28 protein-coding genes and 8 pseudogenes are annotated in these 48,380 nt (G+C 66.8%); 12 read left to right on the top strand and 24 right to left on the bottom strand.

Translation table 11 applies throughout. From position 1 onward, the window contains the following. Nucleotides 1-103: 103 nt before the first annotated feature. Nucleotides 104-1,548, bottom strand: a pseudogene (locus ACFYY7_RS41090) (NF041680 family putative transposase). A gap of 231 nt (nt 1,549-1,779) precedes the next feature. On the opposite strand from ACFYY7_RS41090, the pseudogene ACFYY7_RS41085 reads away from it, so the two are divergent. Further along, nucleotides 1,780-2,511 (top strand): annotated as a pseudogene (locus ACFYY7_RS41085) (IS5 family transposase). Nucleotides 2,512-2,585: 74 nt separating this feature from the next. Beyond that, on the top strand, nt 2,586-4,112 hold the full coding sequence (locus ACFYY7_RS41080) for a hypothetical protein (RefSeq protein WP_388670185.1): 1,527 nt from the start codon (nt 2,586-2,588) through the stop codon (nt 4,110-4,112). Nucleotides 4,113-4,194: 82 nt separating this feature from the next. On the opposite strand, the pseudogene ACFYY7_RS41075 reads toward ACFYY7_RS41080, so the two are convergent. Beyond that, nucleotides 4,195-4,356: pseudogene (locus ACFYY7_RS41075) on the bottom strand (RNA-directed DNA polymerase); the annotation flags it as partial. 5 nt (nt 4,357-4,361) lie between these two features. Here ACFYY7_RS41075 and ACFYY7_RS41070 point away from each other — a divergent pair. Beyond that, nucleotides 4,362-4,499 (top strand): annotated as a pseudogene (locus tag ACFYY7_RS41070) (IS5/IS1182 family transposase); the annotation flags it as partial. Nucleotides 4,500-4,546: 47 nt separating this feature from the next. On the opposite strand, the gene ACFYY7_RS41065 reads toward ACFYY7_RS41070, so the two are convergent. Both ACFYY7_RS41065 and ACFYY7_RS41060 read right to left on the bottom strand, forming a co-directional pair. Then, complete coding sequence (locus tag ACFYY7_RS41065) at nt 4,547-5,413, bottom strand: serine peptidase (protein WP_388670182.1); 867 nt, start codon at nt 5,411-5,413, stop codon at nt 4,547-4,549. Next, nucleotides 5,410-9,990 (bottom strand): hypothetical protein, encoded by a 4,581-nt coding sequence (locus ACFYY7_RS41060; protein WP_388670179.1) that lies wholly within the window; start codon nt 9,988-9,990, stop codon nt 5,410-5,412. Before ACFYY7_RS41060 ends, ACFYY7_RS41065 begins: the two co-directional genes overlap by 4 nt. A gap of 158 nt (nt 9,991-10,148) precedes the next feature. On the opposite strand from ACFYY7_RS41060, the gene ACFYY7_RS41055 reads away from it, so the two are divergent. Continuing rightward, the gene (locus ACFYY7_RS41055) at nt 10,149-11,210 is read left to right on the top strand and encodes an IS630 family transposase (protein ID WP_388670176.1); all 1,062 of its coding nucleotides are present in this window, start codon (nt 10,149-10,151) and stop codon (nt 11,208-11,210) included. Between the two features lie 70 nt (nt 11,211-11,280). Here the strand turns inward: ACFYY7_RS41055 and ACFYY7_RS41050 are convergent, their stop codons facing one another. Next, nucleotides 11,281-12,966: a protein kinase gene (locus tag ACFYY7_RS41050; RefSeq protein WP_388670173.1), complete on the bottom strand. Its 1,686-nt coding sequence runs from the start codon at nt 12,964-12,966 to the stop codon at nt 11,281-11,283. Nucleotides 12,967-12,973: 7 nt separating this feature from the next. Then, nucleotides 12,974-13,318: a hypothetical protein gene (locus ACFYY7_RS41045; RefSeq protein ID WP_388670170.1), complete on the bottom strand. Its 345-nt coding sequence runs from the start codon at nt 13,316-13,318 to the stop codon at nt 12,974-12,976. Between the two features lie 565 nt (nt 13,319-13,883). On the opposite strand from ACFYY7_RS41045, the gene ACFYY7_RS41040 reads away from it, so the two are divergent. Beyond that, nucleotides 13,884-15,100, top strand: a protein-coding gene (locus ACFYY7_RS41040) for an IS3 family transposase (protein WP_388670167.1) whose coding sequence is annotated in 2 segments (ribosomal slippage) — nt 13,884-14,136 and nt 14,136-15,100 — 1,218 coding nt in all. Because the reading frame shifts where the segments join, the coding sequence is not laid out codon by codon here. A gap of 469 nt (nt 15,101-15,569) precedes the next feature. Here the strand turns inward: ACFYY7_RS41040 and ACFYY7_RS41035 are convergent. The 4 genes from ACFYY7_RS41035 to ACFYY7_RS41020 form a co-directional block, all read right to left on the bottom strand. Further along, nucleotides 15,570-15,935, bottom strand: a complete 366-nt coding sequence (locus tag ACFYY7_RS41035; protein ID WP_388670164.1) for a DUF6009 family protein — start codon at nt 15,933-15,935, stop codon at nt 15,570-15,572. Between the two features lie 284 nt (nt 15,936-16,219). Beyond that, the gene (locus ACFYY7_RS41030) at nt 16,220-16,591 is read right to left on the bottom strand and encodes a GIY-YIG nuclease family protein (protein ID WP_388670161.1); all 372 of its coding nucleotides are present in this window, start codon (nt 16,589-16,591) and stop codon (nt 16,220-16,222) included. Between the two features lie 705 nt (nt 16,592-17,296). Beyond that, the gene (locus ACFYY7_RS41025; protein WP_388670158.1) at nt 17,297-17,446 is read right to left on the bottom strand and encodes a hypothetical protein; all 150 of its coding nucleotides are present in this window, start codon (nt 17,444-17,446) and stop codon (nt 17,297-17,299) included. Continuing rightward, nucleotides 17,443-17,751, bottom strand: a complete 309-nt coding sequence (locus ACFYY7_RS41020) for a hypothetical protein (protein WP_388670155.1) — start codon at nt 17,749-17,751, stop codon at nt 17,443-17,445. Before ACFYY7_RS41020 ends, ACFYY7_RS41025 begins: the two co-directional genes overlap by 4 nt. A gap of 265 nt (nt 17,752-18,016) precedes the next feature. Here ACFYY7_RS41020 and ACFYY7_RS41015 point away from each other — a divergent pair, with 265 nt between their 5' ends. Further along, nucleotides 18,017-19,249: a multiprotein-bridging factor 1 family protein gene (locus tag ACFYY7_RS41015; protein ID WP_388670152.1), complete on the top strand. Its 1,233-nt coding sequence runs from the start codon at nt 18,017-18,019 to the stop codon at nt 19,247-19,249. On the opposite strand, the gene ACFYY7_RS41010 is transcribed toward ACFYY7_RS41015, so the two are convergent. Continuing rightward, complete coding sequence (locus ACFYY7_RS41010; protein ID WP_388670149.1) at nt 19,230-19,892, bottom strand: HAD family hydrolase; 663 nt, start codon at nt 19,890-19,892, stop codon at nt 19,230-19,232. The two genes, ACFYY7_RS41015 and ACFYY7_RS41010, sit on opposite strands and share 20 nt — an antisense overlap. 125 nt (nt 19,893-20,017) lie before the next feature. Further along, nucleotides 20,018-21,040, bottom strand: a pseudogene (locus ACFYY7_RS41005) (IS256 family transposase); the annotation flags it as partial. Between the two features lie 65 nt (nt 21,041-21,105). Between ACFYY7_RS41005 and ACFYY7_RS41000 the strand changes: the two are divergent. Continuing rightward, entirely contained in the window at nt 21,106-21,768 is a 663-nt protein-coding gene (locus ACFYY7_RS41000) for an HAD-IA family hydrolase (protein ID WP_388670146.1), read from the top strand. A 389-nt stretch (nt 21,769-22,157) separates the two neighbouring features. Here the strand turns inward: ACFYY7_RS41000 and ACFYY7_RS40995 are convergent, their stop codons facing one another. The 5 genes and pseudogenes from ACFYY7_RS40995 to ACFYY7_RS40975 form a co-directional block, all read right to left on the bottom strand. Then, a complete protein-coding gene (locus ACFYY7_RS40995) occupies nt 22,158-23,420 on the bottom strand; it encodes a TIGR02679 family protein (RefSeq protein ID WP_388670143.1) in 1,263 nt (420 codons plus the stop codon). Further along, nucleotides 23,417-27,658 (bottom strand): TIGR02680 family protein, encoded by a 4,242-nt coding sequence (locus tag ACFYY7_RS40990; RefSeq protein ID WP_388670140.1) that lies wholly within the window; start codon nt 27,656-27,658, stop codon nt 23,417-23,419. The genes ACFYY7_RS40995 and ACFYY7_RS40990 overlap by 4 nt, the downstream gene beginning before the upstream one ends. Continuing rightward, nucleotides 27,655-28,980, bottom strand: a complete 1,326-nt coding sequence (locus tag ACFYY7_RS40985; protein ID WP_388670137.1) for a TIGR02678 family protein — start codon at nt 28,978-28,980, stop codon at nt 27,655-27,657. The genes ACFYY7_RS40990 and ACFYY7_RS40985 overlap by 4 nt, the downstream gene beginning before the upstream one ends. Further along, on the bottom strand, nt 28,977-30,602 hold the full coding sequence (locus ACFYY7_RS40980; RefSeq protein WP_388670134.1) for a TIGR02677 family protein: 1,626 nt from the start codon (nt 30,600-30,602) through the stop codon (nt 28,977-28,979). Before ACFYY7_RS40980 ends, ACFYY7_RS40985 begins: the two co-directional genes overlap by 4 nt. Before the next feature lie 261 nt (nt 30,603-30,863). Beyond that, a pseudogene (locus ACFYY7_RS40975) lies at nt 30,864-31,210 on the bottom strand (transposase); the annotation flags it as partial. Here ACFYY7_RS40975 and ACFYY7_RS40970 point away from each other — a divergent pair. Both ACFYY7_RS40970 and ACFYY7_RS40965 read left to right on the top strand, forming a co-directional pair. Beyond that, nucleotides 31,207-31,413: pseudogene (locus ACFYY7_RS40970) on the top strand (IS5/IS1182 family transposase); the annotation flags it as partial. The pseudogenes ACFYY7_RS40975 and ACFYY7_RS40970 overlap by 4 nt on opposite strands. Before the next feature lie 79 nt (nt 31,414-31,492). Next, nucleotides 31,493-32,797 (top strand): restriction endonuclease, encoded by a 1,305-nt coding sequence (locus tag ACFYY7_RS40965; protein ID WP_388670131.1) that lies wholly within the window; start codon nt 31,493-31,495, stop codon nt 32,795-32,797. A gap of 15 nt (nt 32,798-32,812) precedes the next feature. Here ACFYY7_RS40965 and ACFYY7_RS40960 read toward each other — a convergent pair. The 3 genes and pseudogenes from ACFYY7_RS40960 to ACFYY7_RS40950 form a co-directional block, all read right to left on the bottom strand. Beyond that, a pseudogene (locus tag ACFYY7_RS40960) lies at nt 32,813-33,615 on the bottom strand (IS5 family transposase); the annotation flags it as partial. Nucleotides 33,616-33,773: 158 nt separating this feature from the next. After that, nucleotides 33,774-34,088, bottom strand: coding sequence for a CPCC family cysteine-rich protein (locus ACFYY7_RS40955; RefSeq protein ID WP_388670128.1), 315 nt, complete (start codon nt 34,086-34,088; stop codon nt 33,774-33,776). A gap of 624 nt (nt 34,089-34,712) precedes the next feature. Continuing rightward, complete coding sequence (locus tag ACFYY7_RS40950) at nt 34,713-34,928, bottom strand: hypothetical protein (RefSeq protein WP_388670191.1); 216 nt, start codon at nt 34,926-34,928, stop codon at nt 34,713-34,715. Between ACFYY7_RS40950 and ACFYY7_RS40945 the strand changes: the two genes are divergently transcribed. From ACFYY7_RS40945 to ACFYY7_RS40935, 3 genes are all read left to right on the top strand, one after another. Further along, nucleotides 34,824-35,084 carry a WhiB family transcriptional regulator gene (locus ACFYY7_RS40945; RefSeq protein ID WP_388670188.1) on the top strand — a complete coding sequence of 87 codons (261 nt, stop codon included), beginning with the start codon at nt 34,824-34,826 and terminating at the stop codon, nt 35,082-35,084. The two genes, ACFYY7_RS40950 and ACFYY7_RS40945, sit on opposite strands and share 105 nt — an antisense overlap. A 357-nt stretch (nt 35,085-35,441) precedes the next feature. Next, complete coding sequence (locus tag ACFYY7_RS40940) at nt 35,442-35,744, top strand: hypothetical protein (RefSeq protein ID WP_388670125.1); 303 nt, start codon at nt 35,442-35,444, stop codon at nt 35,742-35,744. 470 nt (nt 35,745-36,214) lie between these two features. After that, nucleotides 36,215-36,547, top strand: coding sequence for a hypothetical protein (locus tag ACFYY7_RS40935; protein ID WP_388670122.1), 333 nt, complete (start codon nt 36,215-36,217; stop codon nt 36,545-36,547). A gap of 111 nt (nt 36,548-36,658) precedes the next feature. Here the strand turns inward: ACFYY7_RS40935 and drmB are convergent, their stop codons facing one another. From drmB to ACFYY7_RS40915, 4 genes are read right to left on the bottom strand one after another with little or no spacing between them, the layout of a single operon-like run. Further along, on the bottom strand, nt 36,659-38,467 hold the full coding sequence (drmB, locus tag ACFYY7_RS40930) for a DrmB family protein (protein ID WP_388670119.1): 1,809 nt from the start codon (nt 38,465-38,467) through the stop codon (nt 36,659-36,661). Continuing rightward, nucleotides 38,448-41,633, bottom strand: a complete 3,186-nt coding sequence (locus ACFYY7_RS40925; protein ID WP_388670116.1) for a helicase-related protein — start codon at nt 41,631-41,633, stop codon at nt 38,448-38,450. Before ACFYY7_RS40925 ends, drmB begins: the two co-directional genes overlap by 20 nt. Beyond that, nucleotides 41,630-43,150, bottom strand: coding sequence for an NERD domain-containing protein (locus ACFYY7_RS40920; RefSeq protein ID WP_388670113.1), 1,521 nt, complete (start codon nt 43,148-43,150; stop codon nt 41,630-41,632). The genes ACFYY7_RS40925 and ACFYY7_RS40920 overlap by 4 nt, the downstream gene beginning before the upstream one ends. Continuing rightward, nucleotides 43,147-47,856 (bottom strand): sacsin N-terminal ATP-binding-like domain-containing protein, encoded by a 4,710-nt coding sequence (locus ACFYY7_RS40915; protein ID WP_388670110.1) that lies wholly within the window; start codon nt 47,854-47,856, stop codon nt 43,147-43,149. Before ACFYY7_RS40915 ends, ACFYY7_RS40920 begins: the two co-directional genes overlap by 4 nt. Nucleotides 47,857-48,380 lie beyond the last annotated feature (524 nt).

Genomic DNA, 48,380 nt, shown 5'->3' with positions numbered 1-48,380 from the left:
GGCTCGACCGACACACCGCCGATCACCAGGAAGAATCCTCCGCGCAGCCAACCACATGATCAACCCCCGAAGGACTTCCGACGTTGACCACTTAGCTTGGCGTTTATCCTCGGCGGGCTTCGTGTTCCTTGATGGTCTCGGCGCGTTTGACGGTCTTGCCGACGTCGTGGCGCTTGGCGCGGTGTTTGTTCTTCGAGCCGGGCGGCCGCCCGGGGCCGGGGCGGGACGGTTTCGGTGCGGCTGCCGGACGGGCCGCGGTCGGTCGGAGGTTGCGAAACCCGCGGCGGACGCGGGCGGGGGTGAGGCGTCGTGGTTCGGTGCGGCGTTCCCAGGGGCGGCGGAGGTCTTCGGCGAGAGGTCGGGCGAGGCGGAGCTGGGTGTGGGCGGCGATGACGAGCCAGGTCCACAGGTCGGCGGTGTCCGCGTGGCGGACCTTCGGGGCGGTCCAGCCGAGCGTCTGCTTCATCAGCCGGAAGGTGTGCTCCAGGTCGAAGCGGCGGAGGAACGACTGCCACCAGCGGTCGACATCCGTGCCGGTGGCGCCGGTCGCCGAACACCACAGCCAGACCGGTTTCGGGTCGCGGTCGCCAGGCAGGCGCTCGACCTTCAGCCGGATCAACGTGCCGTGGAGGATGGGAAGTTCCTCCTTGGTGTGCTTCAGCCAGGGGCCGCGGTGGGTGAGTCGGGGGTGCATCCGGTCCCAGCCATCGCCTCGGCCTTGCCGTAGCGGGTGGTGTCCGTAGTTGTGGTGACCTCGGGCTGGTGCCAGCTCTCGGGCTTGCTGAAGGTGAGTACGCCGCCGTGTCGGCGCGGGCGGCCGCCCTTGGGCCCGGAACACGCGGGGCCCGGGTCACGGAGCATGACGCGGTCCGAGTGCAGACGCCCGACCAGCACCACCGGCAGATCCCCCAGGGCGTGGGAGAGGTAGGTGACGTCGTAGCCGGAGTCCATCACGATCAGGATCTCGGGATCGCCCGGATTCCAGTGCCCGGCCTGCATCAACCGCCCGACAACATCGCGTAGTTTGGTGGCGGTGACAGCGGTCGCGTCGTCCGCGGGGCCCAGGCGCACGGCGTCCAGCATCGCCACCCAGGAGGTGCGGCCCGCTTCCAGAGCGGCAACGAAGGAGTACGGCCAGCCTGGCACGAACTGGTCCGTCTTGCGGTCACCGCGTCCGTAGACGTGGCAGAACAGCTTCTCGTCGCTGGTCGGGGCATCGGGGCGGAGCCAGTTGGACACGTCCACGGCCAGCACGATCCGCCCGTCGGCCGCCCTTGGCAGCGGCAGGCCGGCCAGGGTCCGGCGCAACCGCGTCGGCTCCAGCCAGCCCCGATCCAAAGCGGCGTACAGGGCTCCGTGCCCACGCCGGTGCTCGGCCGCCAGCGACAACTCGACCAGCGTCTTCACCGGCCCGTCCGCACACAGCACCGCGTCGGTGAGCTCGAAGAGCGCATCGGCACGGGCGTAGAGGCATTCGTAGAACTCGACCCGAAAGCGGGACAACACGTCCAACGCCTGGCCTGTCGGCGCATCGGCAGACAGACTCATACACAGCGGCCGTTCTCTTGTACTTCGTGACTCGACATCTCGAAGCGTGGAGAACGGCCGCCTCCGCTGTCCCGGAAAGAACCGCAGGTCAGCAGGTCGGGTGACCTGCGACGTTAAACGTCAAGCTTAGAGACCGCGCGGATAGGCGCGGTTGGGGATACCGGCAACAGAACGGGCACAGGTCCCGGTGATCATGGAGTTGTCTACGCTCTGTGATCACATGGAGGGCCTGTGCCCGCGCTGCCATCATGGCTGACCGAACCGCTCTGGGACCAATTCGCTGCGCTGCTGCCCGAGAGGCCGGAGTACCACCCATGCTCGGCCACCACGATCCGATGCCGCCGCGACGAGTGGATACGACTCGGCGTCTTCGCCCAGCTCAAGCAGATCGCGCTCGACTCCTACGACCGGATCGTTGGTCTCGTTCTCAACCAGATCGCGGTCGACGGCTCCATCACCAAGGCCCCCGGAGGCGGCGAAGCCGCCGGACGTTCACCGGTCGACCGCGGCAAACAGGGCCTCAAACGCTCGGGCATGACGGACGGGTACGGCATTCCACTGGGGCGTGTCCTGGCCGGTGCCAACCGCCACGACTCCCCGTTGCTCGCACCGACCCTGGACCGCCTGGACGACCTCGGACCGTTACCCGACGACATCACCGTGCACCTGGACGCCGGCTACGACTCGGACAAGACCCGCGCACTGCTCAGCGAACGCGGCCTGCACGGACGCATCGCGCGCAAGGGCGCGAAGGCGCCCATCCAGGCCAGTCAGCGTTGACATGTCGAACGCACCCACGCCTGGCAGAACGCCTTCCACCGGCTCGCCCGCTGCTACGAGCGGCGCACCACCGTCATCGACGCATTCTTCGACCTCGCCGACACGATCATCACCGTGCGTAGTCTGATCCGGCAGGCATGGACGACCCACCGCTGGGACGAACGCCCGAACCACCGACCATGACCGCATCCCTATCCGCACGGCCTCCTACAGGGGCCGCGAGTTCGTTGTCAGTGCACGGTGTTACTTTCTGTGACATGACCGATCACGCGCTATGGCTGCTGCGGCAGGACCGCCGCCTGGCCGAACTGGCCGCCTTCCCCTTCGGCTTCGACCTGGACCGCGCCGCCCACGGCCATGTCGAGGAGGTCCGCCTCGCCTCGGGTGGGCCGCTGGAGACAGTAGCCGGGGACGATACCGGCGGTACGTACTTCGTGTGCGCGGACGGCTCGGTGCTCTACGCCGACTCGGAGGGCGCCGCGGGGATCATCGGCTCCAGTGTCGACGAGGCCCTTGAGCTCGTGATCGGCCTGCCCGGCTGGCGCGGCTACACACGTCTGTCCTCGGACGACAGCGAGGAGAAGATCCTGGCGTGCGTCGCGGAGACCGAGGACGAGATCCGTGAGCACTACGGAATCGACGACGAGCGTGCCGAGCTCCGGGCGGCGCTGGGCTTCCCGAATCGCTCCCCGGTCGAGCTGGTGGGCAGGCTGCGTGCCGCGCTGCTGCGCACCGAGCCGGAGTTCGTACTGCTCAATGCGGATGAGGGGTGTGCGTACGACCGGATAGGCCCGGCCGGTCCCCCGCTGTGGGAGCCGGTGCTCGCGGCGGGCCGCGCCGATCTCGCCCGGTTGCGGGAGGGCGACTGCACGGCATGGCGTGAAGCCGCCGAGGACCCGGTGCGGCGCCGGATCACCCTGCGGGCCGCGCAGTTCGACCGCGCCGAGGGCGATCTGGAGCTGCTGCGGCATCTGCTGCGGCACGAGACGCGGTCGTCGATGACGGACGAACTGCGGCTCGCGGCCGTGCTGGTGGGGCTGGCCGGGGACACCGGAGATCTGCCGCTGCTGCTTGAGGTCCGGAAGACGGACTTCGACACGGCGTGCGGCTTGAGCGAAATACCGGAACCGGGTGCAAGCGCGGACGAGTTGCAACAGTGGGCGCGGGAGCTCGACGAGTCGATGTTCGGGACGGACCCGTCGGACGAGCCGGTCTCCACATGGACCGACCTGGCGCGGGACCAGGGGATGACGGACCTCGCGCGGGTGACGCTGATCCGCGAACTCGACAGCATCTTCATGGACCAGAGCAGACTCCGCCGCCCCGAGGTGCCCCGCAGCCTGGCCACGGATCCGCTGGACTGGCTCGCCCGGGACTTCGAGGAACTCGGCGACCTTCCCCAGGCGCTGCGCGCCCAGCGCCTGTACGCCGCCCTTCAGGAGACGGCATGGGACCGGGCCTCGGCCGGGTACACCCTGGCCCGCCTCGAGCGGGAGGCGGGCCGGTTGCCGCAGGCGGCGGACAGCCTGGCCGCCGTGCGCGACGCCCTGGCCACCCCGGGCGACGACTCACTGCTCCACTGGCAGCGGGTCAACCTCGGCCGCTTCATCGCCGAGGAGCACTACCGGCTCACCCTCGCCCTGGCCGACGCGGGCCGCCCCGAGGAGACCCGTGCCCTCCTCGCGGCCGCCGACGCCGTATTCGGCGAGCTCTCGGGGAACGCCGCGAACGGCGTCCGCGAGCTCGCCGAGCGGACCGCTGCGAGAGTGCGGGAGGTCAACTGAGGACGGGCATGGCGGGCGGGCGGTCCGCCAGGAAGCCGTGTGCGCGGCAGACCAGGTAGTCGGCCTGTTCCGGCAGCAGGATCACGCCTCCCTGCTGTGCACCGCTGAGCGTGGCGTTCCACCGCCCGTCCTCCAAATACCCGGCCTTGAGCATCTACCGGATCAGCCGCAGAAATCATCCATCGTGGATTCTCTCCTCCAGACTTGCGAGCAGCACCTCGTGATCCAGGCTGCCGAAGCAGTCTCCCCGCCCGCTGCTACGAGCGGCGCACCACCGTCATCAAGGCATCCTTCGACCTCGCCGACGTGATCATCACCGTGCGTAGTCTGATCCGGCAGGCATCGACGACTCACCGCTGGGACGAACGCCCGAACCACCGACCATGACCGGATCCCTATCCGCGCGGCCTCTAAGCCGCAGACTGCCGAAAGTCTCAGGTGATCTGGTCCGGGATTGTCTGGTTGTGGACGAAGGGTGTGATTGCCGCAGCGGTGAGCGGAGAGGACAAGTACGCTCCGAAGGTGTGGAAGTCGATGCGGCCAATTGGAGTGTCGGCGTGTTGGTCAACGGGGAATCGGTCGCCGAGTCGACGGGGGATGGCCACCAGGTCACCTGTATCAGCGAGGTTCACCCAGTAGCGGACCCCGGCAGGCCGGGCACCCCGTTCGGCGATGGGTGCAGGCACGAGGTGATCGAAAATCCCGCCGGGCAGGCCAAGGGGAGAGCCCAGGGTTACGAAGCAGTCCACGTTCAGTTCCGGGTAAGCATGGAGGGCTTCGTACGCGACGACAGAGCCGAGGGAGTGCGCCAGCACCACACGAGGGCGTACCCGTCGGATCGACTCCGCCACGGCGGATCGGGCGGCAGCCCGTACCTGTGGAACATGGAGGTAGCGGTGGACCTCCCCTGCCAGTTGGACGGCGAGCCGGATGACCGTCCCGATGGGGACGTTGCGGCGTCGGGAAACCCAGGACAGAACCTGCCGCAGTGGTGCAGTAATCAGTCCCTGCCGTTCCTGGAGCGTGGGTGCGCCTAGGGCCAGCGCCCAGGCGATGACAATGGACTGTTCTCGTTCATCAAGGGCGAGCGCATCCGGCACGACAGTCTGCCGCTCTGCGGCGCGGGTGTGGTGAGCGTAGTACGCGACGTGCAGGGCAGGGAGTGGGCGGGCGTCCAGTCCGGCGGCCGAGAACCCCTGCTGAAGTTTGAGTTGCCACTGCCCTGCCAGTTCGATGGCCGACCGTTCCGGTGAGCGGCCGCTCAGGTGGTTGCCTATGCCGTGCACTGCGACGATCGTCACTGCTCTGGTCCTTCCTTCGAGTGGCAATGAACGGAGTACGCCGGGAACCGCCACGGGCCGCCGGTGGTCACGCCATCGACCCGGCTGATCTCGTACCAGTGCGCCTCCAGCCGTACGACCTCAAATCCGTCGTGCGCCAGTACGTCGACGAGAGCCTCGTGAAGTACGGCCATTGTCGCAGTGACGGGGCGGTCGTAGACCAGGCCGAAGGAGGGCGGCAGTCCTCCCTCCCATTCATCAACGCTGTACAACTCCCATCCATCTGCCCGGGCATCGCCACATAGCAGTTCGCCCGGTAGCCAAGCCAGGACGTGCGAGACATGGACGGCCGGCCGTGTCGGGCGGAGCGCCGGCGTGACTGTGGAGCAGGTCCAGCCGAGGGCTGTGACATGGCCGGCCTTGCTGCCTACCAGCACGCCGCCCTCGTAGGGAGCGATCGTGTGGACTTGATCTGGTACTGGGGTCGGAGATCCGAGTGGATCGCCGGATTCGGCATCCCACGCCTGGACCTCCGTCTCGCTGACAGCGGCCAAGAGCACCGGCCTGCCGTTCACTTGGCTGACAGCCATCACCCGCGGGCCAGCCACGGGGACGGAGCCCACGAGCGAGGCCGTCGCAAGGTCCCAGATCCCCACCTGGTCGTCGTCCGACGATTGCTCGGCGGCGAACAGGCGCCCGCCTTGCATCGTGATCGCTCCGATCCGGTCCAGTGTGATCGTTTGCCGCAGGGTGCTGTCAGCCAGGGACCAGAGACAGACCTTGCGTTCGTTGTGGACGCTGATCAGGAGAGACTCGCCGTCGATATCGCCCGCGACCAACTCCGTGACCGATCCCTCGACGCCGGCGAGGACGTGAGAGAACGACTCCTTCCTCGTGTCCCACACATGGATATCGCCGTCGGTGTTGCCTACAAAAGCCCACACCGAATCGCCGTGCGGCATAGCGGCCAACGCGGTGGGCTGGGTGGGCAGGTGGACTGTCGATTCTAGGACATCCTCACGGATGTTCCAGGTGTCGAGCTCGTTCTCCGTGGTCACCGCGACGACGTAGGACGCATCGCCGGCTGTCACGGTAGTGGCATGGCTGAGCTCGCCCAGGTCGGTCAGTTCGTGACACTCCGCGCCGCTGCTCAGGGCCCAGGCTTTGATCTCGCCAGACGCGAGTTCGGCGCTGAGGGTAAGCTCCGAACCGCCGAGCCGGATGGTGCCGAGGATTGTGGCGGGGCACCAGCGGTTCTGGCCGTGACCGGATCGTGGGCAGACGTCGAGGTCCCACACCCGCATGTTGCCGTCGCGATGGGCAGTCAGCGCCAGCCAATAGCGGTCGACGCGGCGGACGTCCCCTAGCGTCAGCCCCCTGTCCTCCGGTCCTGTGACGACCTGGACGGTCTCACCGTTCACCCGGACCGCGTACATGCCAGGGGTGTAGGCGACAAGGGAGAACAGCGGGGCCGACGCGCCGGTGCGCTGGATCCGCACGGCTTGGAGGCCGCCGACCGATGTGAGGCATACGGGCTGCCCGTCCAGTTTGCGCAGCACCCTCGGTTTGTCATCTTGAGGTTTGGCGCAAATGTAGTGGATTGCGAGGGAACCGTCTTCGGACTCCACTCCGAGCAACGAGCAGATGGCAGTGTCCCCGGCATCGACGGTGTCGAGGGTCTTGCCGAATGACTCACCCAGCAGGCCGATCCGGTTGATGTCGCCATTGACCCGACCAACTACAAGGACGGTTTCCTCTCCGGTGCCGACGACCGCCAGGGCGGAGACCATCGCGCCGTCGAGGTGCACGTCGGCAACGATCGCACCCGTTGCGAGATCATGTAACCGGAGAGCGTTCTGGTCAGTCACCAAGGCAACGACCATCCGCTCCTCCAGACCCACGATCACCATCTGCGTGATGGCATCCTTGTCCGTCCGGAGGGCCGAGGAATACCGGAGCACCGGGCCGGTGCGGCCCGGCGTGATGTCCCACGCTTGGAGGGAGCCGTCGGTGCCGCCTAACACAGCGAGGGGCCGTCGATTGACAACTCCCAGGGCAAGGGCTGACACCGTGGTGCCCAACTTGTCCTTGCTGATGACATGCAGCAGGGATTCCTCAGACATGCCCGTACTCCAGCGCGTGCAGAGCACAGCCTGTTCGTCCTGGAGATGGCGCGCCAGTCCGGTCGCCCGGTAGGTCACAAGGCTCTGCTGAAGCCTTGCACGCCGTGTCTCTAGCAATCCGTCCTGGCCGAAGAGGCCGCCACGACCGAACGCCTTCTGGTACGCGGCTCCGGCCCGCCGCGCTGTGGGGGCTTTCGCCCTGTGAACCGCTCCCCAAACGCTGTTGTGGTCGGCGCGGACCAGGTACTCCGGGTCCAGGAACAACTGGTCGACTGCAGCTCCGCCCGGCACAGCGACGGCATGCTCCATGAGATGTCGCATCAGATACGGTGCGGCGAGGTCCCACCGAGGTCCCTGAGCGGTCCACCATCCAGGGACGGTCGAGAGTAGCTCGTGGAAGAGGGCGTCGGCGAACCCGTCGAGTTCGGTTCCAACTTCACGGAAGTGTTCGGTGATTGCCTCGTGGAAGAACCGGTAGAGCTGACGTCCGTCCGTGTCGATATTCGTCCGCAGATAAAAGCGGATGATAGCCAGCTTCTCGCGTGCCTCACCTGGGGCCAGAGGGGGAAATTCCTGCCCCGTAGCCCTGGCCACAGCGGTGGCCGCTGCGGCCACAAGCTCCAGCGGCATGCCCTGGCCCCGTGCTTGTGCCAGCCCCACCATCAAATGCCGCATCCACGGGTCGCTGTCCAAGGTGGCCTGCAGGTGCAGTTCGAGCAGGTCCGGCAGGCTCTGCGGTAGCCGGGCGACCGCCTCGGCAGGACTCAGGGGTATCCCGGTCCGCAGGAAGTCGGCGAAGAGTGCTGCGACGAGGAAGGTGCTGCGATCGCGGCTGTGGGCGATCGCGCCGGCAACTGAATGGGCTACGGACTCACGAAGGACCTGGTCGCTGTAACCGGGTGTGCTGTACAGGATGTCTGCGATGTAGGTCGTGAGGTCGTTCGCGAGTTCCTCGATGCTGGAAGAGATGTCCAGGTTGAGCACCATCCTGCGGGCGCCGATCCTCTCGCGGAACCCGTGCTCGTCCGTTTGTGGCGGCCGCATTCCCACGAGTGCCCGGAACGCGGGGCGGCCGTCAGAGCGGAGCGTACGCAGGAGGTCAGGTAGCAGATCGCCGACGATACGGTCACTCTCCAATGCCTCGTCAACGGCATCGAGGATGAGCATCACCGGTTCCGGCAGGTTCAGGGCGATGCGTTTGAGCTCGTCTAGAGCTTGTCCACTGCTAGCGGCGGCCGGCTCCGCATCCTCAGGAGTCAGTTGAACCACCATCGAAGCGATTACCTCGTCCACGCCTCGGTGCCGGGCATGGACCGCGACAAGCGTCGGGTACCGACGCTCTGGGCGGTACTGAGCAGGAATGCGGCCAACCAGCACGGTACTCAGCTCGGCAAGTTGGTAGTGCGACAGGAAGACCGTCACCCCCAGAAGCGCCGACTTTCCGGCCCCAGGGCTTCCGGTGACCAACAGCAGGGGGTCGTCGCTCGCCAACCAGGATCGAATCAGGGCTAGCTCACGTGTCCGACCGGTGAACAGGCAACCCGTCATCGCAGCGGCTTCGTCCAGACGGCCGGACGCCCGGGTGAGGAAGTGCACTGGGTCAAGGCCGGGGTCGAACTCCGCCGCTAGTTCCCGAACTGCAAACCGGAGCCGGCTTCGAAGCCGCTGCCAGCCATCGGTGCTGAAGGCTGGGTTGGCGAAGAATTCCGGCACCGGCAGCGAGGCGGCGCGGCGCGGAGAGTGCATCACGGTCTGCGGATACCCCCCACCGAGGCGGATCAGCTCCCGCGCGATCTCGTCGGCGACAGCCTCCACCGGTACGTGGGACAGAGCCGGAGAGATGTCCCAGTGCCCCAAGCGGAGACGCTCCAGCGCTTGGGCCGTAGCCTTGGTGAACTGTGCGTCGAAAGCGCTCTCGTCCGCCGTGCAGGCAGCAATCACCCAGGTCCTTCGCTCCCCCTCGGGAACGTCCTGGAACAGCTGGTAGTCCGTCGCTGCCCCTGCACCGCAAACATCGAGCAGCAGTAGGACGGGAGACTGGTCGAAGCCGTGCTCGACCTCATTCAGCCATCGGCCGACGTCGATCGCTGACTCCGGGAGGTCGATCGGACGGCTGTCCCCCGTGGCCAGGTACAAGACCCGGCCACGGGGGACCCCGTGACCGGCAAAATGAACGATACGTGGCCGCTCTGCCGAATCGTGCCGCAGTTTCCGCCAGCTCTCCTCAACGCTGCCCCGGTCCGCGTCGATCACCGGGCCACTGACACTCAGTCCATCGAAACGCGAGAGCACCGCAGCGAGTTCACGCACCTGCGGTTCAACCGACGGCAGCGGAGCCAGCCCCTCCGACGTGGGGCTCCATTCGCCGTCGACCGCGTTCTCAAAGGCCCCAACCCCGAGCAGAAGTGCTCGAATCATCATCCCCCCGTGCCCGTACGCTTCAGTCTCCAGACTATCGGGACCGAGGCTGGTCACCCCCTCGCGACTAGATTCACTGTCAGAGAAGGAGAAATGGCTGGGTTTACTGTCTAATGCCTCGATTGGATGACAAAGGGTACTTGTTGTTGCTTTAGGCGGCTAAAAGTACCTCCTATTGATCCGAAACGCTTTGGGTTCAGGCTCGTTGACGGTGTGTGAGTGATCTGGTGGGGGATGCGCGGGCCTGGTCGCCGGACGCGCAGGAGGCCGTGCGGTTGCTGGCAGTGTCCGCGCTGGTGGAGGGCCGGGACCGGGTAGAGGTTGCCGCCCTGTTCAAGGTGTCGGTCAGGGCCGTGGACAACTGGTGGGCGAAGTGGCAGGCCGGCGGGCGGGGCGCACTGCTCTCCCGCGCGCGGGGTCGTCGCGTGGGTGAGCATCAGGTCCTGTCGGAGGCCGAGCAGGCCGCCGTGCGGCAGGCTGTGCTCGATCACATCCCCTCCGACCTGGGGCATTCGGGTCAACTGTGGACCCGGGGGCAGATAGGCGAGCTGATCTTCAAGCTGTACCGGGTCCGCTTTACCGAGCCCGGGGTGGGCAAGTACCTCAAGCGTTGGGGACTGACCTTCCAGCGTCCGGACAAGCGGGCGGTCGAGCAGGATCCGGAAGCCGTCCGCCTCTGGCACGAGGAGACCTGGCCGGCGATCCGGGCCAGGGCGAAGGCGGAGAACGCCGAGGTTCTCTTCGGCGACCAGGTCGGGATCCGCTCGGACCAGGTCACCGGCCGCACCTGGGGTGCCAAGGGCACGACTCCCATCGTCCGCCGGACTGGGAACCGGTTCTCCGTGAACGCAATGTCCGCGATCAGCACCCGCGGCCGGATGCACTTCATGGTCTTCACCGAGTCGTTCGACGCGAAGGTCATGTGCCGCTTCCTCGCCCGGCTCGTCGGGCACTTCGACCGGAAGATCCACCTGATCGTCGACCGGCATTCGGCCCACCGCTCGAAGACCGTCCGGGCCTGGCTCGCCGGCCACAAGGACCAGATCGAGCTGCACTTCCTGCCTTCGTACTCACCCGAGCTGAACCCCGACGAGCTGGTCAACGCCGACCTCAAACGCAGCCTGCCCCACACCCACCGGGCCAGGAACCAGACCGAACTCGCCGCCGAAACCCGCAGGTTCTTCCATAGACGCCAGCGTCAACCACACATCGTCCGCGGCTACTTCGGCGGCCCGCACGTCCGCTACGTCCTGGACGAGAACCCTTTGAGTTTCTGATCAATAACTGGCATGACCTGCCACTGGCCATGAAGGTAACGCCCAGTTGCGAAGGATCAGCGCGTAGCGGTCAGTTTGTGCCGTAGAGGGCAGCAGCTATCGCGGCTCGCATCTCGGTGGCACTTCCATATCGCTCCTGTGGATCACGCTCAAGGGCCCGCATGATGATCACCTGATACGCGGGCGGCAGCCCTGGGCGGATCTGCCCTGGGGGCGTTGCCACCTCGTACATCTGGCGCGACATCACTTCGAAGGCGCTGCTGGCAGGGAACGGCACCTGGCCAGTACACAGTTCGTAGAACACGACCCCTGCTCCGTAGATGTCGACGGAAGTGGTGGGGAGTTGGCCGCGGATGCTTTCGGGCGCCATGTAGTTGGCTGTACCCACAATGGTCCCGTTGCCCTGATGCAGGGGTCCTCGCCCTTCCTCCGCGATGACGTGAGAGAGCCCGAAGTCGAGGATCTTGACCTTGCCATTCGGCGTCAGCATGATGTTGGCTGGCTTGACGTCGCAGTGAACTACCCCAACCTGGTGGGCGGCCTCCAACCCGGATAGTGCGTCGTGAACGGCTTCTGCCGCTTCGTCGGGCGACAGTGGCCTGTCCTCATTGAGCGCGGTTGACAGGTCGATGCCCGGGACGAGCTCCATCACGAAGAACCGCCCGGTCTTGCCCTCGACCACGTCGTGGATCGCCGCCACGTTCGGGTGACTCAGCCCGGCCGCGACCCGCACTTCGTTCCAGAAGACCTGCCCTTCGATGGGTTCTTCTTGCCCATGTAGCTGGATCGATTTCAATGCGACCTGTCGGTCCAGGAGACGGTCATAAGCCACATGCACGGTTCCCATGCCTCCCCTCCCGATGGGGTGGAGCACCTCGTAGCGCTCGCCGACCGGGGTCGGCTCCACATAGCGTCGGGCAGCGGTTCTAGCGCTTCGGGCATCCGCCGACCGCAGGAGCAGTCGGCTGGCCAGCGCCTGTAGATGTGTCCCAGGAGCGGGCCGCGAGGCAGCTGCGGGGGTAGGTGGCCGGAACTTATGGTTGCGGGCGATGACCAGGGTGCCGGAGGTGTCGGTGCCTGTGCGGTCAGGTGTGGGGCGGCCCTGGGCAGCCAAGGCTGTTTTGACGTGAGCGTAGGCGGCGTCGATGCTGATTTCTGCTGGCCCGCCCGCGATGCCATGGGTGAGGACCTGGAGTAGTTCACCGGTGAAGGCGGTGTAGGTCTCGCCGATCGGTGCGAGTGCGGGTAGGTCGTGGCGGGCGGAGCTGATGACCACTGCTCCCCTGGTCGCCACTTGCCCCCGTAGAGCGTCTGCCGCGTCGGCCATCAGCCCGTGAGCTTGCCCGCTGAAGCAGCTGTCGAGGATCACCACCCGGCGTTCCGCCCGGGTTTGGATCAGCACGGACTTCAGCCATGCGTATGGCAGGCAGGTCCACGGCTCGTCTTGCCGCGAGCCGGTGACCGAGACCGAGTACCGCAACTCGTCGTCGAGATGGCCGTGTCCGCTGTAGTAGACGAGCAGGGTGTCGGTGGCTTCGGCGGCTGCCCGTCGCACGGGGTCGATGAATTCGAATGACTGGCTGGGGTCGGTGACGACGGTGCAGTGCTCCGACGGCAGGCCCCAGCCTGGTGCTGAGGTGAAGAAGTCGGCGAGTGCTGCAAGGTTGTTCCGGATGGCCGGGAGAGGCGGCAGGTGGTCGTAGTCCGCGACACCGATGAGGACCACCCGCGAGGATTCCGGGCGGGGGAGCGGCATCTGGCGGCTACTCGCTCTCCAGTGCCCGGACGATCCGAGCAACGTCGGCTGGGTCACCGGAATCCACCGTCACCCGTACGTCGTCGCGCTCGATGGTAACGACCGGCGTCGACGGCCGGGTCCGGCGCCAGGAAGAAATCGCCAGCGCCAGGCCGGCCGTCGAAAAGCCGGACTGAGTGACCAACGCGATGACTTCGAGGGCCCCTCCCATCTGGTCCTCGGCAGGCTGCGCAGACTGGAGGACGATGGTTGCCCCAGTCCTGGTCGTCGTGTCCTGGCGGAGCCACTGCGTGAGTTGACGCAAGTCTCGTCCAGGTGAGTCCCCATTCACGGAAATGCGGTACTCCGGCATGCCCAGGCCCCTCCCCCTCAGTCCCCGTCTGTTACGGGTGCGGACTGGCGATCCATGATAGAGCTGCCGGACTTGGGGCCGAGGCGGGGCATGGTGCAGCTGCGTCTGGAGCGTCGTGACCAGCATCGGTTACCACGGCAAGTGGACTGTTCAGGTCCGCTCAGGGTAGGGCAACGTCGAGGACGAGTTCGGCGCGCAGGGCTTCCTGGGGAGTGCTGTGTCCTGCGATGGGCAGGCGGCGGGCCTGCTCTCGGAGACCTTCGAGGAGGTACGAGAAAACTGCGCGAGCCTCGTGGGCGCCGACTCGTCGTCCCTCTAGCAGCAGTGTCCACAGCCTGTGCGCGCTGGGCCGGCTTCGACATCGGCGTCGTGGACGATCGCGCATGCCGTTGCCGCTCGCGGTCGTCCTCCACGTCAATGTCATCGGTAGTCATGATCTGAGGATGGCGTCCCAACTGCTCGGTGTAGGCGGCCCTTGCTGGATCTTTGCTGTCCGCGTCGGCGGGCGAAGGCTGCTTTGAGGCTGATCCCTTGGAGTGGACACCCTGACAATGGGGATGTCCAGGTGGGACGCCAGTCTCCGTACCCGGAGGAGTTCCGGAGGGACGCCGTCGCGTTGTATCGCGCGGGCGGCGGCAAGCGCACGTACGCGGCCGTGGCCGCCGAGCTCGGGATCACCGGGGAGACACTGCGCACATGGGTCCGCAAGGACACTGGGGCGAACGGGTCGGCCGTCCGGGGCGGGAGTGGCCCGGAGAGTCAGGCTGATGAGCTGGCCCGGCTGCGGGCCGAGAACGCCAGGCTGCTGAAGGCTGAGAAGGAGTGGCAGTCGGAGCGCGAGATCCTGCGCAGGGCGGCCGCGTATTTTGCCAGGGAGGTGAAGTGAGGACCCGCCGCTGGGACTTCATCTCCGACCACCGCGCCGACTTCGGCGTCAAGCGGCTGTGCCGGGTCCTGGGGGTCTCCCGCTCCGGCTACTACCGGCACCAGGCCACCGAAGAGGGCCGCGTCGAACGCCAGGCCCGCGAGGCGGCTGCAGTCGCCGAGATCCGTGCCATTCACGCCGAGCACCGAGGTGCTTACGGCGCCCCGCGCGTCCACGCCGAGCTGAGGGCCCGGGGACGGAAGATCAACCGCAAACGCGTGGCACGGCTGATGCGCATCCACCACATCGTCGGGCGCCACCTGCGCCGCACCAGGCGGACGACGATCGCGGACAAGACGGCCCCGCTGGCCCCGGACCTGATGATGCGCGACTTCGCCGCCGACACGCTGAACACGAAGTGGTGCGGCGACATCACCTACATACCCGTCGGTTCGACGTGGCTGTATCTGGCCACGGTGATCGACATCTGCTCGCGCCGGGTCGTGGGCTGGTCGATCGCCGACCACATGCGTGCGTCCCTGGTCATCGACGCCATCGAGATGGCCGTGGCCGCCCGCGGTGGCCAGGTGAACGGCGTAATTTTCCACACGGACAGGGGAGCCCAATATGTGAGCCGGGCCTTCGCCGATGTCTGCCGGCGGCACGGCATCCGCCGCAGCATGGGACGCGTCGGGTCCAGCTATGACAATGCCCTCGCCGAGTCGTTCTTCCAGGGCCTCAAGCGGGAGCTGCTGCACGGACGGCGCTGGATGTCGAAGGCGCAGGCCCGCCTGGAACTGTTCCGCTGGATGTCGTACTACAACCGACGCCGTCGGCACTCCGCACTCGGCTACCTCACACCGGTCGAGTTCGAACAACGTCTGATCGCATCACATACTCTGTCACTTGCCGCATGAAACCCGGTGTCCACTCCCGGGGATCAACCTCAGTCCCCTTGGCGGTTAGCGAGTTGTGGGAAGGCTTGGAGGAGGGATCGACGGCTGCCGAACAACTCGGGGCGGTTCCCGCGAGCGGGCTTGCTCGGAGTGGACACCGCCAAGGCGGCAGGGCGGGCCCACATCCGCTACTTCTGGAAGCAGGGCAGGTGCTTAGAAGGGACTGGGCCACAGCAGCGCGCCCAGGCCGCTGACCAGGGGCTTCGATTCTCTCCTGAGCGCTGCCTCGGAGCTTTCCTCGCGTATTCACCGGAGGGCTTGATTCCGGCTGCTGGTGAAGCATGTCCCATCTGGTTTCTGAATCATCGCGTCTCAGATCGCGACTCAGCTTCCAAACGCAGAAGAGACCACCACGCAGGGCGGTGGTCTCTTCCCGACTGCATCAGCAGCCGTCAACGTCATGGCTCGCGACGATGACCCCGGATGCCGCTCAGTCGGGCAGCGGACCGCCCCAGGCGCGTTCGGTCAGCTCGCCCCACACCCCCGGCGCGACCGTCCGCGGATCGACGGCTTCACCGGGCGCGGACGTCGTGTACGTACCGTTGGGCTGCTCGGAACGGTCGTAGTCCTTCACCCAGAACACCCGGCGGACGAATCTGCCGGGCGTGTCCCCGCTCGGGGCATCCGACTTGAGTACGGAGTAGCCCACCCGTCGGCCCGTTCCGTGCCATGCCACCGGCTTCTGCCGGGTCGTGGACAAGCGGGCTACTGTCTGACGGACGTAGTCGAAGCCGCCCACGTCCTCGGTCCAGACGATCTGTTCCTCGTGCTCCAAAGCTGCACGATCCTTCGACAAGGCCCCTCCTGAGCTAGACACGGTTGCCCCGCCTGGCACCCTCCCCATGCGCTGTGCCCCGCATGCCTGCCTCACCAGTCCGACACCGCCATGAGGTCCGAGAAGGCCGCTGCTTCTTGTTGCGCAGGGTCTTGCCGGGGATCTCGGGGAGCTGCGTTTTGGCCGGTCTGGCCGGTGTTCATGAGCGGCTGAGCGGTCGTCATTGGTCGACGTTGGCCACTATCGAGCGACCTCGGACGGCCCAGGGACGGCCCAGGAAACGGCCCGGCGGCCCGTTCGGCGGTCTACGAACTGATGGGCAACTCTCTTGCTCGCTGGCGTGCTTGGGCTCGTAGCTCCTTCAGGCGGCTGTGGAACGCGTTGTGGCGGTTCTGGTCGAGGTTCAGCGGGAGGTCGAGTTGGGAGATGAGCTGTGACTCCAGGTCCCATGGTTCGCTCTGCTCCATCCAGCACACCCGCGCGTTGTCCGCCATCCACTGGCTCAGGGTGACTTCGCCAGCCTTGCCGAAGGTCATCCGCTTGCCGCTGCCCACGCGGCGCAGCTCGAGTCCGAGCAGGCAACCGAGGGTGAGCCGCAGCGTCGAGCCGGCCGCGTTGCCCCGGTAGTGGTAGCGCACCCGCTTACGCAGGTTCTGGGTACTGGTCCGGTTCGCCATGTACCGCGGGGCTATCCCGACGTATAGCAGGCGCCCGGCGTCTAGGTCCGGGTGGGGCGGCTGCTTGAAGTGCCACCCGTAGACACCTGCGGCCGCCGGGACAGGGCTCGGACGAACTAAGACCTCCTGCGCCGCCCACAACTGATCGGGGCTGACGAGAGCGGAAGCTTCCACGACACCTCCAGGTGCGCGCGACGGCTGATCGCCGCAGGCTACTGGTCGCAGCTGGCAGAACGTCCCTCGCCTACGTAGCTGCGCGACATCCGTTTGGGAGGGTGGAGCGTTGCCTTGCTGCCTGCACTTCATATGGCCATCGCCGGTCGGGTACATGGGGCCGCCGCAGTAGCAGAACAGGATGCGGCTGGTCGCCAGGCATTGGATGACGGTCCTGATAGCCACGTAGCTCTCTATCCCTCGCGTGATGGTGGAGTCCCGCCCGGACCCCGGCCGCCGCCGGCCTCGGGTATGGGCGGGAGTAAGACCCGCTCGCGGCTTACCGACGCGATCTGTAGCCGCGAGCGGGAGATCAGGGACGACCGCTCGCCGCCGATTCAGGGGGCCACGACGTGCCGGGGCGGTCCCACGACGGCCGGTGGTACGGGTCGTAGTGGGCGCCCGTATGCCCAGGCTCCCGCGTGCACCGGGCGTACGTCTCCGGGTGCACGTCCCAGCAGTAGCAGGGGATGATGTCTGACGCCTCGTCCCTCACTGGCGTGCGTCCCGCCATGCGCGGGTAAGGCGTACCGCGGTCGGGCAGGGGGCGAGGCGGCAGGACGCGCACCCGTAGGTGTGGCCGAGGAGCATGAGGTACTCGGCGTCGGGAGTCGATGTCTGGCTCGTGGCAGAGGTGATCACCGCGCCGCTCCTCGGCAAGGGCTGGCCGCGTCTTCGAGCGCGGCCTGTAGAGCTGCGGCCTCCGTCGTCCACGCCTCGGCGGTCGGGCAGACGCGCCAGTGAGGGCCTGGGCCCTGGGTGCGCCTGTCTGGAGGGACGACCAGATGGGCATCCTCGGCAAGCACGCGGGTACCGGCCACGTCCCACTCGGCGGTGGTACCCGGCGGGACGAACCAGTACAGGGCGGCCGCGAGGGGGTCTTCGAGGACGGCTCCGGACCGGCTGCCGAGAATGGCGAGTGCGTCGAGGCCAACGCTGCGGGGCACGCGGATCGCGGCCCATGTTTGGCCGGCCCTTTCGAGGCGGCAAGCTCTGATGGTCCGGATGCTTGGTGGGGGCATGGTGGCAGCTCCTCAGGGGCACCGTGCTGGGTAGTGCGCCAAGACTGGCCCTCACCAGGGCGTGTATCGAGGACTTCCAGAGGTCTTTTCGCGGCACCAAAGAGGACTTTCATGCCGTCGTACGGGTGACGACTGGCTTCTGAAAGGGCCTGCGGTGAAACTGACTTGAGAGCCCGTCACGGAGGTCCGCATGTCGCAGCCCGCAAGCAATGTTCGTCTCCGATCGGCCCGTCATGCCGCGGGCTACCGCTCCCAGCAGGAGCTGGCCACTGCCCTCGGGGTCGGCGTCCGGCAGGTCCGACGCTGGGAGTCGGAGAATCCGCCGTGGCCGCATCCGGACCTTCAGCAGGCTCTCACCGAACTGCTCGGGCAGGACATGGAATCGCTCGGGTTCACCCCTCCGGTTGGTCGCGACCGGCCCGACCTTGTACGGCGCTCGCTGGTCGGTGCGTCCGTGGCCGCTGTCGGGCTGGCCGCTGTGCCGACGCAGGCCGCAGCCGTCATGCAGCCTGCGTCCGTTGCGACGGACTTCGAGGCGGTCACCCGGTCGCACCGACGCCTGTACTGGTCGGTTGCCCCCGCGACCATCCATCCTGCGGCCGTCGCCCACGCCACTCTCGGGTGTGCGCTGCTGACCGAGACGGCGGGGCAGACCCGTCGTACCGTCGCCGCAGCGCTGGCCGAGACCTACCTGCTGGCTGGGCGCATTGAGTTCTTCGATCTTCGCGACGCCGACCAGGCTGGGCGGACGTTGCTACTTGCGCTCCAGGCCGCCGGGCAGGCAGACGATCCGCTGCTCGGTAGCGCGATCCTCGCGCACTCCGCGTTCATCCCCGGGTGGGCGGGCGATCGGGACGCAGCAGTGGAGCGGATGGTGGCCGCCCGAACTTACGCACGTCGCGCCCCCGCTTCCGCTGACCTGTTGGCCTGGCTCGACGCCGTCGAGGCCGAGTGTGAAACCCGATGCGGGAACGTGCGGACGGCCCTGCACCTGATCGGGCACGCCGAGGACGTCCTGGCGGCAGGCACCGGGCACACAAGTCCGGCCTGGCTCGACTGGTTCACTGATGTCCGACTCGCCGCGTTCAAGGGGAACACCCAGCTGAAAGCGGGGCACCTGCCGCAGGCGCGCACCACGCTCCTCGGGGTACTCGACGACCTGCCCCGTACCGAGGACAAGCAACGCACCGTGATCTACGGCGACCTTGCCGCGGTAGAAGCCGCTGCTGGGAACTCGGAGGCAGCGTGCGAGTACGCGTGTCGGGCGCTCGATCAGCTGAAAGTCACCTGGTACGCGATGGGCATGGACCGGGTCCGGGAAGTACGCCGCGCCCTGGCCCCACACCAACACGACCAGTGCGTGCGGGACCTGGACGAGCGGCTATACGGGTGGTCGACGACGGTCAGTGCTCTCGCTCGTTGAACTTCGTGACGGCCTCAGGGAGATCGGCAAGCGACTCGATACGGAACGTCGGTAGGTCGCGCGCTTCTGCGGTGTTCCACTGGATGGTTCCCCACGGCCCGCGGCGAATGAGTGCGGTCCGCATTCCGGCGGCGACAGCCGGTCGCAGGTCGTTGTCGACACGGTCGCCGACGTACAGGATCTCGCCAGGCTCATGCGGGACGACCTCGGCGACGCGGACGAAGAACGCGGGGTCGGGTTTGCTGGCGCCCCAGTCGTCTGACGTGCCGATGAGGTCGACGGTGGATGTGAAAAGGCCCCGCAGGATGCGGCCGGCCCGAACCGTCTGGTTCCCGGCGATTCCGAGCCATAGCCCGTCGGCCCGGAGCTGTGCAAGGGCCGGGCGGACGTCCGGGTAAAGGTCGGTCTCGTCGAAGGTCTCGGGCTGGCCGGCGGCTGCGCGGGCTTCACGCTGCTCGTAGAGGTCAAAGCCCGGCTGAAACTCTTGAAAGACCTCGCGGTAGTCCCGCCCCTGGGCGATCACGGCGCCGAACATGGAGGCGAACGTATGCCGCGGCACGCCGAGCCAGTCGGCCCAGGTGCCATACTCGCGGGTCTCGTCCACCAGGCACTCACCGACATCGAACACCACTGCGCGAATCATGGCCTGATCCTAAAGGCGTCGCGGACCACGCTTCTTCACTGCTGGCCCTTCCTTGCGGGAACGGCCCATCCGCCAGGTCATCAGGGCACCGACGACGGGTCTGTCAATCGAACGGTGTATCAAAACTCCTCCCAGGCGTTCTCCCAGAGTCTGACGATCGCCGGATACTTCCTGCCCCACGTGTCGGCGAGCTCGGCGAATCGTTCGAGTGCGGCCTCCTCGGTCGGCGCCGTATAGACCGGCTTGAGAGTCCTGGCGATCTTGTCCCAGTCCTGGCGGGCGGCATATTGGAAGGAGTTCCGCAGCAGGTGGACCACGCAGGTCTGCACGATCGTCCTCGGCCAGACGGTCTCGACCGCGTCGGGCAGGCCCTTCAGCCCGTCGCAGACGAGCATGAGGACGTCGTTGACGCCGCGGTTCTTGATCTCGGTGAGGATGTGCATCCAGTGCTTGGCGCCCTCGCCGCCGTCCCCGGCCCACAAGCCGAGGATCTCGCGCCGGCCCTCGACGGTGACGGCCAGGGCCACGTAGATCGGCCTGTTGGCAACGGCACCGTCGCGGATCTTCACGTGGATGGCGTCGATGAACACCACCGGATAGACCAGGTCGAGCGGGCGGTTCTGCCTTTCGGCCATGCCCTCGAGGACCTTGTCGGTGATCGTGGAGATCGTCTGGCGCGAGACGTCGGCACCATAGACCTCCGCGAGGTGGGCCTGGACCTCGCCCGTGGTCAGGCCCTTCGCCGACAGGGAGATGACCATCTCGTCCACCCCGGACAGGCGCTTCTGCCGCTTCTTGACGATCTTCGGCTCGAACGACCCGTCCCGGTCGCGAGGGACGGATATCTCCACCGGACCGACGTCCGTCAGCACGGTCTTCGCCCGGGTTCCGTTGCGGGAGTTCCCGCCGTTCTTCCCTGCCGGATCGTGCTTGTCATAGCCGAGATGGTCGGTGATCTCGCCCTCCAGGGCGGACTCCAACAGCCGCTTCGTCAGCTGCTGGAGCAGTCCGCCCTCGCCGGTCAGCTGCAGGCCCTCGGCCTGCGCCCGGGACACCAGCTCGTCGATCAGCCGGTCATCCACCACCCTTGCCGGCTGCGGCTCTACCGCCTCGCTTATCTGGGCCTCGGCCACGTTCTCAATGGTCATCGATGCATCCTCCGTGATCGGGAGTTACATCGAACGATTTACAGTCCCGGGAAGGACGCCACCGGATGATGCACAGCAATGGCGCTGCCGACAAGAATGACCGGAAAGGTCTGATCCTCGACTTCGCGGGAGTGCTCACGGCCAGCCCCATCGCTACTCATCGCGAGTGGTGCATATCGGAGTGCCTGGAGCCCGGGGCGTGGCGGGCGACGCTCAACGATCATCCGGAGGGGCGGCGACTGTACGCGGCGCTGGAGATCGGGGAGATCGGGCAGGCCGAATGGAACGAGGGGACAGCGGCGCTGCTGGGGGAGCACGTGGACCCCGTGAACCTGATGGGGCGGGCCTGGGCCGACGTTCCGCCGGCGCGTCGGATGGTCGCGCTTGCCCGTGCCGCGGGTGCCGCCGGGCACCGGCTCGCGCTGCTCTCCAACAGCTTCGGCCTCGATCCGTTCAACCCGTACGAGCACGTGGGCATCTGGGACCTCTTCGATGTTCACGTCGTGTCCGAGCTGGAGGGGCTGGCGAAGCCGGATCCGGCGATCTACCGGCTCGTACTGGAGCGCATCGGGTTGCCCGCCGAGCGGTGCGTCTTCGTGGACGATCACGCGGTGAACCTTCCGCCGGCCGCCGCGCTGGGGATCTCCACTGTCCATGTCACGGACGAGGACGCGGCCGTGGCCGAGCTTGAAACACTGCTCGGGGTCACAGCGGTTCTCGCCGCCTGAGGTCAACCTCCTTCCCAGGATCTCGCGGCCTCGGCCCCGGTGAGTGTCCGCCGCAGCTGGGGCTCGATGGTGCGGCCTCGGCCGGCGAGAGAGCGATTCCACCGTGTTGCGGAACCACTGCACATGGTGGTTCAGCAGGTGCTCGATGAGAACAGGTCCTTGGAAGAACATCTCGGTACGTTACTGCGTGAGATTTCATCAGGAGCGGTTGGCCAGCTATCCGTCGGCCACGGGGGAGACGAGTAGGAGCGATAAGTGCATGACTTCTTCTCGGTCGCGTCGCGCGGTTTTCGGAGCAGGCGCTTCAGCTGGACAGGAGGTGGTTGCACAGAGAACGGTTGGAGGAGCTGGCGCACTTGAGTATCCGCAGAGGCCGCCCGGGGGATTCTTCACGACAGGTCCCTCACCAGTAGATCGAGCGTGGCCTCCTCATGAAGTGCGACGCCGAGGGCGGTCATGGCAGGGGCGAGGCCCGGGTCCCAGTCCGCGTCGACCGGGCGGCCGTCGAGGGGTAGTTGAGGTATGCCCTCCGCCTGGCTGTCAGCGGCGAGGCGTTCGTAGTCCTCGGCGTCCATGCGCCACGGCAGGGCTTCGTAGCGGCGGATGATCCGGTTGGCCAGAGCGATGCCCGGCCAGTCGAAGTCGCCGTGGTAGACGAAGCGGCAACCGGTGGCGTCGAGGGCGTCGAGCAATGTGAGGACCACCGTGGCGGCGCTGCCGGAGGTGCAGACCAGAGGCTTGGCGCAGGCCGCGTCGGCTGCGGCTTCCACGACGCGCGGGTTTTCGCAGATGTGGACCACAGCTCCGGCAGGCAGTTGGAGATGCATGTCGAGCAGATCGCGCGGTGACAGGTGGGTCTCGGCGTGATGGGCGGCCCGCTCTCGCAGTGACCTCTCTCGCCAGCCCTCGCCGACGGGCCGCAGACCGTAGGTCAGCACCGTGCTGGAGACCTCGTCCGGCGTTACGGAGACCAGCCGCCACAACGCGCGCCGGCCGGCCGCGTTGCTGGGGAGGTCAGTGTCATGGGCCAGGGCGACGCCGCGCTGGACGAGGCGGGCGAGCCAGGTGCCGTCGTCCAGACCGTGCGCCGAACCGGTCGTCGTCGCGGCGAGTTCTCCTCGGCCTCGCGTGCCGGTGCGTTCCGGGTCGAGCAGCACGGCGAGGACGTGGACCGCCTGCTGGAGCGTCCGTACCGCCGCTTTGGGTGTCACCCCTCTCGGAACGCCGGTGCGGCGCAGCACGGCGTACCACTGCCGGGTCCACTCCTGCCCGGCGAGCGGAGAGGCGTCGAGAGACGTGGTGAGCGAGGACCACAGGTACCGGCGCTGTGCCTCGTCGTCCTCGCGGGCTGCGCGGCGGTCGGTGAGGGGAGGACCGAGTTCCTCCAGAACCTTCCTGAGTCCGAGTCCTGCGGCCGAGGTGTGCAGGCGTTCATCGAGCGCGTCGAGCCGCACGGTCACGGTCGTACCTGTGAGGGGTTTGCCCAGCAGGAGTGACAGGTCGTTCCGTTCCTGCGAGCTCACCGCGGTCAGCCGGAGAGAACCGGTGCACTGCACCCCGTTGCCTTCCAGGCGTTTGCGTACCGCCCCCCAGAGCCGGGCGAGACCTGGTCCTGCCAGCCAGTCGCGTGTGGCGGCCGGGAGTGCGCTCATACCGATGCCAGACGCCGATGCCGACCGTTCCAGGTGTAATGCAACGTGGCCACGCCGCGCACATGGGGGTCGCGTAGGCACTCGTAGATGTGCAGGGACGGAACCTCTGCCCAGTTGCCCATCAGCCGCTCGCTCGTGAGGACGAAGTCGAGATCGAGGTCGACGAGGATGCGGCCCAGCCGCCCGTGGGTGGGTTCGTCGACCTTGGCAAAGGCGTCGTCCAGGAGGATCAGCCGAGGCGCGTGTGGTGCCGACTCGGCGAGGCTGGTGAAGTGCGCGGCAGCGGCTGCGAAGAGCACGAGGTACGAGAGCACACGCTGCTCTCCCTGGCTCAGTCCGGTGCGTCCGGTCAGTTTCCTCCTGCGCCCGGGGGCCGCGTCCTCGACCACGAAGGTGTGGAAACGGAACCATGCCCGGTAGTCCAGCGCGGTCCGCAGATGGGCCGTGTAACCGGCCGAAGGGTCGGCACGGCGGGCATCCTCGATACGGCGTTGCAGTACCTCGCGCAGCTGTTCTGTCTGCTCACGTGTCCGGAGACTCGATGGACTGCGCAGCAGCTCGACGGCTGCCCGCACATCCGCATCCACGTCCTCGTCGAGCTTCCACAGCAGTTCTACGCCGAGACCGTGCGAGGTCCGTACGGTCTTCAGGGTCTCGTTGAGAGCCGCGACCAGATTGGCCGCGGTGATGACCTGGGCGGAGAGGTGATCGCCGAGCTCGCCGGTCAGGAACCGCTGGAACACCTCGCTCTCGCGCTCGGTGAGCCGCCCCCTCGCCTCCGCGGACTGTACGGCGATCCGCTCGCCCACGACCGCGACATCATGGGAACCGTGGTCGTCGAGCAAGCGGCACACCTTGATGCCGTCGCGTTCCTCAAGCTGCGCGTCGTATCCGCCCGCCAGTTGGTCGCGCAGCGCCGTGTGCCGCTTGAGCAGGGTGTCGTCCGAGACCTCGCCCCTCGAACGGTCGAGGGCCTGCTCCACAGTGTCGGCCAGTGAACGCAGCGCGCGCAGGCGGTCGCGGACGTCCGAACCGGGGTTGTCCGAGACGTGGTCGGGCAGAGAGGACCGGTCCAGTCCCGCCCCGTTGACGACCTCCGGGCGGTCGAGAGCCGCGCGGAGGATGCGACCGGTGTCGATGACTGTCGTCTCCTGGTCCGCCAGATCCTCGCGCAGGCGCTTCTCTTCTTCCTCCGCACGCACGCGCCGATCGCGGAGTTCGCTGCGGGTGCGCTCTGCTGCTGGGATGGCGCCGGCGGCGTTCGCGATGCGTTGCTTGGCGTTCTGCTCGCGGGTGAGGATCTCCTCTTCGGACGATCCGACGGCCGCCTCGCGGGTCCGCAGATCCTGTTGCGCGGTGCGCAACTGGTGGAGCCGAAGCCGGTAGTTTCCTTCCGCCTCCAGGCTTCCCTCTCGGGCACGCTCGTACCGCCCGTCGTCCGCCTGGCTTCCGCCGAGCCGCCCGACCGTGCCGCTGACCGCTCTGCGCAAGTGACCGATACCGCTGAGCAGGGCCGCCAGTGCGGTGCGTACGCGGTCCAGGGAGGTGGCGTCGGTGGGCAGGTCATGGGCGGTCGCGGTGGCATCCGCCTCGGTACGCGCCGACACGGCGAGAGCGCGGGCCTCCTCGGCCAGCCGTGCCGCACGGGTGGCCTTGGCGGTCAGGTCCCGCAACGCCTTCTCGTCCGAAGTGGTCCTGCTCCAGGCGTTGGAGAGCTGCCGTGCCCGGGGAAAGTCCCGTTCCGCGAGCGTGAGGGCACGTCGCCTGGAATCGGCCGCAGCGAGTTCGGTACGGGCGTCGGCCAGCCGCTGCTCCGTCTGCGCGAGTCGGTCCTCCAGCTCGGCGAGGGCACGCCGCCGGGTCTCGGCGCGTACGGCTGCTCCCACGTACTCGGCGACGCTTTTGTGGTGTCGGCCGCGCAGGGCCCCCAGCTGCCAGCTTCCGTCGAAGTGGACCGCGCTGGCAGCGGCGGTCTCCGAGGCCGGTACGAGCGCGATGGCGGCCAGCAGGCGCTCCACCTGCTCGGACGTGACGCCGCACCCCGGCTGCGCGGCCGGGCGCAGGGCTGAGGCGAGGGTCTGTGGTCCCGACGACATGGGGCCTGTCTGGAGAAGGGTGTCCCGGGTGAGGGGGTCGAGAAGGACCCCGTCCGCGCCGACCCAGGCGTCCAGGATTCCGCTCGCCTCCAGCGCCGCCTCCAGACCGGCCCGGCTGGCAGAGGTCACGTGCTCAGCGAAGTCCACCAGCCGGTAGAAGGGTGCTCCACCGGCCGGATTCCTATCGGCGGTGCGGTGGTAGGGGGTTGGAGGCTCGGGGTCGGTACGTCGCTCCCAGTCCTGCTTCTCCTTCGACAGGCGGTCGATCTCCTCGCCGAGTCGGCTGACGTTGAGCGCCAGCGCATCGCGGTGCCGGGTGAGGTGATCGGTGTAAGGCTCCAGGACCGCATGGGCCGACTGCCGCGCGCGGGTGTCGATGTCGGGCGGCAGCGTGCGCTCCGAGAACGGCGCGTCAGAGGCGGTCTCACTGGCGACTTCGGCGAGGACGGCGTCCAGGGGCGGACAGCCGGGCCCCGTTGCGGTCCGCGTGCGTTCCACCCATGCGGCGACCTCGTCGGCGTACTCTCGGCTCTCCTCGGCGACTTTCTCGCGGCTCTCTTCGAGACGGCCGGCGGCCTCCTCCGCCTCGCCCTCCAGCCGTTCCCGCTCCGTGTCGGCCTGTACCGCCCTGGCGCGGGCCTCGTCAGCCTGCGAGGAAAGACGGGTCACCTCCTGGACCACCCGTGTCCGGTTCCGTACGACAGCTTCCGCATCCTCCAGTTGCCCCTGCCAGGACCGTAGCCCGGCCTCTGTCGTGGTCGTGTCCACGCGGACCACCGGCCGGTGCCGCACGGTCTGCGGTACCCCGTCCGGGCTGGTCAGCTCCGCCTGCGCCGCCTGGGAGCGGACCGTGCGTGGCAGGGCCACCGCGTCGCCGAGATGGCCGGCGGGAAGCCTCGCCTTCTCCGCCTGGGACAGCAACTCCCGGTGCTCGGTCCCCAGCTCGGTGAGCCGGCTCCCCAGGTCTTCGACACCCTCGGCCAGTCGTTCGGCCGCGCCCCCTTGCGCCTCGTGCGCGTTCAGCAGGGCGGTGAAGGCGGTCATGGCCGTGGCGTGCAGGGCCTCCATCGTGCTGCGGCGTTCCGACAGTTCGCGCAGGCTGCGGTAGGCGTGACTGGCGTGCAGAGCGGCAAGCTCCGTCCGGGCGGTCCGTTCCTCCTCATGCAGGGTCACCAGCCCGGCTTCCGACTCCTCCTCCCGCCTCTTCAGGTCGCCCGTTCGCTGCGCGGCGTCCCCGGCCGTTCGGCGTCGTTGGGAGAGGGCGTCCAGTTCCCTGCTCACGTTCCGGGCCGAAGCGCGCAGCACTCCGGCGAGGTAGCGACGGTAGTCGGCGAGGAACGTGCGCAGCGCCGCGTCAGTGCGTTCCAGGCGGCCGAGTTCGTCCCGTACCGCATCCAGGTCATGCAGGTTGCGCGCCACCTTCTCGACCACCTCCTCGTCGAGCCCCGGCAGGGTCTCGCTCAGCAGCGAGGCCAAGCCCCCGTGCTCGATGCGGTCCCCGACCGTGGGGCGCCGCAGCCGGTGGAGGAGCTGGGTGAGGTTGCGGTAGCGCGTCGCGTCGGTGATGCCGAAGAGGTCCCGGGCCACGCGAGCACGGTGGCCGACCGCGCGGTCGGTCGCGTTGTCGGGGCCGACGATCGCCTTGAGCCGGTCGACGGGGAGCGGCTTGCCCGCTTCGACTAGGTGCAGGTCCTCACCGACCCGCAGCGGGGTGACGAAGAACGTCGGCAGCGCCCTCTGTGTCGACTTCGAGGCACGGATGGCGGCACCGAGCGTCAGGTAGCGGTGGTCACCGCCCTCGTTCGTACCCCGGAACTCCACCCACAGGTAGCCGAGGCGGTTGGTCTGCTCGAAGCCGTCCAGCATCAGCCAGGCAAGCGTCGTCCGCCCGGTGCCGGTCGCGTCCAGTGCCCGGGAGTCGCCGTCCAGCAGATACGGGAGCAGCATTTCGAGGGCCTTGGACTTCCCCGCACCGTTCTTGCCGCGCAGCAGTAGTCGCCCGTCACCGAAGGCGAACTCCTGCTTGTCGTACTGCCAGACGTTCTGGATGCCCGCGCGGTGCAGCCGGAAGCGGGTACCTGCTGTTGTCGTCGACGGGCCGGATCGCGGCAGCGGGACGAGGCCACGTGCGACGGCGGTCATAGCGGCAACTCCTGCTGTGCGTCGGTATCTTCGCGGATCGAGTCGGCCGTACGCACGGTGACGCGGGTGGCGTAGCGGGCCGCAGCGGCGAGCAGCACCCAGCCCTCGCCGCCCGGCCGGGCTCCCCGGACATCGGTCACCTGGCGCCCTTCCGGCAGCTCTTCGGCGTACCTCTCCGGCAGCCCTTCCCCCTCGGCCCGCATCGGGCCGGCCGGGGCCAGCAGCCGCATGCGGGCCAGCAGGTCCAACACGGCTTCCCGCAGGGCGTGGAGATCGTCCAGATAGCCGCGCTGCCAGTTGCTGCGGCCCCCGTACTCGGCGACCAGGTCAGCCAGCAGCTCATCCACCAGGCCGTCCGGAACGGCCACCCCGACGACGAGGACACCGCCGGTCGCCGGATGTCCGGGATCGGGCGGACGAAGCCGTTCAACGAGCCGTTCCACCAACAGCAGTGCGGCCTGGGCGACCGTTCCTGTGCCGGGAAGGTGGAGATCGGTCAGCTCCTCCTCGGGGTCGACCAGCGCCACTCCCTCGGCGCGGATCTCCGTCTCCAGACCGAGGAGTTCGAGGAATGCCTGGGCTTCCCGGCGCTGCCGGGTACGCAGCCAGTCGCGTTCGGCATCGGTCAGTTCGTCGAGGTGGACGACGGGTGTTTCGACAAGCATCCGGCGCACATAGGTGCGAGGTCCTCCGAAGCCCGGGTCCGCTGCCCGCCGGACCAGATCGGCGCCGTCCCGGGACTGGGCGAGCGGTCCGGCGACAACGACGCGGGCGAGCTCTCGGTCCACCGTGATCAAAGCCTCCCCGCTGGCTTCCTGGGTGATAGCGGCCACCTGGCCCTCCGTCTCGATGAGTACGCCCCACTCGACCAGCTGGCGCAGAGCTGCGACCAGGGTCCGCTTCCCGGCCGCCCGGCCCGTCTCCTCCAGTTCGATGGCCGCGTCGGCCGCCGCGGCCCGGATATCGGCGACCAGCTGCGACAACAGCATCTGCTCGGGCGCGGTCACCAGCACGGACAGAGCCAGCGCGAGACAGGCGTACGTGTGCGGAGTGAAGGGAGTGCCGGTGGACCGCACAAGCCTGTGTCCCGCCTGAGCTCCCAGCCCGGCCTTGAACAGCCGGGCATAGGAACTGTCGACCAGGAGGCGATAGCCGAGCACCTGCTGGAACCGCTTGCCCAGCCAGTCAGCGTGCCTGCGGACCAGAGGGAAAAGGTCGGCGTGCGGGCCGTCCGACGTGACCAGCGGATGAGCGAGCAACAGCCGGGCGGCGGTACGGCGTTCTGCTGCCAGGGCCACGTCATGGGCGGAGGGGAGGGTCATGACACGCCCACCTCCGCCTCACCGTCGACCAGGGTGGAGGCCCGGCCGATAACAAGCTCCAGGTCGTCTAGGAGCAGGTCCCCGTCGGCCGAGTGGAGGAGCGTCCGGGCGCCCGCCGTACGTTGCACAGTGAGCCCAATGCCCAGATCGGCGTCCTCGCTCCACGCCGCGTCCAGGCCGAACCCCGGCGCCCCCTCCCTGTCCGTACCGGCGCGCCGCTTGAGCTGCGCGTTCCCGAGCGCCGTGGCCAGCAGTTCCAGGAGCAGGCTCAGCGCCGCTGAGGTGAGCCGTACGTCGTCGAAACGGCCCGAGGCGCTACGCAGCTCGTCCGCCGCCGCTTTCCTGGCCGCCGCCCGCTCACGCGCGTCCTCCCGGAGCCGGTGCTTCTGCGCGGAGTGGTCCTCCACCGACGCCGTCCGACCCCGCTGCGCGCGGCTGCCCCTCTCGCGAAGCGCGACCGGGACCTCGACTACAGGGCCGGTCCACCAGCTGGTGTAGGCGGGCACCACCTCGTCGGTGGCGGGTGGTATGCCCAGGTGGCGGGCGCCGTACAGCCCGAAGGCGGCGACGGCGATGTCGTGCGCATCCTGCGGCGCGGCCTCATCGAACCATCGGGCCAGCCGCAGCAGGTCCCGGCGCCGTGACATCTCCCCGGTAGCCGAGCGCAGCATCCGCTTGGCGTTGGCCAGCAGCGACTGGAGCGCCCGCAGGGTGGCGTCCCGCAGTTGATCGACCTGGCTGCCCTGACCATCGGTGTTGCTGAACCAGCCGCGCAACCCGTGCCAGTCCGCAAGCTCGCGCCCGCGGCTGCGCTGCACCCGGGTCTCCGAGCGGCCTTCGCCCTGCGGAGAGATTCCGGAAAGGCCCTGGGCGTGGGCGTCCAGCCGGTCCAGCAGAGCCGGAAGGTGCGGCCAGAGCGTGTCCAGTGCCGCTGAGATCCGGGGCGCGCGGAAGGCCACGTCCTCTGTGATCGCCTCGACGTAGTCCAACAGCATTTCCTTGAAACCCTGATACTCGGCACTGTCCAGGTCGTACCGGGCGAGCACCTGGCCGAGGTAGGCATAGAAGTCCCGGATGGAGTCCGCGAACTCGGCGAACTGCACGAACAGCGTACTGACCCGCTCCAGACCGTCCTGCGGAGCGATACCGCCCGGCTCGGACACTAGCTCGGCCAGCTCCCGGAGCCCGCGCTCGACCAGGGCAAGCAGCTCGTTGCTCACCTCGCGGGCGGCCTCGGCCTCGGCCAGCACCCCGTCGGCGTCCCGCTGCACCCGCTCACCCAGCCTCGACAGCTGGTAGCGCGCGCGGGAACGCTGGTACTCGGTGATGCTGGACGCCTTCACCGTGTGGCTACCGCGCAGCAGGTTGCCCCACCGCTCCAGCTGTTCCAGCCGGGCCGTGAGGCTGTCGGCGTCGAGCCCCGCACCTGGCCCGCCGGACTCACGCAGCTTCGCCATGACGTCCGGGACGGCCAGGTCCGCCAGGAGCGTTCCGCAGAAGACCCGCATGATCGCGATGTGCTCCAGCCGCTCCGGGGCGCTCAGGTAGGCGTACGCGTCCAGCCGTCTGCGCGTCTCGTCGTCGCCGGGTTCCGGCGGCGTGCCGGGTGCGGGTTCCTCCATGCTTGCGAGGCTACGTGGAGCATTCGGCTGTTGTCGGGGTGTGGCTGGAAATGCTCCGCGACCACGCTGAGGTGGCGACCGGTTCTCCCCGGTCGCCAACGCTCCAGCACCAGACGGGAAAGCAGGCGGGATCTGCGCCTTTCATTCGGCCTTCGGCGACATCAACCATGCCTCGGCGCCACGGCTTTGGCCAGATCGCCCATCTCGTCCCCCCGTTGCGGCTGTCATGGTCTGTCTTCGCAAGCACACTATGACGGTGTCCTATGTGGTGAGTCGGAGGAGTCGCTTGTAGCAGCAGAGCGCGGCGGCGAGGCCGAGGAAGGCCAGGTAGTTGCGGGGGTGGCGTTCGTAGCGGTGGTTGAGTCGGCGGTAGCCGGTCAGCCACGACATGGTGCGTCGATGACCCATCTGCGGCGTCCGAGCCGTTCGCTGGATTCGATTCCTTTGCGGGCTATGCGGACGCCTACACGTTTTCCGCGCAGTCATCTCCGCAGGTCGGGGATGTCGTATGCCTTGTCCGCGTGGAGCTTGCGGGGTTGGTAGTGCCAGCCGCGGTGGGGGTCGTGTCTCGTTTGGAGACCGGCGACCATGGGCTTCAGACCTTGGCTGGCGGACGAACCTCACCTTGCGGCAGTTCGCCCCGCTGTTCGGGGCTTCCAAGTCCGCCGCGGACCGGATCATCACCCGCCTCGGGCCCTCGCTCGCCTTGCAGCCTCGCAAGAGGTTCCGGAGAGGCCCTGTGCTGATCGTCGACGGCACCCTGGTCCCCACTCGTGACCACACGATCGCCGAGCAGTCGAAGAACTACAAGGGGTGCTATGTGGACGGTTACCCCAGCACTGTCAGAGGGGTCTGGCAAGATCCTGAGGAGTCGATGAGGGGGATTCATTGTGGGCGAGCACCTACGTGTTGGCGAAGTCTTCCGCTACGCGAGTGGCAAGGACCCGAAGCCAACCTTCATTGAGGGCTTCCGCAACTTCCACCACGCGACCTACACGCCGGGAGCGAAGCGCGCGCTGCTGGAATCGGGCATCAACGGTATGGCCCGGTTGGTAAAGGGTGCAGGTTCGGGACGCCGCCCGTTGGTCCTCATCCGGTCGAGCCCATGGAAGGCCGGCAGCGAGCAGACCCCTTGGCACGATGTCTTCGACATGGACAACGGCCACGTTCGCTACTTCGGCGACCACAAGGCGGCCCTAGCCGTAGCGCCCGGGGCCACGACCGGCAACGCGGTTCTACTGGAGGCCTTCACGGCCCACCAGGCGCACACCCCTGATGAGCGGGCCTGCGCCGTCCCTCTGATGCTGTTCCGTTCGGTATCTCGCAATGGAAAGCCGAAGGGGCATGTCGAGTTCTGCGGTCTCGGTGTGATGGAACGCGCTGAACGGCTCGTGCAGTGGAGCGGTCACGAGCGGAGCACATTCGTCAACTACGTCTACGACGTCGCCCTTTTGGACCTCACTCCCGAGAACGACGAGGTGCCCTGGGACTGGATCAGCCGACGTCGGGACGCAGACGCTACGGATGACGAGACACTGCAACTGGCACCACGATCGTGGCGCGAGTGGGTCAAGCACGGGAACTCGGCCTTGCCGCGGCTACGCCGGCGAGTGGCGCGCGCCCGCGTCACGAAGGTCAAGGACCAACGCCCCTCACCGGGCAGCGCAGACGCCGTCGATCTGGAGAAAGTCTACAAGCGGTTTGATGGGCGCAAGCATGACTTCGAGGCATTGGCATCTGCTGTTGCTGCCCGAGTGCTCAGAGGATCGGGACACAGCTATCTCGAAGGGTGGTTGACCCGCAGGTCCGGCGACGGCGGCGCGGACTTCGTAGGGCGCCTCGATCTCGGCAACGGGCTCGCGGGGACTGGACTTGTCGTTCTGGGCCAGGCCAAGTGCATCAAGCCGGACAGCTTGGTGTCTGCCGAACAGATCGCACGGGTGGTCGCTCGTCTTCGCCGAGGATGGATAGGCGTATACGTCACCACCGGATCGTTCTCAGAGCCAGCGCAACTGGAAATGGTCGAAGATCAGTATCCAGTGATCCTGGTCAACGGTCTAGACCTGGTGCGCGAGCTTCGCCAAATGGCCCGTGATGATCACGGTGGTGACTTGCAAGCCTGCGTTGAGCATATCCTCAGCGGCCATGAGACAGTCGTGACCAATCGTCGGCCGGAAGAAATTCTCCTGGAGTAACTGGTCATTTCGAAATGAGGTTCGGAGTCGTCTCAAGCAGATGATGCTGCAGGCGAGTTGGAGGAGCCCGAGGTGGAGGTCGGCTCGTATCTCGTAGCGGATCCGGAGGCGTTTGAACTGGTGGAGCCAGGCGAAGGTCCGCTCCACGACCCATCTGGTCTTGCCCAGGCCGGATCCATGGGCGGTGCCCTTGCGGGCGATCTTCGGTGTGATGCCACAGGCTCTGAGCAGACGTCGGTACTTGTCGTAGTCGTAGCCGCGGTCGGCGAACAGGCGCCGTGGCCGGTGACGGGGCCGGCCGACCAGACCGCGAATGTGGGGGATGGTGTCCAGCAGGGGCATCAACTGGGTGACATCGTGCCGGTTTCCGCTGGTCAGTGACACCGCGAGGGGCGTCCCACGCCGATCGGTGATCAAGTGGTGCTTGCTGCCAGGGCGGCCGCGGTCGACCGGTGAAGGTCCGGTGTGAGCCCCCCTTTCAGGGCTCTGACGTGGGAGCCGTCAATCGCGGCATCGTCCATCTCGAGCAGTCCGGTCTTACGGAGTTGTGCCAAGAGGACCTCGTGCAGGCGTGGCCACACGCCAGCCTCGGTCCAGTCCCGCAGACGCCGCCAGCAGGTCACTCCGCTGCAGCCGATCCTCTCGGCCGGTACGTCGGCCCAGGTCACACCCGTGCGCAGGACGTAGACGATCCCACGCAAGGCAGCGCGGTCATCCGCCGGCAGCCGGCCTGGGCACCGCTGACGCCTCGGCGGGCGGGGTGGGAGCAGCGGGGCGACACGATCCCACAGATCATCAGGCACAAGATCATCCGACACCCGCAGAAGTCTGCCGTCCACCAACCCAACTGCCAAGCCCTGAGCCAATCTCATGGCTCTGCACGAGGCTACAGCTACCACGACGGCTGTTCCGTTCTGCATGGTCGCGGTGGCGGAAAAGGCTGAGGAGGATCTCCGGTGTGGACCAATTCCTGTACTCAGATGCGACGCCGGTTCGGGCGTGAACGCCACCTACCTGGGCCGCCGTTGGCTGCCGATCTCGGATCTGTTGCCCTTGTTGTGGTGACGTACTGCGCGTAGCGACGACGTGCGTCGGTCAGGCTCTCCGCTCCGTTGGGGCCGCCCCAGACCTCGTCGGCGTTCGGGTCGTCCTGGCCATCGTCTTCCCAGCTGCACTCGTCACAGATCTGGAATTGTCCGCGGGCTTCCAGCGTCAAGAGCTGGCAACAGGGACAGGCATACGGACCGCAGCCGGGTGGGCTGGCTCTGGGCGGTTCTTCGGGCGTTGTCACGCGTCGAGTGTTGCATGATCCGCGAGGAAGCTCTGGGCTGGTCGCTCATTCTGAAATGATCAGTAAAGGGGCGACCCTACATACCGGAAGCCTGATCGTTCCTCAGTCGCGAGGGTGGGGAGAGTCGTCGTGCCAGTCAGGCCGGTCTCGTCGGTCCAGTCGAGCCGCTACTTCTCAAGGCTTGAGCTCGCCCGTCCGGATCTTCTCCACGCAGGCCGGGCAGTACGCCTTCGATGAAGGCTTGATGCGCCTGCATCCTTTGCACGTCGCCCTCTTCGGAGCGCCCGGGCTGCCTCCGGAGACACCGACGAGGTTCTGAATCTGCTGGCGCCAAGCCGGGAAGTGCGTGCTGTCTGTCTCCTTGATGGCCTCCGCGTCCGGGTCCGGGCTCGCCAGAGCCCTCATCAGGCCCGCGCATGGCGCAGACAGCTCACAGGGGAGGCCCCACTTCCTCTCGTCCCGGGAGGCCGGCCCGACGCCTGACACCTGATGCCGCGACAGTCAGACACGCGGTACTGCGCCAGCCCGAAGCCCCCAAGCCCCATTCCCTCAAAGGGGTTGCTGCCGGATCCCGATGTTCCATGCCTCGCTCGATTGGCGTACCGTCACCGAACTGCCAACGTTCTAGGGTGGGATGACGCAGGCCGATCGGGGAGAGGACAGCGTCGGGTGGTCGCGGGTGATGACGACGAATGGGTCGAACGGGCGGTATGCCGTACTGCCGATCCTGAAGAGCTGTTCGTAGAAGGTGCAGCCCAGAACAGGGCGAAGGCTGTCTGCAGCGGCTGCCAAGTGCGCACGGAGTGCCTTGCCCATGCCCTCGATCAGCGGATCGAGCACGGTGTGTGGGGAGGCATGACGGACCGGGAACGACGCGCACTCCTGCGGCGGCGCCCCACGGTGACGTCGTGGCGAAAACTGCTGGAGGCAGCCCGCAGGGAGCACGACCGGTCAGCACGTTCCGGAGACGGTCCGGGCTGGCAGGCAACTGGCTGACGCGGAGCCCCGCAGACGGTCCCCATGAGTGCCGCGTCCAGCACCGTGCCCAGGGAGGTTTCCATGCAGGCGGCGCGGCCGGGCCACAGGCGGTCGGTGTGCCGGACCGCTCCGGCGAGTGCTTCGGCCAGTTCCGGAGCCAGCGCTCGACGGCCCGCTCTCCGGGCCCAGCGACCGTACGCACGGTGTGGCGGAAGGGCAGTCGCAGCAGCACCAGGGCCAGCGCGAGACCGGCGGCAGCCGCGCATCGTCGTCTGTGCCGATGGAGTACGCGAGCACATCCAGACGGCACGAGGCAAGCAAACCGCCCGATTTCAGTTTGGCGGTCCTGTTGGCACGTCGGTTAGCGCAGATGCTGTGAAGACCGACCTGGAGCTGGCCCGTCAGGAATTTGCATCGCTGCGGACCGAGCGCGACAAGCTCAAAGGCGACCAACGTCAGCTCGGCCATCAGCTCGCTCAGGTGGCCGTCGGCGACCTGAGCGCCCGAATCAATGGGCTGACCCACCAGAGCGAACGCTTGATCGCAGAACGGGGCACGCTGGAGCGGACGAACGCCGAACTGGAGGCCAAGTTGACCGAGGCGGAGGAAGAACTGGGAGCCGCGCGTACCAGCCTCCGCCGAATGATCCGATTCGAGAACGGATCACAGACACCATGACGTCTGCAACCCTGGTGGCTTCGGCTACCAGGCTGCACGCGGTGAAGGAGTGTTGGCGGCTTCACCCGGACAGTGAACACTCATACGATCCGCTAACGCGAGGACATGCCTTGAGTATCAGCGACCGTAGCCGACCCGACGGCACCCCCTACCCCTACATCATCCGCTGCCGCTTTCCTGGTAATCCCACCAGCAGGGAATGGGGGTATGAGACGAGGGAGCAAGCGGACCGCCAACGACAGGGCATCACTCGCATGTTCCAGAACGCAGGCCAAACCGCCACAATTACCCTCCTTACGCCCAATGACGTTCAGCGCTTCCGTGTTGGCACAAAGGACGCACCATCCATGCCACCGACCATCACCCTCCGCCGAAACAGATCCGCAGCCCAACCGGCGGCGCCCGCCCCAGCCCCAGCCACGGGCACACGATGGTCGGCCGGCAAAGTCATTGCCGCGACCACGGGAGTCTTGGCTGGCGTCATCATCGTCGCTTCAGCCATTTCCGCCGTCGATGATGACGCCCCCTCGACCGCTAGAGATGTTCCCTCCGCGTCCACTGGTATTGATGATGCTGACGACCCGCCCCTCACTGACGAGGATGGCAGTGTGGGCGAGAGCAAGCGGCTCTTGGCACTGGATCTGGCATGGCTGTCCATGACCAATGCAGACCGTCGTGAAATGTGCAGGCGATACCAAGCTGACCCTGACGAAGCGGTATCTGCATTGTTGAATGCCATCGAGGAAAGCGACAGCCTGTCCCCAGCGCAAGCACATGAGCTGTTCTCAACCAACTGCACCTGAAAGAGACTGTTCGCGATAGCAGTCGAGATCGAAACAAACCGGTTGTGGGCGGGGGGAGACAAGTCGTAGAGCATGGGCACTGGCCGCATTGGAAATCGTCTTTGAACCTCGTTACGAGCCCGTCCTATGCCGAACCTGATCGAGCACATGCTCGAGTAGACCGGGCACGTTCGCTCCGCCGAGGACGATCTGACGGTCCAGCAGACGGTTTCCTGTCTCGCATGATGTCTCGCTGACGAGTGCACATCCGTGGCACGCCGACATATTGAGCTGCGATGAGCCTTGATGGTCACTCTCGATGCACACGGGGTCATTCGAGCAGACATCTGCGTCACTCAAGGCGGCCAACAGCAGCGGGATGATCTTGTTGGGTTCGCCCAGTCGAACGAGTCCGCCGAGCGTCCCCTGCGCGTCGCCGGCGGCCGTGTAGATCAAGATGCCCGCAGTGCGATCTCGGCGATCGGAGTTGGCGTAGATGCGCTCCTGAAGTGCCGCCGACGAGTAGCCACTGGCGAACGCCAATCTGCGGATGAGTAGATGAGCGATCGTGTGCAAGGCGATGAAGCGTGGCTCGGGTACGTCCAGGCGGTGAGCCCACTGACTCGACTGCCGCCGCTCCACCAGGATGCCGGCCCGTTTGCGGACTTCCGGCAGGATTTCCCATTCGGAGATCCGGTCCTCGTCGAACCGGAGGAAGATTCCTTCGCCGAACATCTCGACGGCCGGGTATACCGGCTTTCGCCTTCGGTCGGGACCGAGGTCGGCGGGGATGAAGTCAGCCTCGGCGTTGTGACGCCGAAAGCCGCGAAGCGCTCTGACCTCCCGGACGCGACGCACCTGGCCCACGCCGACGAGTCGGCCGGTTAGTGCCGACGGCCACTTCGACTCTGCGGGTACCTTCCAGCCGTCGACGACGAAGTCGCCGGCGCCGTGATCCCTGCCCCTCTCGAGTTTCTTGAGGAAAGCGGCCCACTCGCCGTCCTTCAGATCGAGGAGCGGAGTATCTGAAGAGTCATCGCCACCGGCCGCGAGGCTGAGGACATCCTCCGTCGTCACCCCGATCTCGTCTGCGATCCACCCGGCCACCATTTCCGCTTGCGGACCTCCGTTGTCGGCGACCACCTTCTCGAAGTAGACGTGGCTGCGGACGCGATCCGCCTTCGCCGCGGACTGCGGGCGTTCCTCGGGGATGTCGAGCGCCGAGAGGCGTTCGGCGATGTAGTTGCCGGTGGCACCGCGCTGGACGGCGGTGAGGCGATGCTCGCAGGCATTGTCGGGCTTCTGTTCCTCCCACGGTTGGATGCCGTCGCAGCGGATGTTGTCGCGGTGCAGCGACGCTTTGCCGACCAGTTCGGAGAGCGGACGGGACCGCTTGCACCCGTTGCAGTGGACACGGAGAGAGGACAGACCCTCCCCGTATCGTGACGAACGCTCGAACTTCAGTTCCTTGTACGCGCGACAGAACCGCACAGCGTCGGTGACACCTTCGTCATTGCCGCGGTGCGCCCACTTGAACCAGGGAACGTCCTGGATGTGGCTGCCCTTCTCGCAGACGGCGACGTAGCGCATCGGCACGAGCAAGCCGCCGCACTCGCATTTGTTGCTCCAGCGGCCCTTGTTCTTGCCGGTGAGCTGAGAGAGCTTCGTGCACCGCTCGCAGAACCGCCAGGCCGGGAAGCGCCAGTAGAGCAGATGCGCCGTCTCCCTGGCGGCGCGACCCGCATGAGCGGGCGCCTGCCGAAGGACGCCGGCACCCAGCCGCGCGAGAAGTCGTTCGCAGCTGATCTCGGGAGAGTACCGACGCTCCCACCACGACGTATCGGGTGCGATCAACGATTGCCCGAGTACATCCACGATGGCCCCTACACCGAACGGTGTGATCGTCTCCGAGAGACGCAGGTCATGCAGGATTCGCTCCACGGCCGACCCCTCCTTCCAACGGCTCACGTACCTGGACGGCGACGTTCGGCTCGACGGATCGCATCGAGTCGGCGACGAGCCATCCTTCCCTGCGTTGCCCGAACCGTTTCAGCAGCGCCTCATCGTCCGGTTTCCCGTAGTCGTACAGCAACGAGGTTCCGACCTCGCGTGCGAGCCTTGCGCGGCGATCCCACTCGTGCAGGAGGTGCCACACCTGTTGCTCGGTCTCCTCGGCTTCGATGTGCTCCGAGCGGCTCACCAGGTCGACGAACGTCGCGACGAGCCTCTGGATCGCGCCACGCATTCGGCCGTTGTCGAGGTCGAGACGGGACGCGGAGTCGTTCGCGGCGAGAGCGGGCACGGAGTGCCTCAGCAGTGCCACGAGGGCGCCTGCCAACGACCGATCGCGGGACGCCGTCGACCACGGGGTGACGCTGGTCGGCTCGACGTTGCGGTAGAGCGCCTCGTGGTAGGCGCGGAAGGTCTCGAAGTGCGACCGGTCACGCGCCCGGTTCGACCGGAACAACGTCGTGACGATACCGTTGTTCTCCCCACGGCCGACCCGGCTGGTGGCCTGGATGTACTCAGCGGTTGTCTTCGGCTGGCCGACCATCAGCATCAGGGCGAGGCGGGGGATGTCGATGCCGACCGACAACATGTTCGAGGAAAGGACGACGTCGATGGCCTGATCGGTGATATCGGCACTCCGGCCAAGCTCACGCAGATCGTTTGGGAGCTCCTCCGGGCCCCGCCGGCTGGTGAGTTCCAGGACGCGGCCAGCTCGGACACGACGCAACGGCAGGCTCAGACGGTTTGCACGCGGTTCCAGCCGTCCGTTCACGTCATCGACCACCAGCGTGCCCGAGCGGCCGAGCTCGCGAAGACTGTTGTGGTACATCACGGCCGTCCAGTAGGAGTCCCGCGTCGTACCCGGATCGGGTTGCTGGGCCAGCACCTCCGGGATCTCGATCAGGGGTGCGGCTGCGGAGACGACTGCAGACATCTGTGAGAGGGACTGCGGCATCAGGCCGATGTACAGGCGGCCCTCGCCGTTCTCCACAGGGCGGGAGAAGAAAGTTCGATCGCCGTGCAACCCCGCCGGCGGGTAGAGCGCGACGCCTCGCCCGTACAGCCCTTGGACCTGTTCCTCGGACGCGCGGATCGTGGCCGTCGAGGCGATGATCTTGGGTGCCGTACCCCCTCTGTTCAGGAGCATCTGGATTACGGCGTCGAAGACGGCGACCGTCGTGCCGAGCGGCCCCGACAGCAGGTGTAGCTCGTCTTGGATGATCATCGACGGCTGCCGGAACGGCGTATCGAGGCCGAGGAGGCTGCCTGCCTTCGTGTTGAACTGGAGGCGGGCGAACTTGTCCACGGTCGCAAGCAGGATGGTCGGCGGCTCCTCGTACAGGACGTCGTCGACCACGACCACGGGGAGTTCGCCCTTGAATCGGCAGCTACCACTGGTGCAATGGATGACGACGTCGTTGCCGTCGCGACGAAAGCCGTATCGATCCAGATCGTGCGACCTCGACTCGGGCAGAAGCGCGGCCCCGCACCACGGACAGCTCTCGATCTGGAACCCGTTCGCCTCCTCGGGCCTCGCGGCCTTGTGCAGGCGATCGAGGGCGGATTTGGCATCCGCCCTCGTACGGGGGGTGACCTCATTGCCGACCCAGAGCCCGATGGAGAACCGAGGCATGCCCTTCGCCCGCCGGTCATCGTGTCGGAGAAGCTCCATCGCGCAGACGAGCGAGGCCGCCCGCTGAAACTGTTGGGACGTCAGGAGACGGAGAGTGTATCGAGTGATCACCGCGGTTCCGGCGCCCTGTGTGCCATGAATGATCCGGCGACGGAAGATTTCGATGGCCGCCAGGCCTAGGTACGCCTCCGTCTTTCCACCACCGGTGGGGAACCAGATCAGATCGACGAGTTCCCGGTCGTCGTGTGTCTCGTCGACCGTGGACGCCAGAGCAACCAGCAGGAAGCCGAGCTGGAAAGGGCGCCATCGAGGCTCTTCCACCCTGTCCGGCTCCGCGCCACGCTTGACCGAGGTCTGGCGCATCTGCAGTCGCATTGCAGCCATGCCCAGCGCGAAGGCGCTTCTCAGCCCTTCCTGCTTCGGGTCGCGCAACAGGTCGACGCCGACTTCCATGCGGCCCAAGGCCTTACGAGCGCGGTCGGTAATCGATCGCGCGGCCGAAGCGTCGGCTCCGAAGCCGTCGACACAGCCCTCCTGCTCCGAGACCCAATCGGAGAAGGCCCTGACGAACTCGTCCAGCATCGGCACGATCTCGCCCGGCCGCGCGTCGATCAGTGACAGATTGTCGAGACGAAGCGCCTTTGCGGCCTCGGACTCGGTATCGAACCCGATGGTCTCGACTGCGGGGACGACGAACGCCGGCACAGGGTCAAGGAAGACACGTGTGCACTCACCGTCTTCGAGCTCCCAGTCGGCCGCCATGCCGTGGCCTACTGCGTAGACCTTTTTGTCCCGGTAGCGAAGTCGCAGTTCTGTCGACTCGTCGTCCAGATCGAACGACCTCGACGTGTCGTACTCCAGGAACCGCCCACCAGGTGCAGGCGTCACGTTGAGCGAGACCTGAAAGAGCATGCGACCAATGTCGAGCCGGTCGTTCCCCGTCGACTCCGACCGCACACGTGCGTGGACCGTCACGAGATGGGCGTCGCCGTAGGGGCGCCATCGCGATCCGATCTCGATCGAGACGTCACCCGCTTCAAGCGGTTTCGGAGGGATCTTCTGGGCGAGCTCCAGTTTGTCTTTCCCGAACTGGAACAGGCGGCGTCGCCAACGTGGAGGTCCGTCCCCGGTGATCGGTTGGTAGGTCCCTCCCGAGAAGTCACAGAAGACCGTGGGCCGGTCGGTGACGAAGGAAATCGCGACGGACGAGGGGCGCCAGTCCTCGGCGAGCGGCACGCCTGCGCCGCCTTCCTCAACGTCTCCCGGGACCACATCGGCTTCTACATCACGCTCTTGCTCGGCCTTCTCGGGGCCGGGCGCCGACGATCCGGACGGGAACAACATCCCGACGGCGTACTGACGATCCGGCCTGTTGAAAACGACCTCGTCGTCGCCGCCGTCCGGTCCGACGTAGGCCGCACGAAGGTGCTTCAGCGCGCGCTTCTGCGCCCTGGTCAGGATCATCGCGTCACCAACCGCTGTCGGACGAGTTGCTGGAGGCGTCGCCTGTCGTCTTTGGACGCGAGGATGTGCAGCGAGACACGAGCGCGTGTCACCGCGACGTAGAAGGCCGCCGTCCCGGTGTCGTCGAAGACCGGGGGCAGGTTGCAGACGATGACGTGCTCCGCTTCCAGGCCCTTCGCGTACCTCGGGCTCGTCATGACGAAGCCGTCGGTCGTCACGGTGGGGGCGGCGCTCGACGTCGCGTTGATGATCCAGATGTCGTCTCTGCGGGCTCCGTCGGCTACCAACCGCCCGGCCACGGACTCGGCCTGGTCGATGTCGGAATCCCCGTCGGGCGTGTGCCACTGGACCTTCTCCCCGTGGACGATGCCCGGGTCTCCGACATCCGCTCCGAGGTACTCCTGAACCATGTGCACGATCGCTCGGGTGTTCCGGACGTTGAGGTCCAGGTCGACAGAGAGTGCCTCGGGGGCGATGAGCTCGAAGACGTCCTCGTCGAAACCTCCGTCGACGTGAGCCTGGTTGTTCATGTCGAGGAACATGCGCCACCGGCCCGCGGCTCGTCCACCGACGACGACCGCGTCGAGTGTGTCCATCTCCTCGGCGGTCATCAGGTCCTGTGCCTCGTCGACGAACACCGCGTCGTAGGCCTTGTCCGGTCCCAGCTGTTCGAATGGGATGAGGGCGATGCCGCGATCGACCACGTGTGGAGCGAAGAATCCCAGGAGCTCCGGAGAGCGGAACGTGATCAGTACGGATCGTCCTTGATCCGCCTCCTGCTTGGCCGCCTCGACCAGGACGAGCGACTTTCCCGTGCCCGCGCCGCCGAACACCATGACCCGGGGGTTGCGCGCCAACGAGGCGAGGACTCTGGACTGGCCCGCCGTGGCGCGGTTCTGCTCCTCTATGACCGCTCCCCGCTGGGCATCGATCACGGGCATCCTCGTGAACTCTCCGAACAGGCGCGCCCGCAAGTCCTCGGTCCTTGCGAGTTTCCGGCCAGCGGGTGGCGTCCGTGCGGCCTTCGCCACTGCGTTGAGAGCACCGGCCAATGCCGTGACGCTCATGTCGTCCTTGGCCAGCCAATGGGTCGGCTGCCATTCGATCGCGTGTGGAGGAGCGTCGACGTCGGGCGTGATGACGATGGCCTCGTGTGCGAACCAGCCGATGCCCTCCTCTTGGAGGATGTCCCTCAGCGCGTACATGGCGGACTGCGACTGTTCCATCGGCGAGCCGGACAGCTTGTGCCAGTCGTTGCGTCGGTCGACGCTGTACCAGACTCCGTCGTGCTTGCTGACCCCTCCGCCCTTGGCCTCGACGACGATCACGACCTTCTTCCACAGAATGACGAAATCCGCCTCGGCCTGCTGCTTGTAGGCATGGGAGCGCAACTTCACCGAATGGAAGGCGACTGCATCGGAGTCGCCGTCGACCTCCCGCAGCAGACGGGCGATTCTGCGCTCGGCATCGCTGACGGCGTTCCGCTCGATGTCCTTCAGATCGGGAACGAGGATCATGCGCGCTGCTCCTGCCAGAGGTCTTCGTACTCGCGGTACCCGAGCAGCTCGGTGACGTCCCCGAAGTTGTCCGCCATGTCCACGATCAGGCACTCCTCCTTTCCACCGTTGGCAGGGCCGCGGAGGCCACGACCAGCCATCTGAATGTAGGCGTTCGGGCTGAAGGTCGGGCGGGCGATGTAGAGCGCGCGGACGCCCGGCGCGTCGAAGCCCTGGATCAGCAGATCACAGTTCGCAAGAACGCGGATTTCGTTGTCCTTGAATCTCGCGATGATGTCGCGGCGCTGCTGCCTACCGGTCTGTCCGCTCACCGATGCCGCTTCGATGCCGCGATACTGCAGCGTCGCGGCGAGTACCTGGGCCGAAAGGACGTTGGGGGTGAAAACCAGCACCGGCCAGTTCTCGTCCAGGCTCATGATGTGCTCGACGAGGATCGACATGCGGGCCTGGTTCTGGCCGATGCGCTCCAGAACGGTCGGACTGATCCTTCGCTGTCGTGTGGCTTCGGCGATTTCCTCCGGTCGGAGGTCGACCTTGATGCCGTCCAACACCTCGTGCTGGACCCGTGCGAGCACTCTGCGCTCAGCGAGTTCCTTGTAGGCGTTTCCCTCGAAGGCTCTGAGCTTGCGGTTGCCGAACCGGCTTGCAAGCGCGGCGGTCGCCGTCTCGGACGTGCCCTTGAACGGCGTCGCGGAAAGGCCGACCAGGGGGCGTTCCCAGCCGCGGCCGGCCACCCCGAGCCAATTCAGGATCCGCGTGTACAGCTCGGAAGCGCCCGCGCGGTGCCCCTCGTCGACGATGACCGCCGATGCATTGCTGAGCCATTCGTATTCGGCGTCGCCGAGTATGACATCGAGTTTGGCATCCGTCGCCACGATCACGCTGAACTCGGTGTCAGGCTCGTGTACGCTGCCGTTCTCCCACAGACGCCCGACCGTCAGCGGGCGCTCGTCCCCGAGCCCCCGCCACACCGTGCTCCAGGTCTGCACGGCCTGTTCACAGAGCTCCTGCGACTGTGCGATCCACAGCACCGGGCCACGAAGGCCCTTCTCCATGAAGAGCCTGAGCACGGTCTCCGCTGCAACGCGAGTCTTGCCCGCACCGGTCGGGAGCTCCACCATTGCCTTGCGATGACGACCATCCGCCTCACGAAGCGTGAGCACGGCACTGAGCTGCTGGCTGATCTCCTGCTGGAAGTCGTGGAGGGGGTCGAGTTTCACGGCACCGGGGACGATGAACTCATGCGGCCGGTGTTCTGTGCGACGACCGGCGTACTTGGCTGAGAATCCCATCTTCCTCAGCCACGAGATGGTCGTCGCGCCACCTGCCCATTTCGTGGGAACGTCGGGAAAGCCGACCTCCCGGAACGGATCGGCGAGCAGCCTGATCGAGTCCGAGCCATACACCTTGAGGAAGAGATCGGGGACGGATGTGCGGTCATCGACCAGACCCTGGGCCGCGAGCGCTGGCCAAAGCCCCTTAGGAAGGGCGTCGCGCAGGTCGTCCGGGCCGAAATAGACATCAAGCCGCTCTGCGTCGGTCGACGCGGCCTTGGCCTCCTGCCGAAGTGTTTGGAGTCGATTGTCCAGGCCCGTTTTGAGGACTCCCTCGAGGTCCGCATTCGTGAGGCGCAGGTCGAAGGCCTCGTTGACGATGCCGAGGAGCCGGCGCTCGTCGGCATCACCGCGAGCCACCAGATTCAGCCCGTCAAGGTGCCACTGGAGTGGTTGGTCCTCGACACCGTTCTCCGTGGTCACACGCTTGACCACCTGGATCGCCCGTGTGATTGTCGCGTTGACCAGTCCGTCGGCGGCGTGCGTGCTCCGGAGCCCGGTGAAGACGTCGACCACCCGCTCGCTCTCCTGGTCCCCTTCGATCACCATCGAGAACGCGAAGCTGTCGTCGAACCGGCGGCAACCCACGGACTTCAGGAGTTCGTCTACCTGATTGTCAGTCACCCTCAGGTAGGGGCGCTGGCGTGTCGAGAGGTACTCCTCCTGATCGTCCGTCGTGGCGAGGTACACCGCCGACGGAGACCGCGGCTCGATCGCGCGCTTGACTCTGGCGGGGATGCTGGGGGGGTGGGCGCCCGGATAGGCGATGCGACACGCCGCTCGGATGAATTCGACGAGCACGGTGTTCTCGGTGCCCGGCGCGAACATATCTGCTTCGAGTGCTTCCTTGAGAACGCGAGGTGGCACCGCGTCGAGTTGGTCCGGGAGTTCCAGGACTTCGGCTACCTGCCGTGGCCCTTTGTACAGTGGAAAGAGGTTCGCGTACCTGACGAGAGACGGTGCAACGACCTCGGCCGGCGAGTGAAACCCTCGGTTCGACCGCAGCAGACCGGCACGGTCCGCTGCCCAGCGAATCGGCGGCCGAACAGCGTGAGTCCTGCCCGTGTCGAGATCTTCACAGGTCCAATCGGAGCCGCCGGCTTGAAGCAGCTCGACGGTCCAGGTTTCGCGCAACGGCTTCGACGCCCCGGCGTCACGCAGGATCAGCAATATGGAGAACGGGCCCGGACCCTCATCGGGGTAGAACTCGACGTTCTCGATCGGCCGTTCACCGGGGCCCTGCTTTGCGTTGAGGGTCGCCAGGACCCACTCCCGGTACTGCTCAAGACACGGCTCGTCCTCGACGGAGTAATTCTTCACGGGCTTACTGACGACCCCAAGCTGATGGGCGACCGCGGGCGTGCAGCGTTGACGGTCCAGCGTCCTCTTGGCGTGATCGTCGCCCAAGGGCTCCCCGAGGTCGAAGACCTGGTGCGGCCATGTCCATCCGCCATCGAGGGTCGGGACCTTGACCGTGGTCGAGTGGTGGGCCAATGCCTTCACCGCGGCGAGATCGGATACTCCAATGACGGCGTCCCAGAGTTTGGTGAGTTCGTCGTCGCCCGATGTGCCCGAGAGAACGGCAAGGCGTGCGTTGAGGATCGCGAGCGGGTCCAGGTCCCGGAAACCGGACCTCCTGAGGCCGTCGTCCACCCCGGGCTGTGCCAGGAAACCGGGGGAGACGAAGACCGCTCCTTCGATCTCGATGCCCTCCTCCTGACGCAGGAAGACGGTGCTCCTGTCCTCAAGCGCGCGCATGCCGTCGGTGGTGGGGATCACCTTGGCCCGATCGGTATCAGGCAGGCTTCTGCTTCCGAGCGCGAACTTGAACGCGTTCGCGGCGGACACATCGTCCGCTCCCTCGGCCCACTCACGCAACCAGGAGAGAATCCCTCGTTTCGGCAACGCCCCCAGGGCACGCTTCATATCCCTGTCGTCGCGGCCCAGCAAGCTGTCGGACACCGACGCAGTGAAGACCTGCCGCAGACGCGTGAACCGTTGCCGGGACGTGTAGCACCGCCAATGCGGAACGTCGTATCCGGTGTTCGGAGACTCGATCCACGCTTGATGGACGGCCGGATCGACCTCGACGGCGAAGTCCAGCGGGCGGAGTTCGGCGGCACGCTTCAGGACGCCCGTGGCGTCGGGAACGAGATTGAGGGACGCTGACTTCCGCGGCACGTGTGCGCAGAGCAGCTCGTCGCCGAACGAGAGCTGCTCCCTTCCTCGCGCTGGCATGTAGTCGAGGTGGGCCGCCGGGTCGTCCGGCGTCGCCACCTGCGGCAACATGCCGACGAACATCTCCGACAGCGTTCCGAGGATCTCTCGATTGTAGTCGTTCTTGAGCAGCGTGGTCCTGTCATCGTTCACACTCCATGGAGCGTTGAAGAGTGCCGATGCCGAGGTCTGATCTTGGAGCGGGAAGTAGGACCAGAACCGCCCGATGCGCTGTCGTGCGTGGCGTTTCGGGATCGCCACGGAGACCTTCACCTGTGCACGCGAGACGGCCTCTCCGACCTGCTTTCGAGCGTTGTGCGACGGCTCGTGCATCCGGTCTTCGACGACCCACTCGTCGCCGCCGCCGTTCGGGTCCTCGATCCTGAACACGCCCCCGCCGAGATCGCGAGAGGTGTGACTCGTCTCGAACGCGTCGGTACCGAGTACCCTGAGCTTCACCTCCCGCACGGCACCGGCGAAGAGGAGGAACTCGGAGGAGAACTCCTCCATCTCTCTGCGGATCCGTCCGAGGCTTGACGCGTGTGAGAGTTTCACGACGGTGGACGCCCACTCGGCGAGCTCTGCAAGAACGGGATCCGCGGCGAACGCGGCGACCGGGTCGATCAGGGTCGGGGTGCGAAGGATCGGATGGCGCTTCGCGGTGGGCGTGATCCGGGTGATCTCGCCCCGAGCTGAGGGTGAGTTGAACTCGAACGACACCGAGCGGCTGAACACCTGCGGAACATCCGAAACGGCGAGCACGGACTTGAACCCAAGGCCGAAGCGCCCGATCTCGTCGCCACGCTTGCCACTAAGGTGCGCGTGCGTGATGGCGGTGAGCCCGCTCTTCGAGAACGGGCGACCTGCATTGGCGCAGTAGAGGGTTTGTCCCTCCACATCGAGGACGATCTCGACGCGGCCAGCCGAATCCCCTATATCATCGCCTGCCCCCGACATGGCGTCGGCGGCGTTCTGGACGAGTTCGAGGAGTGTCCGATTGGCATAGCCGCCGACCCGGATGGACTCCTCGTGGTTCGCATGCTCGGAGATGAGGTGCGTATTCGCCTGATAGGAGGCGATGGCCCTGTCGAACTGATCCTTGACCTCTTGCGCAAGGCTCTCGTCCGGCGGCCAAGACTGTCGTGTCATCGTCATGGGCGAGCGCACCTCGTGGCCGGAGTACCGGCGTTGCGACCAGCTATATGCCCGGTCGGATTGGGTTGAACCGCCAAGCGACCGAGCGCCGTCGGCTGTGAGATCGCCACACGGGCAAGGCCTAGAAGCTCCCCCGTCAGGTGGACGCCCAAGCACCCGGTGGCTCGTTCGGCGACGACGCCGACATCCCGTGACCCTGCTCTATACCAGACTTGCAATCCCAGCCCCCACGTTGACGCCGCATGCCGGTCGGACGTGTGGAACGCCGTTTGTCCCGACTACATATGAATCTAGACGACGCGACGGACAAATGTGATGAGAACCAAGACCTCGGGCAGGGGTGATGTGCCAGCTCAGTCCCAGCCAACGGAGTTGAACACGCAGCGACGGGTGGACCACCGCACCCTTGCCTCGGCCCGCCGTGACCATGGCGAGCAGCAGCCCATCACCACGGAGAAGTGACCACGGGGCAGTCCACCACGCGCTCCTCGCTTACGGCTGCCACCTCGGCGGAGTAGGCAATT

The organism is Streptomyces sp. NPDC001933 (assembly GCF_042890955.1).
Taxonomy (GTDB): domain Bacteria; phylum Actinomycetota; class Actinomycetes; order Streptomycetales; family Streptomycetaceae; genus Streptomyces.
Note: the sequence above shows the minus strand (reverse complement) of the source record. Positions and strands in the feature narration are given on the sequence as shown.

Excerpts from the sequence above, each read along its gene's own strand:
- ACFYY7_RS41080 (WP_388670185.1), top strand. The coding sequence starts at position 2,586 with ATGACCGATCACGCGCTATGGCTGCTGCGGCAGGACCGCCGCCTGGCC.
- ACFYY7_RS41050 (WP_388670173.1), bottom strand. The coding sequence starts at position 12,966 with ATGCCGCTCCCCCGCCCGGAATCCTCGCGGGTGGTCCTCATCGGTGTC.
- ACFYY7_RS41045 (WP_388670170.1), bottom strand. The coding sequence starts at position 13,318 with ATGCCGGAGTACCGCATTTCCGTGAATGGGGACTCACCTGGACGAGAC.
- ACFYY7_RS41030 (WP_388670161.1), bottom strand. The coding sequence starts at position 16,591 with ATGGCGAACCGGACCAGTACCCAGAACCTGCGTAAGCGGGTGCGCTAC.
- ACFYY7_RS41015 (WP_388670152.1), top strand. The coding sequence starts at position 18,017 with ATGTCGCAGCCCGCAAGCAATGTTCGTCTCCGATCGGCCCGTCATGCC.
- ACFYY7_RS41010 (WP_388670149.1), bottom strand. The coding sequence starts at position 19,892 with ATGATTCGCGCAGTGGTGTTCGATGTCGGTGAGTGCCTGGTGGACGAG.
- ACFYY7_RS41000 (WP_388670146.1), top strand. The coding sequence starts at position 21,106 with ATGATGCACAGCAATGGCGCTGCCGACAAGAATGACCGGAAAGGTCTG.
- ACFYY7_RS40995 (WP_388670143.1), bottom strand. The coding sequence starts at position 23,420 with ATGAGCGCACTCCCGGCCGCCACACGCGACTGGCTGGCAGGACCAGGT.
- ACFYY7_RS40990 (WP_388670140.1), bottom strand. The coding sequence starts at position 27,658 with ATGACCGCCGTCGCACGTGGCCTCGTCCCGCTGCCGCGATCCGGCCCG.
- ACFYY7_RS40985 (WP_388670137.1), bottom strand. The coding sequence starts at position 28,980 with ATGACCCTCCCCTCCGCCCATGACGTGGCCCTGGCAGCAGAACGCCGT.
- ACFYY7_RS40980 (WP_388670134.1), bottom strand. The coding sequence starts at position 30,602 with ATGGAGGAACCCGCACCCGGCACGCCGCCGGAACCCGGCGACGACGAG.
- ACFYY7_RS40925 (WP_388670116.1), bottom strand. The coding sequence starts at position 41,633 with ATGATCCTGACCAGGGCGCAGAAGCGCGCGCTGAAGCACCTTCGTGCG.
- ACFYY7_RS40920 (WP_388670113.1), bottom strand. The coding sequence starts at position 43,150 with ATGATCCTCGTTCCCGATCTGAAGGACATCGAGCGGAACGCCGTCAGC.
- ACFYY7_RS40915 (WP_388670110.1), bottom strand. The coding sequence starts at position 47,856 with ATGACGATGACACGACAGTCTTGGCCGCCGGACGAGAGCCTTGCGCAA.